Origin of the sequence: Vreelandella andesensis (assembly GCF_003989795.1) — a bacterium.
Taxonomy (GTDB): Bacteria; Pseudomonadota; Gammaproteobacteria; order Pseudomonadales; family Halomonadaceae; genus Vreelandella; species Vreelandella andesensis.
Genome location: NZ_RZHG01000015.1, coordinates 57672 through 115342 on the forward strand (window position 1 = coordinate 57672; position 57671 = coordinate 115342).

At 53.6% G+C, this 57671-nt stretch carries 57 protein-coding genes (2 of these 57 cut by a window edge); 24 read left to right on the plus strand and 33 right to left on the minus strand.

The annotated features are described in order from the left end of the window. The 9 genes from bamA to rpsB form a co-directional block, all read right to left on the minus strand. Window positions 1–2244: the 5' portion of an outer membrane protein assembly factor BamA gene (gene bamA, locus ELY33_RS07585; RefSeq protein WP_422822288.1), read on the minus strand. It extends 108 nt beyond the left edge of the window; the window shows 2244 of its 2352 coding nt (coding positions 1–2244); it begins with the start codon at window positions 2242–2244; the stop codon falls past the left edge of the window. 100 nt (window positions 2245–2344) lie between these two features. Further along, on the minus strand, window positions 2345–3703 hold the full coding sequence (gene rseP, locus ELY33_RS07590) for a sigma E protease regulator RseP (protein WP_126946289.1): 1359 nt from the start codon (window positions 3701–3703) through the stop codon (window positions 2345–2347). 52 nt (window positions 3704–3755) lie between these two features. Beyond that, window positions 3756–4943 carry a 1-deoxy-D-xylulose-5-phosphate reductoisomerase gene (gene ispC / locus ELY33_RS07595; protein ID WP_126946292.1) on the minus strand — a complete coding sequence of 396 codons (1188 nt, stop codon included), beginning with the start codon at window positions 4941–4943 and terminating at the stop codon, window positions 3756–3758. Continuing rightward, window positions 4940–5761: a phosphatidate cytidylyltransferase gene (locus ELY33_RS07600; RefSeq protein ID WP_126946295.1), complete on the minus strand. Its 822-nt coding sequence runs from the start codon at window positions 5759–5761 to the stop codon at window positions 4940–4942. Before ELY33_RS07600 ends, ispC begins: the two co-directional genes overlap by 4 nt. After that, complete coding sequence (gene uppS / locus ELY33_RS07605) at window positions 5754–6539, minus strand: polyprenyl diphosphate synthase (RefSeq protein WP_126946298.1); 786 nt, start codon at window positions 6537–6539, stop codon at window positions 5754–5756. Before uppS ends, ELY33_RS07600 begins: the two co-directional genes overlap by 8 nt. A 106-nt stretch (window positions 6540–6645) precedes the next feature. Further along, a complete protein-coding gene (gene frr / locus ELY33_RS07610) occupies window positions 6646–7203 on the minus strand; it encodes a ribosome recycling factor (protein WP_126946301.1) in 558 nt (185 codons plus the stop codon). A gap of 4 nt (window positions 7204–7207) precedes the next feature. Further along, window positions 7208–7981: a UMP kinase gene (gene pyrH / locus ELY33_RS07615; protein WP_126946303.1), complete on the minus strand. Its 774-nt coding sequence runs from the start codon at window positions 7979–7981 to the stop codon at window positions 7208–7210. A 121-nt stretch (window positions 7982–8102) separates the two neighbouring features. Further along, complete coding sequence (gene tsf, locus ELY33_RS07620; RefSeq protein ID WP_126946306.1) at window positions 8103–8972, minus strand: translation elongation factor Ts; 870 nt, start codon at window positions 8970–8972, stop codon at window positions 8103–8105. Window positions 8973–9189: 217 nt separating this feature from the next. After that, complete coding sequence (rpsB, locus tag ELY33_RS07625; protein WP_126946309.1) at window positions 9190–9939, minus strand: 30S ribosomal protein S2; 750 nt, start codon at window positions 9937–9939, stop codon at window positions 9190–9192. 336 nt (window positions 9940–10275) lie between these two features. On the opposite strand from rpsB, the gene map reads away from it, so the two are divergent. From map to ELY33_RS07660, 7 genes are all read left to right on the plus strand, one after another. Next, the gene (gene map, locus ELY33_RS07630) at window positions 10276–11067 is read left to right on the plus strand and encodes a type I methionyl aminopeptidase (RefSeq protein WP_126946312.1); all 792 of its coding nucleotides are present in this window, start codon (window positions 10276–10278) and stop codon (window positions 11065–11067) included. Further along, window positions 11067–13742, plus strand: a complete 2676-nt coding sequence (locus tag ELY33_RS07635) for a [protein-PII] uridylyltransferase (RefSeq protein ID WP_126946315.1) — start codon at window positions 11067–11069, stop codon at window positions 13740–13742. The genes map and ELY33_RS07635 overlap by 1 nt, the downstream gene beginning before the upstream one ends. Before the next feature lie 128 nt (window positions 13743–13870). Then, complete coding sequence (gene dapC / locus ELY33_RS07640) at window positions 13871–15067, plus strand: succinyldiaminopimelate transaminase (protein WP_126946318.1); 1197 nt, start codon at window positions 13871–13873, stop codon at window positions 15065–15067. A gap of 29 nt (window positions 15068–15096) precedes the next feature. Then, complete coding sequence (locus ELY33_RS07645; RefSeq protein WP_126946321.1) at window positions 15097–15444, plus strand: Spx/MgsR family RNA polymerase-binding regulatory protein; 348 nt, start codon at window positions 15097–15099, stop codon at window positions 15442–15444. Window positions 15445–15520: 76 nt separating this feature from the next. Then, the gene (gene dapD, locus ELY33_RS07650) at window positions 15521–16546 is read left to right on the plus strand and encodes a 2,3,4,5-tetrahydropyridine-2,6-dicarboxylate N-succinyltransferase (RefSeq protein ID WP_126946324.1); all 1026 of its coding nucleotides are present in this window, start codon (window positions 15521–15523) and stop codon (window positions 16544–16546) included. Continuing rightward, entirely contained in the window at window positions 16533–17705 is a 1173-nt protein-coding gene (gene dapE / locus ELY33_RS07655) for a succinyl-diaminopimelate desuccinylase (RefSeq protein WP_126946327.1), read from the plus strand. The genes dapD and dapE overlap by 14 nt, the downstream gene beginning before the upstream one ends. Then, the gene (locus ELY33_RS07660) at window positions 17702–18091 is read left to right on the plus strand and encodes a hypothetical protein (RefSeq protein WP_126946330.1); all 390 of its coding nucleotides are present in this window, start codon (window positions 17702–17704) and stop codon (window positions 18089–18091) included. Before dapE ends, ELY33_RS07660 begins: the two co-directional genes overlap by 4 nt. A gap of 84 nt (window positions 18092–18175) precedes the next feature. Here the strand turns inward: ELY33_RS07660 and ELY33_RS18230 are convergent, their stop codons facing one another. Next, the gene (locus tag ELY33_RS18230; RefSeq protein WP_038481105.1) at window positions 18176–18718 is read right to left on the minus strand and encodes a cold-shock protein; all 543 of its coding nucleotides are present in this window, start codon (window positions 18716–18718) and stop codon (window positions 18176–18178) included. Between the two features lie 110 nt (window positions 18719–18828). Here ELY33_RS18230 and ELY33_RS07670 point away from each other — a divergent pair, with 110 nt between their 5' ends. Further along, the gene (locus tag ELY33_RS07670; RefSeq protein WP_126946333.1) at window positions 18829–19077 is read left to right on the plus strand and encodes a SlyX family protein; all 249 of its coding nucleotides are present in this window, start codon (window positions 18829–18831) and stop codon (window positions 19075–19077) included. A 57-nt stretch (window positions 19078–19134) separates the two neighbouring features. Here the strand turns inward: ELY33_RS07670 and ald are convergent, their stop codons facing one another. The 6 genes from ald to radC form a co-directional block, all read right to left on the minus strand. Then, window positions 19135–20250 (minus strand): alanine dehydrogenase, encoded by a 1116-nt coding sequence (gene ald / locus ELY33_RS07675; RefSeq protein ID WP_126946336.1) that lies wholly within the window; start codon window positions 20248–20250, stop codon window positions 19135–19137. A gap of 274 nt (window positions 20251–20524) precedes the next feature. Next, window positions 20525–21715, minus strand: a complete 1191-nt coding sequence (locus ELY33_RS07680) for a class I SAM-dependent rRNA methyltransferase (RefSeq protein WP_126946339.1) — start codon at window positions 21713–21715, stop codon at window positions 20525–20527. A 96-nt stretch (window positions 21716–21811) separates the two neighbouring features. Continuing rightward, window positions 21812–22639, minus strand: a complete 828-nt coding sequence (mutM, locus tag ELY33_RS07685) for a bifunctional DNA-formamidopyrimidine glycosylase/DNA-(apurinic or apyrimidinic site) lyase (protein ID WP_126946342.1) — start codon at window positions 22637–22639, stop codon at window positions 21812–21814. A 220-nt stretch (window positions 22640–22859) separates the two neighbouring features. Continuing rightward, window positions 22860–23015: a 50S ribosomal protein L33 gene (gene rpmG, locus ELY33_RS07690; RefSeq protein WP_009098622.1), complete on the minus strand. Its 156-nt coding sequence runs from the start codon at window positions 23013–23015 to the stop codon at window positions 22860–22862. A gap of 26 nt (window positions 23016–23041) precedes the next feature. Continuing rightward, complete coding sequence (gene rpmB, locus ELY33_RS07695) at window positions 23042–23278, minus strand: 50S ribosomal protein L28 (RefSeq protein ID WP_126946345.1); 237 nt, start codon at window positions 23276–23278, stop codon at window positions 23042–23044. Between the two features lie 250 nt (window positions 23279–23528). Further along, window positions 23529–24203: a RadC family protein gene (radC, locus tag ELY33_RS07700; protein WP_126946487.1), complete on the minus strand. Its 675-nt coding sequence runs from the start codon at window positions 24201–24203 to the stop codon at window positions 23529–23531. Between the two features lie 152 nt (window positions 24204–24355). Between radC and coaBC the strand changes: the two genes are divergently transcribed. The 5 genes from coaBC to slmA all read left to right on the plus strand — a co-directional run bounded on the left by coaBC (window position 24356) and on the right by slmA (window position 29289). Beyond that, complete coding sequence (coaBC, locus tag ELY33_RS07705; RefSeq protein ID WP_126946348.1) at window positions 24356–25708, plus strand: bifunctional phosphopantothenoylcysteine decarboxylase/phosphopantothenate--cysteine ligase CoaBC; 1353 nt, start codon at window positions 24356–24358, stop codon at window positions 25706–25708. Further along, complete coding sequence (gene dut, locus ELY33_RS07710; protein WP_126946350.1) at window positions 25705–26166, plus strand: dUTP diphosphatase; 462 nt, start codon at window positions 25705–25707, stop codon at window positions 26164–26166. Before coaBC ends, dut begins: the two co-directional genes overlap by 4 nt. 36 nt (window positions 26167–26202) lie before the next feature. After that, window positions 26203–27585 (plus strand): phosphomannomutase/phosphoglucomutase, encoded by a 1383-nt coding sequence (locus tag ELY33_RS07715; RefSeq protein ID WP_126946352.1) that lies wholly within the window; start codon window positions 26203–26205, stop codon window positions 27583–27585. Between the two features lie 174 nt (window positions 27586–27759). Then, window positions 27760–28659: an acetylglutamate kinase gene (argB, locus tag ELY33_RS07720; protein WP_126946354.1), complete on the plus strand. Its 900-nt coding sequence runs from the start codon at window positions 27760–27762 to the stop codon at window positions 28657–28659. Window positions 28660–28680: 21 nt separating this feature from the next. Further along, window positions 28681–29289, plus strand: a complete 609-nt coding sequence (gene slmA / locus ELY33_RS07725) for a nucleoid occlusion factor SlmA (RefSeq protein ID WP_126946356.1) — start codon at window positions 28681–28683, stop codon at window positions 29287–29289. 148 nt (window positions 29290–29437) lie between these two features. Here slmA and rpoH read toward each other — a convergent pair whose 3' ends face one another. From rpoH to ftsY, 4 genes are all read right to left on the minus strand, one after another. Then, a complete protein-coding gene (gene rpoH, locus ELY33_RS07730; RefSeq protein WP_126946359.1) occupies window positions 29438–30304 on the minus strand; it encodes an RNA polymerase sigma factor RpoH in 867 nt (288 codons plus the stop codon). 153 nt (window positions 30305–30457) lie between these two features. Next, window positions 30458–31507 (minus strand): permease-like cell division protein FtsX, encoded by a 1050-nt coding sequence (gene ftsX, locus ELY33_RS07735; RefSeq protein WP_126946361.1) that lies wholly within the window; start codon window positions 31505–31507, stop codon window positions 30458–30460. Then, window positions 31504–32172 carry a cell division ATP-binding protein FtsE gene (ftsE, locus tag ELY33_RS07740; RefSeq protein ID WP_126946363.1) on the minus strand — a complete coding sequence of 223 codons (669 nt, stop codon included), beginning with the start codon at window positions 32170–32172 and terminating at the stop codon, window positions 31504–31506. Before ftsE ends, ftsX begins: the two co-directional genes overlap by 4 nt. Then, complete coding sequence (gene ftsY, locus ELY33_RS07745) at window positions 32169–33542, minus strand: signal recognition particle-docking protein FtsY (RefSeq protein WP_126946365.1); 1374 nt, start codon at window positions 33540–33542, stop codon at window positions 32169–32171. The genes ftsE and ftsY overlap by 4 nt, the downstream gene beginning before the upstream one ends. 90 nt (window positions 33543–33632) lie before the next feature. Between ftsY and rsmD the strand changes: the two genes are divergently transcribed. Both rsmD and zapB read left to right on the plus strand, forming a co-directional pair. Next, window positions 33633–34271, plus strand: coding sequence for a 16S rRNA (guanine(966)-N(2))-methyltransferase RsmD (rsmD, locus tag ELY33_RS07750; protein ID WP_126946367.1), 639 nt, complete (start codon window positions 33633–33635; stop codon window positions 34269–34271). Between the two features lie 107 nt (window positions 34272–34378). Continuing rightward, window positions 34379–34573, plus strand: coding sequence for a cell division protein ZapB (gene zapB, locus ELY33_RS07755; RefSeq protein WP_126946369.1), 195 nt, complete (start codon window positions 34379–34381; stop codon window positions 34571–34573). Here the strand turns inward: zapB and ELY33_RS07760 are convergent. The 5 genes from ELY33_RS07760 to ELY33_RS07780 form a co-directional block, all read right to left on the minus strand. Beyond that, a complete protein-coding gene (locus ELY33_RS07760; RefSeq protein WP_126946372.1) occupies window positions 34570–35043 on the minus strand; it encodes a GNAT family N-acetyltransferase in 474 nt (157 codons plus the stop codon). The genes zapB and ELY33_RS07760 overlap by 4 nt on opposite strands. 10 nt (window positions 35044–35053) lie before the next feature. Beyond that, window positions 35054–35926 carry a hypothetical protein gene (locus ELY33_RS07765; protein ID WP_126946376.1) on the minus strand — a complete coding sequence of 291 codons (873 nt, stop codon included), beginning with the start codon at window positions 35924–35926 and terminating at the stop codon, window positions 35054–35056. After that, complete coding sequence (locus ELY33_RS07770; protein WP_126946378.1) at window positions 35923–36231, minus strand: BolA family protein; 309 nt, start codon at window positions 36229–36231, stop codon at window positions 35923–35925. Before ELY33_RS07770 ends, ELY33_RS07765 begins: the two co-directional genes overlap by 4 nt. Before the next feature lie 43 nt (window positions 36232–36274). Then, the gene (locus ELY33_RS07775) at window positions 36275–37678 is read right to left on the minus strand and encodes an MFS transporter (RefSeq protein ID WP_126946380.1); all 1404 of its coding nucleotides are present in this window, start codon (window positions 37676–37678) and stop codon (window positions 36275–36277) included. A gap of 87 nt (window positions 37679–37765) precedes the next feature. After that, on the minus strand, window positions 37766–38152 hold the full coding sequence (locus tag ELY33_RS07780; RefSeq protein WP_126946382.1) for a hypothetical protein: 387 nt from the start codon (window positions 38150–38152) through the stop codon (window positions 37766–37768). A 183-nt stretch (window positions 38153–38335) separates the two neighbouring features. Between ELY33_RS07780 and ELY33_RS07785 the strand changes: the two genes are divergently transcribed. The 7 genes from ELY33_RS07785 (at window position 38336) to ELY33_RS07815 (ending at window position 43798) form a co-directional block, all read left to right on the plus strand. After that, window positions 38336–38743, plus strand: a complete 408-nt coding sequence (locus ELY33_RS07785; protein ID WP_126946385.1) for a DUF2170 family protein — start codon at window positions 38336–38338, stop codon at window positions 38741–38743. 79 nt (window positions 38744–38822) lie between these two features. Further along, entirely contained in the window at window positions 38823–39518 is a 696-nt protein-coding gene (locus ELY33_RS07790; RefSeq protein WP_126946388.1) for a PspA/IM30 family protein, read from the plus strand. 46 nt (window positions 39519–39564) lie between these two features. After that, a complete protein-coding gene (locus tag ELY33_RS07795) occupies window positions 39565–40611 on the plus strand; it encodes an ion channel (protein ID WP_126946391.1) in 1047 nt (348 codons plus the stop codon). 30 nt (window positions 40612–40641) lie between these two features. Continuing rightward, window positions 40642–41385 (plus strand): DUF2491 family protein, encoded by a 744-nt coding sequence (locus ELY33_RS07800; protein ID WP_126946394.1) that lies wholly within the window; start codon window positions 40642–40644, stop codon window positions 41383–41385. Window positions 41386–41507: 122 nt separating this feature from the next. Then, window positions 41508–41930 (plus strand): DUF350 domain-containing protein, encoded by a 423-nt coding sequence (locus ELY33_RS07805; RefSeq protein WP_009724104.1) that lies wholly within the window; start codon window positions 41508–41510, stop codon window positions 41928–41930. A 12-nt stretch (window positions 41931–41942) separates the two neighbouring features. Next, window positions 41943–42548: a DUF1190 domain-containing protein gene (locus ELY33_RS07810; RefSeq protein ID WP_126946397.1), complete on the plus strand. Its 606-nt coding sequence runs from the start codon at window positions 41943–41945 to the stop codon at window positions 42546–42548. A gap of 62 nt (window positions 42549–42610) precedes the next feature. Beyond that, window positions 42611–43798, plus strand: coding sequence for a glutathionylspermidine synthase family protein (locus ELY33_RS07815; protein ID WP_126946400.1), 1188 nt, complete (start codon window positions 42611–42613; stop codon window positions 43796–43798). Window positions 43799–43821: 23 nt separating this feature from the next. On the opposite strand, the gene lysS is transcribed toward ELY33_RS07815, so the two are convergent. The 3 genes from lysS to ELY33_RS07830 form a co-directional block, all read right to left on the minus strand. Beyond that, window positions 43822–45336: a lysine--tRNA ligase gene (lysS, locus tag ELY33_RS07820; RefSeq protein ID WP_126946403.1), complete on the minus strand. Its 1515-nt coding sequence runs from the start codon at window positions 45334–45336 to the stop codon at window positions 43822–43824. Window positions 45337–45370: 34 nt separating this feature from the next. Beyond that, a protein-coding gene (gene prfB, locus ELY33_RS07825; RefSeq protein WP_126946406.1) for a peptide chain release factor 2 occupies window positions 45371–46469 on the minus strand; the annotation gives its coding sequence in 2 pieces (ribosomal slippage) (window positions 45371–46393 and window positions 46395–46469; 1098 coding nt in all). A 264-nt stretch (window positions 46470–46733) separates the two neighbouring features. Then, window positions 46734–48086 carry an OmpP1/FadL family transporter gene (locus tag ELY33_RS07830; RefSeq protein ID WP_126946409.1) on the minus strand — a complete coding sequence of 451 codons (1353 nt, stop codon included), beginning with the start codon at window positions 48084–48086 and terminating at the stop codon, window positions 46734–46736. A 274-nt stretch (window positions 48087–48360) separates the two neighbouring features. Here ELY33_RS07830 and ELY33_RS07835 point away from each other — a divergent pair, with 274 nt between their 5' ends. Next, window positions 48361–48804, plus strand: coding sequence for a MerR family transcriptional regulator (locus ELY33_RS07835; RefSeq protein ID WP_126946490.1), 444 nt, complete (start codon window positions 48361–48363; stop codon window positions 48802–48804). Then, complete coding sequence (locus tag ELY33_RS07840) at window positions 48771–51317, plus strand: heavy metal translocating P-type ATPase (RefSeq protein WP_126946412.1); 2547 nt, start codon at window positions 48771–48773, stop codon at window positions 51315–51317. The genes ELY33_RS07835 and ELY33_RS07840 overlap by 34 nt, the downstream gene beginning before the upstream one ends. Window positions 51318–51443: 126 nt before the next feature. On the opposite strand, the gene ELY33_RS07845 is transcribed toward ELY33_RS07840, so the two are convergent. The 5 genes from ELY33_RS07845 to thrC all read right to left on the minus strand — a co-directional run. After that, window positions 51444–52319 (minus strand): lysophospholipid acyltransferase family protein, encoded by an 876-nt coding sequence (locus tag ELY33_RS07845; RefSeq protein ID WP_126946415.1) that lies wholly within the window; start codon window positions 52317–52319, stop codon window positions 51444–51446. A 4-nt stretch (window positions 52320–52323) separates the two neighbouring features. Beyond that, on the minus strand, window positions 52324–53793 hold the full coding sequence (locus ELY33_RS07850) for a cytochrome P450 (RefSeq protein ID WP_126946418.1): 1470 nt from the start codon (window positions 53791–53793) through the stop codon (window positions 52324–52326). A 227-nt stretch (window positions 53794–54020) separates the two neighbouring features. Beyond that, a complete protein-coding gene (locus tag ELY33_RS07855) occupies window positions 54021–54638 on the minus strand; it encodes a YitT family protein (RefSeq protein ID WP_126946421.1) in 618 nt (205 codons plus the stop codon). A gap of 29 nt (window positions 54639–54667) precedes the next feature. Next, window positions 54668–56467: a single-stranded-DNA-specific exonuclease RecJ gene (locus tag ELY33_RS07860; protein ID WP_126946424.1), complete on the minus strand. Its 1800-nt coding sequence runs from the start codon at window positions 56465–56467 to the stop codon at window positions 54668–54670. Between the two features lie 6 nt (window positions 56468–56473). Continuing rightward, window positions 56474–57671: the 3' portion of a threonine synthase gene (gene thrC, locus ELY33_RS07865; RefSeq protein ID WP_126946427.1), read on the minus strand. 191 nt of this gene lie beyond the right edge of the window; 1198 of the gene's 1389 nt are visible here — the last part of the coding sequence; the start codon falls outside the window, past its right edge; it ends in the stop codon at window positions 56474–56476.

Consider the following 57671-nt stretch of genomic DNA (forward strand, 5'->3'; position numbering starts at 1 on the left):
CGAAAGGCCGATACCAACGCTGTAGCGCAAGTCATCCAGGTCAACCCCAGAGCTGCACTGCTGGCGCCCAACATCTGCTTCCTGAACATCATAACAAGAACTCAAGAAGGTATTACCCGCGTCAAGGAAGAGCGACGGTTGAATCGCTCGCTGATCTTCAACAAAGGGCATTGGGAAGAGCACTTCTGCTGAACCTTCCACCAGCACGTTCCCCCCCAGTGTACGGTCACGACCGCCATCTCGAGTCGGCGTTGTACGTTGTCCCAGAGTATTCGATGTAAAACCACGCACTGAACCCAAGCCACCCGCGTAGAAGTTTTCATAGAAAGGATATGGGTCGTTGCTACCCAGCGTGTCGGCATAGCCCAAATTACCGGTAAACTTCAGTGCCCAGGTCTGATCATCATTGATCGGGAACAGCTGCTGAGCACGAGCACGCAGCTTGTAGTACTCCGCATCACTCCCCGGAACACCTGTTTCTAGCGATAGACGCTGATAGTTGCCCGCTGTTGGCATAATGCCACGGTTCAAGTTATTACGCGTCCAGCTCGCCGTTAACTTCAGGCTCTGCGCGTCATCGCCTTGATCTTCGACATAGCGAATGATTTCTGAGGCAGAATCGTCGTAAGTCTTAACCTTAATTTCTTCCAGGCTAGCACCAAAGTTCAGACGAGAAAGTTCGCTGATGGGATAACCAAAGTTGATACCGGCACCGTAAGCATCCGTAGAGAACGTCGAAATGTCGGAGTCGCCGTAATCAGTTTCTCGATAAAAGACGTTATAACCGCGCGAAATACCGTCCAGTGTCCAGTAGGGATCCGTGAATGCAAAGTTAACACTGGTGAACGTATCGCTGCGTTGTGCACCAATGTTGACGCGGTTACCGGTACCTAAGAAGTTATTTTGCGCTAGACCAACACCGTAAATCACCCCTGCGCTTTGCGAGAAGCCGACGCTGGCGGATACCGAACCAGATGGCTGCTCTTCGACGTTATAGGTGACATCTAATAGGTTAGGCTGGCCGGGAACCGATTGTGTATCTACTTCTACTTGGCTGAAGAAGCCAAGGCGTTCTAGGCGTTGACGCGACTGGGTAATCGACTCGGTCGAGGCGGGGGCACCTTCTAACTGAATCATTTCTCGACGTAATACTTCGTCTTGCGTGGTGGTATTACCGTAAAACTCAATACGCCGCACATAGGTACGCTGACCAGGATTGACTGCGATCACCAAATCAACCGTTTCGCCATCACCGGCCATTTCAGGAATACCTTGAACCTCAGCAAACGCAAAGCCTTCCGCCCCAAGCCGCTGGCGGATAGCCTCAGTAGACGCGTTGAGATTTCCACGAGAGAACGTATCACCACGGCTAATGGTCAGTAACTCATTCGCTTCGTTTTCGCTAATTTGCAGATCACCTGCAAAACGAATGTCGCCTACTTGGAACTGATTGCCTTCATCAATATTTAGCGAGATGAAAATTTCTGACTTTTCAGGACCAATCGACACCTGCGTTGAGGTGACATCAAAATTAACGTAGCCACGATCTAAGTAGAAGGAGCGTAGACGCTCAATGTCCCCTGCCAGCGCTTCGCGGGAGTACTCATTCTTAGAGAACCAACCAAAAACGCGCCCTGGCCGGTCATTCAGCTCAAATACGTCGCGCAGCGTGTCGTCGTCAAAGGCTTCATTACCCACAATATTGATCTGTCGGATTTTAGCGACTTCACCTTCATTGACATTGATATTAACCTGGACGCGGCCCTCATCAATTTCATCAACTTCAACATCAATGCCTGCACTGTAGCGACCCTGAGCCTGATAAACCCCTTCGAGCTCACGCTGAATTTCTTCTAGCGTGGAAAGCTGCAGCACCTGCCCTTCGGAAAGGCCTGATTCGCGCAGGCCATTGCGTAAATCCTCATCAGAAATCTGCTGATTACCTTCGATGTTCAAACGCGCGATCGTCGGCCGCTCAACTACCTGGATAACCAGCACATCTCCCTCTCGTGCTAGGGAGACGTCTTCAAATAAGCCTGTGGCAAATAAATCACGTGCCGCGGCAGCAAGCTGCTGTTCGCTAACACGATCATTGGCATTGACGGGAAACGCATTAAAGACCGAGGCGGCAGATACCCGCTGCAGTCCTTCCACACGAATGTCGGAAACATCAAAGGATTGTGCTTGGGCACTGCTGGCACCTACCAGCAACAGTGCCGCCATTCCAAGGGTCTTGATTTTCATGCAGTCAGTTCGCTCGCGTTGGTCTGCCCATCATTCCAGATAGGCACCATATACATTTGTGCAGGCGGATGACAAGACATCCAGCGCCCTACACGCGTCATTACCACAGGCGCATCAGATCAAAATAGAGAGCCATCAACATCAGGGTGCCTACCATGGCAAGCCCTATACGCAACCCTACTGCTTGCGTTTGCTCAGAGACAGGCCGCCCACGCACCACCTCTATAAAATAATAAAGTAAATGCCCACCATCTAGCACAGGTATCGGCAGTAGATTAAGCACACCAAGGCTGATGGAAAGATACGCTAGAAAGCCTACAAACGCTTCCATTCCTGCACGAGCAGAGTCGCCTGATATCTGCGCAATGGTAATCGGCCCTGAAAGATTCGACGGGGAAATAAGCCCCACCAGCATCTTGCGTATAGCATCTACTGTCAGCAGCGTCATCTCACCTGTGCGAGATACCGCTTGACCCACGGCCTCTAGAGGCCCGTAGCGAATTTCACGTTGCAGTTCTTCAGGCCATGCTACCTGCTGCGCCCCAGCACCAATGTAACCAACCTCACCGCCACTCTCCAGCGGATTCCGGCCAGGCGTTAACGAGAGACTACCTTGTTCATCACCACGCTGGTAATCAACCTCTAGGGTTTGGCCAGCATTTTCTCGAATAACCGAGACAAACTGCATCCAATCATTAACTGGCTCGCCATTCAGCGACAAAATACGATCGCCCGCTCGAAGGCCAGCCTGGGAAGCCGCTTGGCCATCAATCACTTGGCCTAACACCGCGGGTACGTTCGGGCGCCAGGGCGTAATACCCAGGCTCTGCAGTGGCTGGGGCGGATCCTGGCGAACCATATAGTTTGCAACGGGAAGCTGATAAACCCGAGAAGCATTTGACCCTTCAGGCTGCACTTCAAGCATCAAGTCGCCATTAAAACCGATCATGGAGACAAGCTTTAAATTAATCTCTTCCCAGGAGCGCATGGCATCTCCCTGGATAGAGGTAATTTCAGCACCGTGAGCGAGTCCTGCCTCTGCCGCAGGCGAGTTAGGAGTAACATCGCCAACAAGGGGGGCAACGGTGGTAGTACCAGCAACAAACAATGCCCAGTAGGCAATAATCGCAAGTAAAAAATTGGCAATCGGGCCAGCAGCAACAATGGCAATGCGTTGCCACACAGTCTTGCGGTTAAATGCTTGGTCTAACTGATCTTCCGGAACAGGCGCTTCACGCTCGTCCAACATCTTTACGTAGCCGCCGAGCGGTATGGCTGCTACCGCGAATTCGGTACCGTGACGATCAACGGTTGACCATAGCGGCTTACCAAAGCCAACTGAGAAGCGCAGCACCTTGACACCACAGCGCCGTGCTACCCAGAAATGGCCAAACTCGTGAAAGGTCACCAACAAACCAAGTACCACGATCACCGCTAATATGTTCTGTATCAGGCCCACTCTTCGCTCCTTTACACGACTCGCTGATCAACGATGGCTGATGCTAAGCGAACTACTGGCATACAATTAATGCCGCCTGCTTTCGCGCCCACTGATCCGCAGATAGTATCTGCTCAAGCGTGTCGGCACGTGCTTCAAACGTTAAAGCCATCACTTTTGCTACTACATCAGCAATCGCACTGAAGCCAAGCTGCCCTTCCAGAAAAGCATCGACGGCGACCTCATTCGCTGCGTTCAAAATCGCAGGTGCAGCGCCCCCCTTATGCATTGCCTCGCGGGCAAGTCTCAAACAGGGAAAGAGCGTTTCATCGGGGGCTTCAAAATCCAGACGCGCCACTTGGAAGAGATCCAGCGTATCAACACCCGAATCGATCCGTTCCGGCCACGCTAAGCCGTACGCGATCGGCGTGCGCATATCAGGATTACCCAACTGCGCAATCACCGAACCATCCTCATAGGCAACCATCGAGTGAATAACGCTTTGCGGATGAACCACAACCTGTATCTGATCAGGCGTTGCATCAAATAGCCAGCACGCTTCAATAAGCTCTAAGCCTTTATTCATCAACGTCGCACTGTCGACAGAGATTTTGCGTCCCATTGACCAGTTAGGGTGTTGGCACGCCTGCTCTGGCGTCACGTTGGCAATACTTTCTGCCTGCCAGCCACGAAAGGGCCCGCCAGAGGCGGTTAGCAGCAATTGGCGAACACCGTGCCGACGCAAACCACCCCTGTGCTCAGTAGGTAGACACTGGTAGATAGCATTATGTTCGGAATCAATTGGCAATAAAGTAGCACCTGAGCGAGCAACAGCATTCATAAACAGTGCGCCACTCATCACCAGTGCTTCTTTATTAGCCAACAGCACTCGCTTACCTGATTCAGCAGCCGCCAACGCTGGCAGCAGACCCGCGGCACCCACAATAGCGGCCATCACCGTGTCCACCTGGGTTTCTCGTGCTACCTGACAAAGCGCTTCAGGCCCTGCAAGAACGTTAGTAGAGAGTCCTGACGTTATAAGTTCCTGTTGTAACCAAGCCGCATCATCAGGGTTATGTAACACAGCAACCGTGGGCTGATGGACGTGACATTGTGCTAAGAGCGCTTCTTTTGAGGTATGAGCCGTCAAGGCATAAACACGGTAGCGATCAGGGTATTGAGCAATGACATCAAGGGTGCTTGTACCGATTGAACCTGTTGAACCAAGTACTGTAATGCGCTGAACAGCGGGCTGACTCATAGGGCGCTCACCTGTAGATGGATCACCTGCAAATAAAATAGTGCAAAAATAGGGACAGCTGCCGTCAGGCTATCAATACGATCCAGCACGCCGCCATGGCCTGGTAAGAGCTGACTTGAATCTTTGATGTTTCGATAGCGTTTAAGCATGCTTTCAAGTAGATCTCCAAGCACCGAAATAAGCGTAACTAAACCGGCTATCACCACAAGTGCGACACCCCCCACAAAGCTTATGGGCTGCCAAACAGCAAATACAATCGCTAACAACAATGTAGCCGCAAGACCACCATAGACACCTTCCCAGGACTTGCCTGGGCTTACTTTTGGAGCAAGCTTGTTTTTACCCCAACGGCTGCCAGCAAAGTAGGCGCCGATATCCGCAGTCCAGACCAGCAATAGCACAAATAGTAACCATACCGCGCCACTATCGCGGAGCACGTTGAATCCTACCCAGCACGGCAGCAACACCCAGACACCCATTAATAACCGTCGAGAGGTGGCTTGCCACTGACCGGTAGTAGCAGGATAGTGAGTCACCCAATAAAGATTCATCACCCATCCCGCTGCTGCCAACCAAAGCGGCCACGCGGCAAGCACTGTTCCACCTAACCACATCGCCAACATTAACATTGCCATTACGACTACCAAGGCAAAGCGTGCGCTTTGACGGGCTACACCGGCCAAGTTGGTCCACTCCCAGGCACCTAACAGCACAATTAACGCTGTAAACAGTGCAAACGCCCCACCTTGTAGTCCGAACAAACCGATCAGCGTCAGGGGCGCCAACCAAGCTGCAGTAATCATCCGCTGTTTAAGCACCTTGCGCCTCTATTTGTGCGTCGGTCATACCAAAACGACGGCGGCGCAGGCAAAAATCGTCCAGCGCCTCATCCAGTGCCGCCCCGTTGAAATCTGGCCAGAGCAGCGGCGAGAAATGCAGCTCCGCGTAAGCCAGCTGCCATAACATGAAATTAGATAGCCGCTGCTCCCCGCTAGTGCGTATGCATAAATCTATCGGCGGAACATTGTGCGTATTCATCGCCGCATTAAGGCGTGCTTCATCAATGTCGGAAGCTGCTAACTCACCGGCGGCTACTTGCTCCGCCAACTGCCTAGCTGCCCGGGTAAGATCCCATTGGCCGCCGTAGTTGGCAGCGATAACCAAATGCATACCGGTATTCTCGGCGGTTAACGCCTCGGCACGCTGAATATGCTTTTGAATGGCATGGGAAAAACCACGCTGCTCACCAATAATTGACAGGCGAATATTACGCTCATTGAGCTTTTTAACTTCGCGTTTAAGCGCCATCAAAAAAAGCTCCATTAGCGCATTCACCTCAGCTGCGGGACGCTTCCAATTTTCGCTGGAAAAGGCAAAAAGACTCAATGTCTGAACGCCTCGTTGCGCAGCACGTTCAATTACCGCTCTAACGGCTTCAACACCGGCTCTGTGACCGCGCACTCCAGAAAGCCCACGAGCCCGCGCCCAGCGGTTATTACCATCCATAATAATAGCGACATGGGATGGCGGCGCCTCCTCGGTCTGAGAAGGGGTCGCGTCGTCCTGCTGCGCTTTAGGAAGCTGCGGAGACGTCATGGGTTCTCGCACCAAAGATCAGTCATAGTAAAGCCAAACGATGGTCCACGGGCAGCCAAGCTCCCCGTGGTTGATTGAAAGCAGGTAGCTATTTTTATAATAATAGTTAGACCTGCATGAGATCCTGTTCCTTTGCAGCAAGTGCTTTATCGACCTCGGCAATATACTTATCCGTCAGCTTCTGGATTTCGTCTTCACCCTGGCGCTGATCATCTTCGGTAATTTCTTTATCTTTCAGCAAAGATTTAAAATCACCATTGGCGTCACGACGTACATTTCGCACAGCCACGCGCGCATGTTCTGCTTCACTACGCGCTTGTTTGATATAACCTTTGCGCGTCTCTTCCGTCAACATCGGCATCGGCACACGAATGACATTACCAGCGCTAGCAGGATTAAGGCCTAGATCAGAGGTCATGATCGCCTTCTCAATCTTGGGCACCATGCCCTGCTCCCAAGGCGTTACTGTCAGCGTACGAGCATCTTCCACGTTGACGGAAGCCACTTGGTTTAGCGGCACCTGACCACCGTAATAATCAACGGTAACGGCGTCTAGAATACTGGGATGAGCACGCCCTGTACGAATCTTGTTGAAGTTACTGCTCAGCGCTTCAACACTTTTCTTCATGCGAGAATCTGCATCTTTCTTGATGTCATTGATCACGATATTACCCTCTGTCTATCAGCGTGCCTTCCTTGCCCCCTACTACCAAATTCAGCAGGGCACCAGGCTTGTTCATATCAAACACCCGCACCGGCATATTATGGTCACGTACCAGGCAGATAGCGGTCAAATCCATAACGCCCAATTTTTGATCTAGGGCATCGTCGTAAGAGAGCTGGTCGTACTTCACGGCATCGGGATATTTAACTGGGTCCTTATTGTACACGCCGTCCACCTTAGTGGCTTTGATCACCACATCGACGTCTACTTCAATACCACGTAAGCAAGCGGCAGAGTCGGTCGTGAAGAAAGGGTTGCCCGTTCCAGCAGAAAACAGCACCACGTCTCCCGACGTTAAGTAGCGGATGGCGGTGCGGCGATCATAGTGTTCCACCACACCACTCATGGGAATCGCTGACATCACCCGTGAACGAATATTGGAGCGCTCCAGGGCATCACGCATGGCTAGGGCATTCATGACCGTTGCCAGCATTCCCATGTGGTCCCCCGTCACCCGATCCATGCCAGCTTGATTAAGCGCCGCGCCACGGAACAGATTTCCGCCACCAATCACAATACCCACCTGAACGCCAATGCCAACCAACTGGCCAATCTCTAGCGCCATACGATCCAGCACTTTCGGATCAATACCAAAATCGTGCTCCCCCATTAGCGCTTCACCAGACAGCTTCAGCAAAATACGCTTGTATTTTGATTTCGACTTTTCAGTCTTGCTGACAGCAACCGCGGGGGTGGACTCTTGAACATCACGTGACATGGCATCTCTCCTGAGGCAGACCTGAACACAGGTGGGCGGGGACGGCCCCATTTTTCACAGGAGCCGGATACACAAAGGCGTGCGCTCGCGCGCACGCCATTTCTTTCTGAAACCTCTGACCTTAGCGACGGCCAGCCTGTTCCATAACTTCTTTAGCAAAGTCGACTTCTTCTTTCTCGATGCCTTCGCCCACTTCAAAACGCGTGAAGCTAACCACTTCGCCACCCGCCGCTTTCACGAACTCGGAAACAGACTGGTTCGGGTCTTTAACGAACGGCTGTTCGGTCAAGCTGTTCTCGGCCAGGTACTTTTTCAGGCGACCTTGAACCATTTTCTCAGCGATCTGTTCTGGCTTACCGGCCATGTCCGGCTGGGCTAAAATAATCGCTTTTTCTTTATCCAGTTCTTCCTGCGGCATGTCTTCTGGGTGCGCAACTGACGGATTGATCGCTGCAACGTGCATAGCAACGTCTTTAGCAGCTTCCGAGTTACCACCCTTGAGAACAGTCAAAACGCCGATTCGGCCGCCGTGAACGTATTCACCGACCAAGCCGCCTTCAACAGCATTCACAACAACGGCACGACGCACGCCGATATTTTCGCCGATCTTCTGTACCAACTGCTCACGAGTAGACTCGAGATCGCCAGCCATTACCGCTGCAACGTCTTCGTTTTTCGCCGCAAAGAACGCATCAACGATCTTATTAGTAAAAGCGATGAAGTTGTCGTCACGGGCAACAAAGTCAGTCTCGGAGTTGATTTCGACCATCACACCGTAGCTGCCGTCTTCTGCTACACGAGTAACAACGGCACCCTCTGCGGCGGTACGACCGGCTTTTTTCGCGGCTTTAAGGCCAGAGCTTTTACGCAGGTTCTCGATTGCAACTTCGATATCACCGTCGGCTTCAGTAAGTGCTTTTTTACACTCCATCATGCCAAGACCGGTACGTTCGCGCAGTTCCTTAACCTGAGAGGCGCTGATAGCTGCCATGAGTTTTCACCTCGGAAATGGTTCTAACTGAAAGTTAAACACGCTACAGAGTATAAGCTCGGTAGATGACCGTTGCGTATCACTTTGCAGAGCGCTCGCCGGCATTGAGTGTCCGGCATAATCGGCCCGCTTGAGCGAACTCAGCGCGGGAAAAAGGGGGCATAAGGCCCCCTCTTAACATGATGCGGCTCACCTGCCCGCCGCACCATAACAACCGTTACTCGGCAGCAGCGTCAGTGTCGGCAGAAGCGGTTTCTTCAGTCACTTCAACAAACTCGTCCGGACGACCTTCTTTCGCACGACCACACGCGTCAGCAATGGCTTTCACGTAGATCTGAATAGCGCGAATGGAGTCATCGTTACCCGGGATCACGTAATCAACGCCATCTGGGTTTGAGTTTGTATCTACCACACCAATAACCGGGATACCCAGCTTGTTGGCTTCGTTGATCGCAATGCGTTCGTGATCAACGTCGATAACGAACAGCGCGTCAGGAAGGCCGCCCATGTTCTTAATACCGCCGATAGAGCGTTCAAGCTTGTCTTGCTCACGCGTCGCCATCAAGACTTCTTTCTTGGTCAGCTTCTCGAACGTACCGTCTTCGCGCATTGTTTCTAAGTCGCGCAGACGCTTGATGGACTGACGAATGGTCTTGAAGTTTGTCAGCATGCCACCCAACCAGCGATGGTTGACGAACGGCTGGTTAACGCGGTTTGCTTCTTCTTTGATGATCTTGCTAGCGCTGCGCTTGGTGCCAACAAACAAAATTTTGTTGTTGGATGCCGCCATCTTCTCAACCACGTCGATCGCTTCGTTCAGCGCCGGCAGAGTGTGCTCAAGGTTGATGATATGAATCTTATTGCGCGCGCCGAAGATGAACTTGCCCATCTTCGGATTCCAGTACTTGGTTTGGTGACCGAAGTGAGCGCCTGCTTTCAGCAGGTCACGCATATTAACGTGAGACATGATAAAACTCCTGAAACTCGGGTTAGGCCTCCACGCACCCCATGGATCCGACCAGTGGCGTCGTTAAACGTCGCCAGCGGCACCCGGGACCATGTGCCGGTGCATGTGTGTTTTCAAGGCTTGCTGTTTAGCAATACAGACTATCTGCATTGCGTTTAAATAGCCTTTCTGCAGATGACCAATCGACAAAGAAGCATTGGATGGCGATTGCAGGAAAGCGCGCGGCTTTATACCATAGATCATTACCAAGATGAAGTCACAGCGCATGTAACGGTCTTAATTTACCGCTCACCATTGCCGTTCACCACTTACTTTTAGAACCCACATCGAGAATTCATGAACGTTCCTATCAAGACGCCTTCTGAAATCGAGAAAATGCGCGAAGCCGGGCGCCAAGCCGCCCGCGTCATTGAAATGATCACTCCCCATGTCAAGGCGGGGATATCTACGGGTGAAATCGATCACCTTTGCCACGATTTCATTGTTAACAATTTAGGCTCTACACCTGCGCCGTTAAATTACCATGGCTTTCCGAAAGCAACCTGCACATCAATCAATCACGTGGTTTGCCATGGCATCCCCGATGACGCCAAAAAGCTGAAAAACGGCGACATCATGAATCTGGACATTACCGTCAAAACAACGGATGGCTACCACGGTGATTCCAGTGTGATGTTCGTGATCGGAGAAACAATCCAGGGCGAGCGCTTATGCCGTATTACTCAAGAGTGTCTGTATAAAAGCATTGCGTTGGTAAAACCAGGTGTACGTCTGTCAGAACTTGCCCGCGCCATACAGCAACATGCTGAAGTCCATGGTTATTCTGTGGTCCGCGATTTTTGCGGCCACGGCATCGGTGCCGATTTCCACGAAGATCCGCAGTTTCTTCACTACGATGGCTATGCACCAGATGCTGACATTCAATTGGAAGCTGGCATGTGTTTTACGATCGAACCAATGATTAACGTGGGCGGCTACAAAACCAAAGTGTTGCGCGATGGCTGGACCGCGGTTACCAAAGACCGAAGCTTGTCTGCTCAGTGGGAGCACACGCTGCTGGTCACAGAAACCGGTGTTGACGTGCTGACCGCACGCAGCAACGAAGACTTTAGCTTTCTGAATCACTGATGCTTCTTCATCACTACCGGTTCGAGCCGGACACCACGCTCTATGATCTTGATTTGTTTCGCACTGAGCTAGCCGGATCACGTTCTCCTATTGCACCATTTAAGGCGGCGCTGCGAGAGTTACAAACTAGGCTGGATGAACAGTTTCGTTCCGGGGCGGATATACGCGACCTTGTCCGCGGACGAGCGTGGTATCTGGACCAGCTACTGGCCATTGCCTGGGCGCAGCACAATTGGCCTGACGAGGGCGTCGCTCTAGTGGCAGTCGGCGGCTACGGTCGAGGCGAGCTGCACCCACACTCGGATATCGACCTCCTGCTATTATTAGAGCACGATGACGACACTCCCTATCGCGAGCCGCTAAGCGCATTTATTACTTTCTTATGGGATATTGGCCTTGAGATCGGCCATAGCGTGCGCTCGCTTAATGACTGTGAGCGGGAGGCCGAGGCCGATGTCACCGTGATTACCAACCTGCTGGAATCGCGACTCATTGCCGGCCCCGAAAACCTTCGCCAAAAGATGCGTGAACGCCTCAGTGCCGAGCATATTTGGCCTGCCGATCGTTTTTTCGAAGCGAAATGGCAAGAACAAATTGCCCGCCACTACCGTTACAACAACTCTGAATATCATCTAGAGCCAAACCTCAAAAGCTCCCCAGGCGGCCTGCGTGATATTCAAATGATCGGCTGGGTAGCTAAACGCCACTTTGGCACTGAGCACTATGCCGACATTGTTGCGAATGGCTTTATGAATGATGCCGAGCTTCGCATCCTAAGCCAGGGCCAAGCCTTTTTGTGGCAGGTGCGCTATACCCTGCACATGCTGACTGGCCGCGCCGAAGATCGGCTACTGTTTGATCATCAGCGCACTATTGCCGAGATGTTTGGCTTTAGGGATACCCCTGAGCGCTTAGCGGTTGAACAGTTTATGAAGCGCTACTACCGGCATGTGACCGCACTTGCAGGGCTTAACGACATGCTGTTACAGCACTTTGATGAGGTTATCCTGCGCGGAAAAGAAGCGCTGGAAACCGTTAAGCTGAACGAGCGCTTCGAAACGAAAGGCGGCTACATTCAGGTGCGCTCTCGCAATCTGTTCCGAGAACGTCCTGCGGCCATGCTGGAATTGTTCCTGCTGATGGCCAAGCACCCGGAAATAGAAGGTGTCCGCGCTGACACCATTCGCTTGATCCGCGACCACCGCCATCAAATCGATGATCACTACCGTGAAGACCCTCGCCATCAGCGGCTGTTCATGTCCATTTTACGGGCACCGGGCAATGTCCCCCGCCAGTTAAGGCGCATGAACCGTTATGGCATTTTAGGCAAGTACCTTCCCGAGTTTGGTCGCGCTGTCGGGTTGATGCAACACGACTTATTTCACATTTACACGGTAGACGCCCACACCCTGCGCTTGCTGAAGTTTATACACGGTTTTCGCAAATCGGATGCCAAAGATGAGTTTCCCGTGGCGGCAAACCTGATTCATCAGCTACCTAAAATGGATCTACTATGGATTGCCGGCCTTTTTCACGATGTTGGTAAAGGCCGCGGCGGCGATCATTCTGAAATTGGCGCGCGTGATGTTGAGCACTTCTGTCATCGGCACCATGTTTCTCAGCACGACACCAATTTGCTGCGCTGGTTGGTAGAGCATCACCTGCTGATGTCCATGACTGCCCAGAAGCGCGACATTAGTGATCCCGATGTGATTCGTGACTTCGCCCTAACGGTGCGCGACGAAACCCGCTTAGACTATCTCTACGTGCTCACAGTGGCCGATATAAACGCTACCAACCCCACCCTGTGGAACGGCTGGCGTGCATCACTGTTGCGACAGCTTCATGCCGAAACCAAGCGCGCGCTGCGGAGAGGGTTAAAAAATCCGCCTGAGCGTGATGACTGGGTACGCGAAACTCGCACTGAAGCTCGCTCGCTGCTGCAAACTGTCGGCGTAGACAGCGCCCAGATTGACCACCTATGGGAATCCCTTGGGGAAGACTATTTTCTTCAATACGCACCCAGCGAAATTGTCTGGCAAACCCAAGGTATTCTTGCCCACCAGCCGTCTGATTTGCCGCTGGTCTTAATTAGCGCGCCCACCGTCGACATGGCCGAAGGTGGCACCAAAGTATTTATTCATACCCGTTCGGTGGACGATCTATTTGCGGCGACCGCCGCCGCCATGGAGCAGTTAGGGTTATCTATCCACGATGCCCGCATCGCCACCTCACACAACGACTGGACGCTAAATACGTTCATCGTGCTAGATCATTATGGTCAACCTATCCGCGACCCTGAACATATTAAAGAGATGCATCGGCACCTCGTCGAAGAGCTAGACGACCCGGAAGATTATCCAGAGATCGTTACGCGCCACACACCGCGCCAGCTAAAACACTTCAAAGTACCTACCGAGGTAGTGATTGAGCAGGATCCAGCCAACGAACGTACGCTACTAGAACTGACCGCCCCAGACCGCCCCGGTCTGCTGGCTCGTGTGGGGCGCATTTTTATGGAACAGGATATTGCCTTATCGGCGGCGAAAATTGCCACGCTAGGAGAACGGGTTGAAGACGTTTTCTTTATCACCACAAAAGCAGGCGAGCCGCTTACTGATCCAGAACGGCAACAGCAGCTTCGCGAACGACTTATCGAAGTGTTAGGCGTGTGAGTGTGTAAATAAGCAACACCTTGGTGGTTAAGTTTGAGGTGCCACCAGGGGTTGCCTATAATCAACGGTTTAGTTGGTCGTTTTACAGACATCCAGTACCGCCTTTAGGCTATATCAACGGACATGCCATGAATCCCGATCTGAACGCTCTGCACCCTTATCCGTTTGAAAAACTAGCCGCCCTAAAGGCAGCGCTTGTGCCACCGGCAGGGCTTGAACATATCCCTCTTACCATCGGGGAGCCCCAACACGCCCCTTTCGCAGGGGCACTTGAAGCGCTGGTAGCTCATCAATTGGAAATGGCCCGCTATCCGGCAACCAATGGTTTACCCGCCCTGCGCGAAACAATCGCCCACTGGGCATCGCAGCGTTTCTCGCTTGCTGGGCTGGATGCCGAACGCCAAGTACTCCCAGTTAACGGCACCCGAGAAGCGATTTTTGCCTTTGTGCAAGCAGCGATAGATCGTCATCGTCCTGCCAAAGTGGCTGTTCCCAACCCCTTTTATCAAATTTATGAAGGGGCAACATTGCTCGCAGGGGGCGAACCGCTCTATTTAGATTGCACAGCTGAGAATGGCTTTCGCCCTAATTTTTCGGCAGTGAGCGCGGCAACCTGGCGCGATGTACAAATTGTATTCGTTTGCTCTCCAGGTAACCCCACCGGCGCCGTCACGCCGCTCTCTGAGTTCAAGCAGCTCATCGCGTTGGCCGACGAACACGACTTTATTATCGCCTCTGATGAGTGCTATTCAGAATTATATCTGGATGAAAACACGCCCCCTCCAGGCTTGCTACAGGCTTGCGCCGAGCTTGGCCGCGATGATTACCAACGCTGTGTCGTGTTTCATTCGCTATCGAAGCGTTCCAACTTGCCTGGGCTGCGTTCCGGCTTTGTCGCCGGTGATGCGAACCTTCTTACACCATTTAAGCGCTACCGCACCTACCACGGCTGCGCAATGTCGCTACCGCTTCAGTACGCCTCTATCGCCGCCTGGCAGGACGAAACCCACGTGCGTGCTAATCGCGATGCTTACCGCGAAAAATTTAGCGCAGTGACCAGCGTCCTAGCTCCGGTAATGAACTTCCCTCCGCCGGAAGCTAGCTTTTACCTGTGGCCAGCGGTGCCAGACGGTGATGATATCGCCTTTACCCAGCGGCTCTTTAGCGAGCAACACGTCAGCGTCTTACCTGGCAGCCTCATGGGCCGCCTAGGGCAACATGGCCATAATCCCGGCTCAGGTCGACTACGTTTAGCGTTAGTGGCGGAACTTGCGCCCACACTTGAAGCAGCCAAGCGACTTCGCCAACTAGTCGAGCGCGGCTAAGGCGCCGTAGGTGTATTTAAGGAGGCTATATGCTGACGCTCTATATTATCAACACGTGCGATACCTGCCGCAAAGCACGCAAAGCACTTGAAGAAAAAGGCATCCCTTTCAAGACGCACGACCTGCGTAAGGATGGGCTGTCCGCTGGCCTGCTTGAGCACATTCTTGAGCGTGTACCGCTGTTAGAGGCGCTTAATAAGCGCAGTAAAACATGGCGCGACTTACCCCAGGAAGTAAAAGACAACGTGGATGCTACCTCTTCCCGCAAGCTACTGCTTGAACAGCCCACACTGCTCAAAAGACCACTGTTAGAAATTGATGACAGCACTATTTTAGTCGGCTACCGCGACGGCGATTACGACTCTCTCAGCGGCTAACCCGCCACTGAACCCTAACAACTGATTGTGAATCAAAACTCTAATTTTGAATCAAAACTTTAAAGGAAGACGCGTTATGCTGAGCTTCGCGCTTGGAATCGGCACCCAAAACACCCAGGGCGACTGGCTAGAAATCTACTACCCAGCACCGCTGTTTAATCCTGCAGACAATCTGGTCGCTGCGGCCAAAGCGGCGCTAGACGCCCCTGCCGGAAATACAGCGATCAGCTTTCTGCCCGAAGATTGCACGCGCCTAGCCAAAGCGTTAGAAGCTGCTGGCCACTCTGAGCAGGCAGCACTCGCTGAATCATTCGCTGCCAGCCATCGTCCGCTAGTCGCGATGTTTTTAGAAAGCGATCAGGCACCGCAAACCGCTCCTGAAGTTTATTTAAAGCTGCACCTGCTCTCCCATCGCTTAGTGAAGCCCCACGGTTTGGATCTGACTGGCATGTTCGGCCTGCTGCGCAATATCGCCTGGACCAATGAAGGCGCGATTGATATCGAGGAGTTGCCCACCCGCCGCTTGAAAGCGCGTTTAGCGGGTCGAGCGCTGTCAGTCGACTGTGTCGACAAATTCCCCAAAATGACCGATTACGTGGTACCCACTGGTATCCGCATTGGCGACACCGCTCGCGTGCGCCTAGGGGCTTACCTAGGTGAAGGCACCACGGTAATGCATGAAGGCTTCGTCAACTTCAACGCAGGTACCGAAGGCCCCGGTATGATCGAAGGGCGTATTTCCGCAGGCGTTATGGTCGGCAAAGGCTCTGACCTCGGCGGCGGCTGCTCTACCATGGGAACACTTTCTGGCGGCGGCAATATTATTATCAAGGTAGGCGAAGGTTGCCTGATTGGTGCCAACGCCGGTATCGGTATTCCGCTTGGCGACCGATGCACCGTAGAAGCGGGTTTATATATTACCGCAGGTTCGAAAGTCACTCTGCTCGACGATCAGAATCAGGAAGTTAAGACCGTGGCAGCACGCGAATTAGCGGGCCAGAATGACTTGTTACTGCGCCGCAACTCGCAAAATGGCCGCATTGAGTGCTTGACCAATAAAAGCGCCATTGCGCTGAATGAGGCGCTGCATGCCCATAACTGAGCCTGAAGCGCTGTCGCCCACGCTGCAGCTCGCGTTTGAGCTACTTAGTCGGGCATCGGTAACGCCGGATGACGAAGGCTGCCAGAACCTTATGATCGAGCGCTTAACAGCGCTCGGTTTTCATATCGAGCAACTACCGTTTGGCGATGTCAAAAATTTCTGGGCAATAAGAGGTCATCATGGCCCCGTATTAGCCTTCGCTGGCCACACTGATGTTGTGCCCTGCGGCCCACATACGAACTGGGAATTCCCACCGTTTGAGCCATGCATTGATGAACACGGCATGCTTTGTGGACGAGGTGCTGCCGACATGAAAGGCAGCCTAGCGGCGATGCTCACCGCTGTTGAGCGCTTTGTGAGAACCCATCCAGAGCACGATGGCCGCATTGCATTTTTGATCACATCCGATGAGGAAGGTCCCGCTGTAGATGGCACCCGCGCAGTGGTTGAACATTTACGCGAACGTAACGAGCGCTTGGACTACTGCATTGTGGGTGAGCCTTCTTCGACCTCTCGACTGGGCGATACGATCAAAAATGGCCGCCGCGGGTCACTGGGTGGTGTTCTGCATATCAAGGGGGTGCAAGGCCATGTCGCCTATCCGCATCTTGCACGCAACCCTATTCACCAAGCAATGCCCGCCCTAGATGCGCTGGTTAGCGAGCACTGGGACGCGGGCAATGACTTTTTTCCGGCCACCAGCTTCCAGGTATCTAATTTTCGCGCAGGCACCGGAGCCACTAACGTCATTCCCGGTGAAGTCGAAGTTGTCTTTAACTTCCGTTATTCCACTGAAGTTACCCATGAGATGCTAAAAAGCCGGACCGAATCGATGTTGGATACGCATGGCCTTGAGTACCACATCGATTGGACACTCAACGGCGAACCGTTTCTAACCGCAGAAGGCGAGTTGGTCGACGCTGCCATTCGCGGCGTCGAAGCCGTCACCGGCGAACGTCCCGCGCTTTCAACTAGCGGCGGCACCTCAGATGGTCGTTTCATTGCAACCCTTGGCGCCCAAGTGGTCGAGCTTGGCCCACTTAACGACACTATTCACAAAGTGAATGAGCGCGTGCGCGCCAGTGACCTGGATGAGCTAAGCCGTATTTATGAGGCAACGCTACAAGCCCTGTTAACGGATGACGAGGTGAGCGTATGATGGAACGGTTCCCAGATATCGAGGTATACCTTGCCAGCGTAGCGATAGATAGAGTCAACGCGTGGCTAAGCGAAGCTCTCGATGCGCCGCCACTTAGCCCAGCGGGCAAAGGCAAATGGAAAACTCACGGCCACCATCAAGGTGAAGCAGTGCCCGTATTGTTGGTGGACAACGCTGCCGATGGCTTTGCCAGCCTGTGGTTCGATAGCCACCACACGCCTTGGCACACAGACCAGGAGTGCGCTCAGCATGCTGCCGAGGCCTTGCAGACAGAAGTGCGCTGTTCGCTTGGTGGCTGGCACCCAGGCGATGACCCCGACCGTTTCTGGCAGGTAATGCCAGGCGGTCAAGAAAAAGCCATTGAATGGCCTGATTCAGGCCGTTAAACGCACAAGACCCCGCTTAGCGGGGTCTTGTCTTTCAGCAGTTAACGATGCCAGCGCTATCAAATAAAAACGATTTAATAAACGCTACTCAATAATACTAACGTCGTCCGCTTGAAGACCACGGTCATTCTTAATCACGTGATAGCGAACAATTTGTCCCTCAGCAAGCATACGCGGGCCACGACCACGAATAGCGCGAAAGTGAACAAACACATCCTCACCATTATCTCGGGTAATAAAGCCGTAACCCTTATTGGTATTGAACCACTTTACTTCACCTTCTTCGCGACCATCGTTGGGGTCGATGATATCTTCCTCTTCATCATCTTCCACCTCAGGTACCGCTTGAGGCTGACGCGGCGCAGATTTAGTCCTAGAAACATCAGCTTTCACTACCATAGGCGGCGCCAGAGCTGCAGCGGCTAACGTGCCTATAAATAACGCAATAAAACAACCCAAAGCAGCGGCAATATACACACCACTAACCCCGCTGATGGCAAGTTCAGCCAGCCACTGCTCAGCAAGCGGTGCATTCGTTAAATGAACAATCCCCGCCAAAAGAAGTGGCGTGGGGGCGGCAAGTAAAACACTGATGAAAAAACAGCGAAAAACAACTTTTGGATTCATAGATGATAAAAGCTCTCTTGTTGTATGGGTAACAGACGAAGGACAATACTCGGCCCACTAGGCCCATTCCTAACAGTACCAAGCATACTACACAAGGTGACGATGTTATCATGACAAACGAATTATCGCCTGCTGAGCTAACTCAACTTCTTGAATCTTTAGAGAGTCGACTGGCTTACCAGGAACACTGGTTAGATACGCTTGATCAGGCGGTTGCCCAGCAGGAACGCCGGCTAGAAAAGCTGGAACAGCTGAGCTCACTGATGCGTGAGCGCTTGCGTGAGCAATATCAAGCACTCCAAGCGGGTGACTCACAGGGTGATACCCGCCCAGAGGATGAAGCCCCCCCTCACTACTAGCAATACCGCACCAGTATTAACACTAACAATAACTACTACTATTTGACGTACCGGCTATCACGCTACTGCGCTCGCTGGGTCGATACTATTAAGCCCGAAAGCCTCGGCAACGGCCTGATAAGTTACTTGGCCATTATGGACATTTAACCCTGGCAGAAAGTGCGGGTCGTCTTTCAGTGCTTGTTGCCAACCTTTATCAGCGAGCGCTAGCACAAACGGCAGCGTGGCATTAGTTAGCCCCAGGGTAGATGTGCGCGCTACCGCTCCAGGCATATTGGCCACGCAGTAATGAACAATACCGTCCACACTATAGGTCGGCTCGGCGTGCGTGGTGGCTTTGCTGGTTTCAAAACAGCCGCCCTGATCAATGGCGACGTCAACCAGCACACTGCCAGGCTTCATATCGGCCAACATGGCACGGGTAATCAGCTTAGGCGCAGCGGCACCAGGAATGAGCACAGCACCAATAATCATATCGGACTCTTTAGCTGCCTGATCAAGGGCGTCCGCCGTAGAGTAGACCGTTTTGATACGTCCCTGATAACGATCATCAAGCACTTCTAAGCGAGCAATCGATTTATCCAGAATGGTCACCTCGGCCCCTAACCCTAGCGCCATACGGGCGGCGTTTTCACCGACCACACCACCACCAATCACGGTAACCTTACCCGGTGCAACGCCCGGCACCCCTGGCAATAACACGCCGGAACCGCCCTGCGCTTTTTCCAGGCTATGCGCGCCTGCCTGAACGGCCATGCGACCAGCCACCGTGCTCATCGGTGCAAGCAACGGCAACCCACCTTTTGCATCGATAATGGTTTCATAGGCAATACAGGTCGCACCGCTGGCCATCAAGCCTTGGGTCAGCTTCTCCTCAGCGGCCAAATGCAAGTAGGTGAACAACGTCTGATTAGCTGTTAGACGTGCTACTTCTTCGGCTTGAGGTTCTTTTACTTTGAGAATCAGCTCGGCGCTTTGCCACAGCGCGTCTACATTAGCTTCTACCTTAGCACCAGCGGCCTCGTAGTCGCTGTCGCTAAACCCTGCACCCTCTCCCGCGGCTGCCTGGACACTTACCGAGTGACCACGCCCCACTAATTCCCGTGCGCCTGTCGGGGTAAGCGCCACTCGATACTCGTGGTTTTTGATCTCTTTTGGTACGGCGATTTTCATTAGCGTTTTCCTTCTCTATTGATTGTTGGTGCTGAATCTTACGTGTCAGTTTTCAACACCCAGCCGTATGTGCCAGGCCATACATAAGTGCTACTCAGCAAAGTACAGCACAGCTGGCACTAACCACCACCCCGAGCAAGAAAAACAAAAAAAACGCCGACTAAGGCGTTTTTTTGAAGAAAAATCTAACGTTTAACAAAAATCAGCGAAAAAATCGACGGCACGTTATCATCCATTGTTCAACCATCACCGCATCACCGTAAACACGCTTGGTTTAATCGCGAAAGACGCGAACGCCCAGTGCTTTCAAATACGAGGTTTCCGGAATCGCCGGATGAACCGGGTGATCGGGCCCTTGATGGCCCTGAAAAATCACCTGACCGTGACGGTCTTGGTGGCGAACGGCGCCACGCACCACATCCACCAAACGTTCAGGCGCGAGGTGCATGGAGCACGAAGCCGACAACAGCAAGCCATCACGACCCAGCAGGCGCATCGCTTCGCGATTCAGCCGTGCGTAAGCACGCTCACCATTAGGGATGTCCTTGCGCTTTTTGATAAACGCAGGCGGATCAAGAATGACAACATCAAACTGTTCGCCATCGGCTTTCAGTGCCGCTAACGCTTCAAAGGCATCGCCTTCTGCTATCGCCACTTGCTCTTGCACACCATTTAGCTCAGCGTTACGAGCCACTTGATCCAACGCCGAAGCAGACGCATCAACACATAGCACTTCTGAGGCACCGCTGGCGGCTGCCTGAACACCCCAACCGCCCACGTAACTAAACACATCCAGCACGCGCTTGCCCGCCACTTGGCTGTTCAGCCATGCGCGATTGACGCGGTGGTCGTAGAACCACCCTGTTTTTTGGCCGTTCAACACAGGCACCGCAAAGGTGACGCCATTCTCTTCCAGCAGAACTTCATCAGGCAGTGTGCCCTTTACCACTTCAACGTGAGCTTCTAGACCTTCCTGACGGCGACCGCCCGTATCATTGCGGAACACAATGGCATGAGGTTTAACGACTTTTTCCAGCGCATCGACTATGTCTTCCGCCAGCGCTTGCATACCCGCGGTATTCAGCTGAACCACCACCACATCACCGAAACGGTCAATCACTAAGCCTGGCAACAGATCACCTTCACCGTGAATCAAACGGTAAAAGGGCTTATCGAACAGTCGTTCACGCAGGGCCAACGCCTGGTTAAAACGGTGGACGAATAGCGAGCGATCTAGGCGCATCTCTGGGTCGCGAGACATCACTCGACCACAGATCAGCGAATGTGGATTAATGTAAGCGACGCCAAGGGTTTTGCCATTGGAAGCCTCGACCAAAGCAGACTCACCTGCAGCAAAGTTTTTAAGCGGCGTCTCTTTGATATCTACCTCATTGGAGTAGATCCACAGATGGCCCGCTTTCAGGCGGCGATCAGCATTTTTATTCAGGCGCAGGCGTTGAGTCACAACAATCTCCAAAAGAGCAATCTCCAAAAGAGCAATCTTACAAAGCACATAGACCCTGCAAGCATAGGCAAAACAATTAATATCAAATAGCGGCCGCTAGCGCTGGCAACCTGGGCAAAACACGCTGGCCCGCTGCCCCAGGGTAATACGACGCAGCTCAACGCCACAGCGCAGGCAAGGCTGCCCATGGCGCCCATACACATTCAGTTGTTGGGCAAAGTAACCAGGCTCGCCCTGTCCACTGACAAAATCTCGCAGCGTGGTACCGCCCTGGGTAATCGCTGCCGCCAACACCTCTTTAACCGCGGCGGCTAGCTGCTGGTAACGCGCCAATGAAACTTTTCCAGCAGCGCGTCGAGGGTCGATACCCGCCATAAAGAGCGCTTCGGCTGCATAAATATTGCCCGCACCGACCACCACGCGGTTATCCATTAAAAAAGGCTTTACCGCAACGCGTTTATTACGCGATGCGTTATACAGCCAGCGGCCATTAAACGCGCCATCCAGCGGCTCAGGACCAAGGTGCGCAAGGCGCGAATCTAAACCGCCATCGCCTTGCTGCCAGTCCACAAAACCAAAGCGCCGCGGGTCGTGGTAGCGCAGCACATGACCACTGGCCATCACCACATCGACATGGTCGTGCTTTTTAGGCAAGTCACCGACCTTGGCAATGCGTAGACTGCCCGACATGCCCAAGTGCCATAACAACGTGGCCTCACCTTCCGGTGTTGCCACAGGGATTTGTAGATACTTTGCGCGGCGTCTTAGTACCCCAACCCGAGAACCTACCAGCCGTTCGGCGAGATCGTCGGGCACCGGCACGCGCAAACGGGGCTGACGCACCAACACTTCGGTGACTTCCTGCCCTTCTAAATAAGGGGCAATGCCACGCCGCGTCGTTTCAACTTCAGGCAATTCGGGCATAATGAAAGCCTATGATGACAGCACCATGACAAACACTCTGCCGCTTGTGCGGTTCTGAGGTTATGCCGTGCTGAGGATGGAGACACGCACAGCCCGTTATACTAAACCAGCCATACCGAATCCGTCATACCGCTAAATACCGAAATGCAAAAACCCGGCTTAGGGCCGGGTTTTTCAACAGGCACTCGCCTGCGGTGAAAGCCGATCATTGTAATCGCAATTACTTGATCTTAGCTTCCTTGTAGATAACGTGCTTACGGACGACCGGGTCGTATTTCTTGAATTCGAACTTATCCGGTGTATTCCGCTTATTCTTATCAGTGGTGTAAAAGTGGCCAGTACCGGCACTAGACACCAGCTTGATTTTATCGCGCATGGTTTAACTCTCCCAAAAATACTTGCTTAGATGGCGTCGCCGCGCTTGCGGATATCAGCCAGAACCGTTTCGATACCTTTCTTGTCAATAATGCGCATCCCTTTAGAGGAAACGCGCAGCTTGACGAAGCGGTTTTCTGATTCAACCCAAAAACGATGGGCGTGCAGGTTCGGCAAGAAACGACGACGTGTCTTACGCTGGGAGTGTGAAACGTTATTACCAGTTACCGGACGCTTGCCGGTAACCTGACATACTTTGGACATGAGAGCCTCCAACCGCTTGGCGAGTTGTTCAAAACTGTCGGGCAAACCGGAGCAGGGAGGGAGTCGACGCGATTAACCGCCAAGCTTTACCCAAATCCGTTATTCAACCCAAGTTTAAAGGTGGCACTTTATACCAGAGCACCCGGCTACCAGCAAGCAAAAACGCACCAAAATGCCGAAAAAGGCACTTTTTAGACAATTTACTTAGGCAAACGACGATAACTTGACGTCACACCGTTTTCATTAAATGCTATAGCCAACCGCGCTCGGCAAACGAAACCACGTCACCGTCCCCCACCACGAAATGATCAAGCACTCGCACATCGAAGAGTGCAAGAGCATCTTTTAGACGTTCGGTAATACGTCGATCAGCATCGCTTGGCTCAGCAACACCCGAGGGGTGGTTGTGTGCCAGGATGACAGCACCAGCGTGTAATTCAAGCGCACGCTTGGCTACTTCGCGGGGATAAACGGATGCGTTGTCTAGGGTACCGCGAAAAAGGGATTCATAGCGAATAATTCGATGCTGTGTATCCAAAAAAAGCACGGCAAACTCTTCATGCCCCAAATGACGAAGCTGGGAGCTTAGGTAATGCCGTACAAGAGCTGGTGATGTAAGCGCATTGCCACGGGCAAGCTGGCTCGCCATGTGACGCCTGGAAAGCTCAAGGGTCGCCTGAAGCTGAGCAAATTTCGCACTACCAAGCCCCCGTGCAGCGCAAAACTGGTCCTGGTCTGCTTCTAATAACTGCCTCAGACCACCAAAACTGACTAGTAGGTCCCGAGCCAAATCCACGGCAGAGCGCCCTTGAACGCCTACCCGCAGAAAAATGGCAAGCAGCTCAGCGTCAGAAAGCGCCTGCACGCCCATGTTTAATAACTTCTCTCGCGGCCGCTCACCTTCTGGCCAGTGGTTAATCCCCATCGCCGCCTCCCTGCCCCACTGCTGATAGCTTCGTCCGAATTTGCTATTACGCCCTTTAATGGGCTTTACCAACTGCTGCCCGAGCATGCCAAAATAACCCATCAAATGGTATGGTACTCACCTTTAACAAATGCTACATGGGACTGCCCATCATGGCCTTATTATCGCCATCTCCGTTAACGTCGCTTGCTGGCAAGCGCTTACTGCTTGGCGTTAGTGCTGGTATCGCAGCTTATAAAAGCGCATTGATTGTTCGGTTACTCAAGCAGGCCGGCTGCGAGGTTCGCGTGGTCATGACCGAGGGTGCTCAAGCGTTTATCACGCCGTTAACGCTTCAGGCACTGTCTGGGGAGCCCGTACGCACCTCACTGCTTGACCCTGAAGCTGAAGCGGGCATGGGGCATATTGAGCTAGCCCGCTGGGCAGATGCCATCCTGATTGCCCCGGCGACTGCCGACCTAATTGCACGATTGGTGCATGGCATGGCTGACGATCTGTTAACGACGCTGTGCCTAGCCTGTGAAGCCCCCAAGCTAATCGCTCCGGCAATGAACCAAGCCATGTGGCGACATTCCGCAACCCAGCGCAACGTCACTCAATTAGCCAGCGATGGCTGGGAGTTAATCGGCCCTGCGGCAGGTGACCAAGCTTGCGGCGACGTAGGCCCGGGGCGAATGAGCGAGCCAGACGCTATTGTTGATCTTTTAGCGCAGCATTTTGCTCTTGATGCGAATACGCCAGTACTAACGCCAGTACTAACGCCAGTACTAACGCCAGTACTAACGCCAGTACTAGCGTCTGCGCCACACGTGGTTATTACTGCAGGCCCCACCCGCGAGGCGCTAGATCCCGTGCGTTACCTATCCAATCACAGCTCGGGGAAGATGGGCTACGCACTCGCTGCTGAAGCCGCGGCTCAAGGAGCACGGGTAACACTGATAAGCGGCCCAGTTACACTACCCACCCCTACTGGTGTTGAGCGAATTGATGTAGAAACCGCCGCACAAATGCATCACCAAGCGTTAACACTAGCGCCTCACGCAGCCCTGTTTATTGGTTGTGCCGCGGTGGCCGACTATCGCGCCGCCAGTACTGCTGAGCACAAAATCAAAAAAACCGACGATAGCGATACACTAACGCTCACGTTGGTCAAAAACCCCGATATCATTGCCGATGTTGCCGCGCTACCTGCCAACCGACGCCCTTTCGTGGTGGGATTCGCTGCCGAGACCCAGGATGTCGCACGCTATGCGGAAGGCAAACTAACTCGCAAAGGGCTAGATATGATCGTTGCCAACGATGTTTCCCAGCAGGGTCTCGGTTTTGGCAGCGATAACAATGCCGCCTTGCTACTTTGGCGTTCTGCGGCGGGAACCGACCAACTGGAAGCTCCTCCTCAGCCTAAAACGCAGCTAGCCGCCCTAATTATTTGTCACGCTCTATCGCTTTTACCCACTCAACTATCTTCTCAATTACCCTCTCAACCCCCAGGAGCATCATCATGAGCGGTTCTCGCCCACGCCTGCAGTGCAAAGTATTGGATGACCGCTTGCACGACTACCTTCCCTCTTATGCGACAGCAGGCTCGGCGGGCATGGATTTGCGAGCACTGCTAGATGAACCGCTGACACTTGCTCCCGGCGACTGCCAGCTAGTGCGAACAGGCCTCGCCATTTATATAGAAAACCCCGGTTTAGCAGGTATGATTCTGCCGCGCTCGGGGCTTGGCCATAAGCACGGCATTGTGCTGGGCAATCTCGTTGGATTGATCGACTCTGATTATCAGGGCGAACTGATGGTATCCGTATGGAACCGCGGGCAAAGCAGCTTTACGTTATCGCCCTTTGAGCGTCTAGCTCAGTATGTCGTTGTCCCCGTCGTACAAGCGGAACTTGCGATTGTCGATGCCTTTGAGGACTCCACTCGCGGCAGCGGAGGTTTTGGCAGCACCGGTAGCCAATAAACTAAGTGCTGTTTTACCGTTAATTTAGGAGCGACAATGAACGTACCTGCATCGATATTTCGTGCTTACGATATTCGCGGCATTGTGGACGATACGCTGAGCGAAACCACCACCGAACTCATTGGCCGTGCCGTTGGCTCTGAAGCCGCTGCCCGAGGGGAGCAAACGGTAATTGTTGCGCGTGATGGCCGACTTTCCGGACCACGCCTGCAAGCAGCGCTGATTCGTGGCTTAATAGCCTCAGGGCGAGACGTCATTGATATCGGCATGGTTCCCACACCCGTGCTCTACTTCGCCACTCACACGCTGCCTGAAAGCTGCTCTGGCGTCATGCTAACGGGCAGCCATAATCCTCCTGACTATAACGGCTTCAAAATTGTCTTAGCCGGTGAAACGCTCTCCGGCGATGCCATTACCGCCCTCTATGAGCGCATTCAATCGAATGACGTAACCAGCGGCGACGGTAGCGTTCGCCAGCACGACCTCCGCACGGCGTATCTTGAAAGAATCATTAATGACATCCATGTTGAGCGCCCGCTGCACGCGGTCGTGGATTGTGGTAATGGCGTCGCCGGAGAGCTTGGCCCGCAGCTTATTGAGCGCCTAGGGGTAGAAACCACGCCACTATTTGCCGACATTGACGGCCACTTCCCGAATCACCACCCCGACCCAGGCAAACCCGAAAATCTGCGTGATTTAATAAACAGCGTTAAGAACACAGGTGCCGATATAGGCTTAGCCTTTGACGGCGACGGCGACCGCTTAGGCGTTGTCACGCCAAGTGGACGCATGATCTACCCTGACCATCTGCTGATGGTATTCGCGGCTGATATGCTGTCACGCAACCCCGGTGCCAAGGTGATTTTCGACATCAAGTGCACTGGCAATCTGGCACGGGTCATTAGCGATGCTGGCGGCGAACCTGAAATGTGGCGTACCGGACATTCGCTAATCAAAGCGCGCATGCGGGAAACTGGCGCTGAACTGGGCGGCGAAATGAGTGGGCACATTTTCTTTAAAGAGCGCTGGTACGGGTTTGACGACGGCTTGTATGCTGCAGCTCGCTTGCTTGAAATACTCGCCCGCCACCCTGGTAGTGCCGATGACTTATTTGACCAATTTCCACAAGACATCAGCACGCCTGAAATTAATATCGCGGTCGCCGATGAAGAAAAATTTGCGCTGATTAAGAAGCTTGCCAGGGAGGGCGACTTCGGCGAAGGTATCAAAACTACGATTGATGGCATACGCGTGGATTATCCCGATGGCTGGGGACTTTGCCGAGCCTCCAACACCACACCTGCGCTCGTACTTCGCTTTGAGGGTAGCGATGCTGCAGCACTTAGCCGAATAAAAAAGCGTTTTGCCGACGCGCTAGCAAACATTGCACCTGCAATGACGATCCCTGAACCTCAATAACGTAAACCAGCTCAACAGGGCAAACAAAACAGGGCAAACACAACACTGATCGCGCCAACAGAACCCGCGACATCATAAAAGCACTAAACAACACGCCGCACGGAAAAGCCAATGCTCGCGCTGTCATAACGGTCGCGAAAAAGAAGCGTCGGAAAAATCTAAAGGGAAAACGTCATGAGTTCAACTAGCCGCGACCCCCAGGTCGTTGTGGAGGTATTGTCAGAAGCCCTCCCCTACATTCAGCAGTTTTCGGGCAAAACGGTCGTCGTTAAATATGGCGGCAACGCCATGACCGAAGACACCTTAATCGACTCATTCGCGCGCAACATCGTGCTGATGAAAGAGGTCGGCATTAACCCGGTGGTGGTCCATGGGGGCGGACCACAAATTGGCAGCTTGCTTGAAAAACTCAATATCGAATCGCGCTTTGTGAACGGCATGCGTGTGACCGACTCCCAGACCATGGACGTCGTAGAAATGGTTCTGGGGGGCTTGGTTAATAAAAGCATTGTTAACTTGATCAACCAAAGCGGCGGCAAAGCCATTGGCTTAACCGGCAAGGATGGCGCACAAATTCGTGCCCGCCAGTTGAAAGTAGAGCACCAAAGCCCTGAGATGACCGCACCGGAAATTATCGATATTGGGCACGTAGGTGAAGTGGAGTCTATTTCCACCGACCTCATTGAGATGCTTGCCGCCAAAGACTTTATCCCAGTAATTGCCCCCATTGGCGTTGATGGTGAAGGACACAGCTACAACATCAACGCCGACTTAGTAGCAGGCAAGCTTGCCGAAGCCCTAAACGCTGAAAAACTGATGCTGCTGACCAATGTCGCAGGTCTGATGAACAGTGAAGGAGAGGTGTTAACCGGGCTAAGCACCGCGCAAGTAGACGCCTTAATCGCCGATGGCACGATTTATGGTGGCATGCTGCCGAAAATACGCTGCGCGCTAGACGCGGTAAAAGGCGGCGTTAACAGCGCCCACATCATCGATGGCCGCGTCCCCCATGCGGTACTGCTGGAAATCTTTACCAATGCTGGGGTAGGCACCCTGATTACTGACGCAGGTTAACCGCGACGGAGAGTTAACGTCATGAGTGACGAGCAAAAACCTCGCCGCCGCGAGCTCATCCTGCAAGCCTTAGCCGTTATGCTTGAAGAGGATAGCGGCAAGCGAATTACAACCGCTGCGCTTGCCCGCCAGGTTGGCGTCTCTGAAGCAGCGCTTTATCGCCATTTCCCCAGCAAAGCGCGCATGTTTGAGGGTCTGATCGACTTTATTGAAGAAAGCATCTTTGCGCGCATCACTCGCATTCTAGAAGACATTCCCGATGCGGCGTCTCGATGCGGCACTATCCTGGCTCTGCTTCTCGGCTTTGCTGAGAAAAACCCCGGGCTTGCCAGGGTATTAGGAGGCGATGTGCTGACGGGCGAAACGGCTCGACTTCGCCAGCGGGTGCATCAACTTTTCGAGCGCCTTGAGACCCAGCTAAAACAAGTGCTGCGGGAAGCTGAACTACGTGAAGGACTTCGTACGAGCATATCAGCCTCAGCAGCGGCCAACCTGTTGATCGCCCAGGCCGAAGGACGCATCTCTCAGTACGTTCGCAGCGACTTCAAGCGCTTACCAACAGAATACTGGGAAGATCAGTGGGCACTTTTATCTAGCCAGCTGTTAAGAGAAGTTGTTCAACCAGCTTAACAAGCGCTGACAGCAATCAACCGCCCAATAAAAACGCCCCGAAGGCCATGTGCTTTCGGGGCGTTTATCTAAGGCGCTTGCTATCTAAAGTGCCTGCTATCCAAGGTGCTTACTAGAGCACAAACGTGATCTTGATGGACGACATTGATTAAGCAGCGATAGCTTCACCCATTTTCTGGCGCAGTTTTTTCATTGCATTCTTTTCGAGCTGGCGAATGCGTTCAGCGCTGACGCCATAAACATCGGCCAGGTCGTGCAACGTTGCTTTGTTATCGGTAAGCCAACGACGCTGTAAGATATCCCGCGAGCGCTCATCCAACCCTTTTAAGGCCAGCTGCAAACGGCGCGTTGAATCCTCTTCAAAATTGCTATCTTCTAATAGCGTTGCCGGATCGGCTGAAGCGTCATCTAAAAAATACGCCGGTGCTTGATAGGTGCTCTCTTCGTCATCACTCGGAGAGGCATCAAAGCCTGCATCGTAAGCCGATAAACGCCCTTCCATATCGCGCACTATCTCTGGCTTGACGTTGAGGTCTTCCGCAATCGCGTTGACTTCATCGTTATTTAGCCAGGCCAAACGCTTTTTGGCGCTACGCAGGTTAAAAAACAACTTACGCTGCGCTTTCGTGGTGGCAATTTTGACAATGCGCCAGTTGCGCAGCACAAATTCGTGAATTTCTGCTTTGATCCAATGCACAGCAAATGAAACCAAGCGAACGCCCTGATTAGGGTCGAAGCGCTTAACAGCTTTCATCAGACCGACGTTACCTTCTTGGATCAGGTCGGCTTGAGGCAAACCGTAACCTGAGTAACTGCGAGCAATATGCACAACAAAACGCAGGTGCGAAAGCACCAAACGACGTGCTGCTTCCAAATCACCTTCATCGTGGAGGCGGAATGCGAGCTCGCGCTCTTCATCAACGCTTAGTACGGGTATGCCGTTAACCGCTCGAATGTAGCCGCCCAGATCATGACCTGGAGAAAGCTGTCCCACCGGTAGAAGACTAGTGCTCATGTGCAGGTGGTCTCCCTTAAAACCTATCGTAATTGATGTTCTGTTAACCTTAAGACCTTAGCCTAAGCGTAAGGTTCACATAGCCAATGCATTCACTGCATAAGACATAAAACGGGGTGGAAATTCCTGTCACCGCCCGCATAACAAACATAATCAACGTGGACGTATACTGGAGAGATGGCGTGTGACGGCCAACCAAGCTCCCAGCCAGCCAAGCAGTGTACTGCAAGATAGCAGAATTGTAGAGCCTGTCACGTCCAAATGCGGCAATACAAAGCTTGCCCCGTAACTTCCGGCCAATGCCGCAACGGGCATCGACAACCAATGGTTGCCAAGCCCCAACAAACCTAACGCCAACAGCCCACCCCCCACACCGTACCAAGCCCCACTGTATAAAAAGGGCCGCCGAACAAATGCATGGGTCGCGCCAATAAGCATCACCACTTCGATTTCGCGCCGTCGGCTCTCAACCGCAAGACGAATGGTGTTGCCCACCACCAGAAGAACACCACAACCAAACAGCACCCCAAGCGCAAGAGCCACCCGTCGCCCAAGGTCAGCTAAATGACGCAAACGCGCTACCCACGCCAAATCTACGCGCACTTCATCTACCCCAGAGAACGCTTCCAACCGCTGCGCCAACTGCGCCATCGCTGCTGGCTCAACGTTCTGCGGGTAAATCACAATGCTGGCTGGCAAAGGGTTATCTTCAAGACCTGCCAGGGTGTCCTCAATCCCAAGCGACTGCTGAAACTCGGCCATCCCTTGCTCTGCGCTAATGAGGCGCGTCGTTTCAACGCCCACATCGGCCATGACCGCTTCTTCAATGCGGGCGGATTGCGCCGCATCTACCGTGGTTTCCAGATAAACAGTGAGGGTAGCACTTTCATCCAGCTCTGCATCGAGCAACTTGGCACTATCTAAGGTTAACCAAAGCGCCGCCGGCAAGACTAACGCAATGGCGATGGCCAACATGGTCAGTAAATTGCCCACGGGATGACGTACCAAGCGATAAAGGCTGTCCAGCGCCATTGCACGATGATGACGCCCCCAGGCCCGCACACGGCTGCTAAACCGTGTTTGCTGTGAACGTGCGCCACGCCGCTCGGTAGGTGGCTTACTAGAGGTTCTGGCGGGCTTAGCCACTTGTCGCTTGCCTTTTGGCGCTGCGCCTGTAGGGCGGGGTGTCACAGCACGTTTCATGCGGCCCCCTCATCTGCCACCAGACGCCCATCCTGCAAACGCAAAATGCGGTGACGTAATCGCGCAATCAGCGCTAAGTCGTGGCTGGCAATCATCACGGTGGTGCCGATACGATTGAAATCTTCAAATAGCGCCATAATGTCGGCAGAAAGCTGTGGGTCTAGGTTACCGGTAGGTTCATCGGCCAGTAGCAGGGCTGGCTTGTTAACCACCGCGCGAGCAATTCCAACACGCTGCTGCTCACCACCGGAAAGTTCGACTGGTAACGCTTTTTCGCGGTGTAAAAGGCCGACTTTATCCAGCGCCGCACGAACGCGTCGTGCGGCTTCGCGTGGTTCAACCCCTTGAATTTCTAACGGCAGAGACACATTGCTGAACACGCTACGGTCAAACAACAGTTGATGATCTTGAAACACCACACCAATTTGCCGACGGTAAAACGGCACTTGGCTAGCGTGAAGCTCGGCAATATCATGCCCAGCCACGACCACCCGACCACGGCTGGGCTTTTCGAGGCGCATAATCAGTCGCAGCAATGAGCTTTTACCCGCCCCAGAATGCCCGGTCAGGAACACCATTTCGCCTCTTGCAACGCGAAAATTGAGATGTGCCAGCGCTTCAAAGCGCCCTCCATAGCGCTTACCCACATGTTCAAAAGCGATCATGCGCGGCCATCATCCCCCTGCCGATCAAACAGCGCGTTAACAAAGTCGTCCGCCTCAAAGGGGCGAAGATCATCCAGCCCCTCGCCCACGCCAATATAGCGAATCGGTGTTTTCAACTGCTTTGCCAAGGCGAAAATAATCCCGCCTTTGGCGGTGCCATCCAGCTTAGTCAGCGTAATACCACTGATTGGCACGGCGTCGTTAAATGTGCTGGCTTGGGAAATGGCGTTCTGCCCTGTCCCTGCATCCAGCACCAACATCACCTCATGGGGAGCGGTACTATCCAACTTCTGCATAACACGATGGACTTTTTTCAGCTCTTCCATCAGATGGCTCTTGTTGTGCAGCCGTCCTGCCGTGTCGGCAATCAGCACATCCACGCCACGTGATTTGGCCGCCGCCACCGCGTCGTAAATTACTGAAGCGCTATCAGCGCCAGTGTGCTGCGCAATCACCGGCACGCGGTTGCGCTCGCCCCACACTTTAAGCTGCTCAACCGCCGCAGCTCGGAAGGTGTCGCCAGCGGCAAGCATGACGCTTTTACCTTCACGCTGAAACCGCTGGGTCAACTTGCCGATAGTCGTCGTTTTGCCTACGCCGTTCACGCCCACCACGAGGATAACGAAAGGCCCATCGCTCTCTTTTTCGAAATTTAGTGGCGTCGCTACCGGCGCCAGCATCGAGGCCAGTTCTTCCTGTAAACCACGATAAAGCGCTTCAGGGTTATTTAGCTCTTTACGCGACACTCGCGCTTCAAGGCGCTCAATAATCTCACTCGTGGCTTCAATGCCGACATCCGCCATGAGCAACTGGGTCTCAAGGTCTTCCAGCAGTTCGTCATCGATCTGTTTTTTACCTAAAAACAGATCTGCAATGCCATCGGTTAGATTGGCGCGAGTTTTGCCCAGGCCTGACTTGATACGCGCGAACCAGCCTTTCTTTTCACCTGCTGCTGCCACGGGCTTCTCTTGGAGAGCAGGTTTGGGCGCAGGGATTGTTGTCGGTTCTGGTTCTGGTTCTGGTTCTGGTTCTGGTTCTGGTTCTGGTTCTGGTTCTGGTTTTGGTTTTGGTTTTGGTTTTGGTTCTGGTTCTGGTTCTGGTTCTGGTTCTGGTTCTGGTTCTGGTTCACTTGCCAGTACTTTCTCGGTGGTTTCTTCGACAGATTCCGTATGCTCAAAGGGCGCATTTTCATTCGCTGGCGTTTCTTGCGCAACGGTTTCCTCATCGGGCAAGGTTTGCTCTGCCTCATGCTCAAGCGCTGGCTCTTTAGTAACCTCTACGTCGCCATGCTCTTCCTGCGACAGCGCCTGCTGATCTTGCTGCTCCTGTTGGGAGTCGTGCTTTTTCTTACGTTTGAAAAAACCGAACATAGGTGTCATCCGACTAAATAGGTGAACATTGCGATTATCCTACCACCGCAGACCAAGACTTTGGATAAGTAGCCCGCTACAATCCGTGTTATGAAACGACAACGCTCTTCTCGCCCCTCTACCTCTCGCCCCTCTACCCCTCGCTCATCGACGGCGCGGCACGGGTCTGCCAAACCACCGGGGAAACTTCGCATCATCGGCGGCGACTTTCGTCGCCGCCAACTACCTGTGCTCGACCATCCTGGGCTACGCCCAACCCCAGATCGCGTGCGCGAAACGCTGTTTAACTGGCTAGGCCAACACCTATTTGGCAAACAGGTACTTGATCTCTTTTCGGGCACTGGAGCGCTTGGGTTTGAGGCACTCTCCCGAGGCGCCAGTCACGTTACGTTTGTCGAGCGCGATGCTCGGGTAGCCGCGCTGATTAGTGAAAATATTATCACCCTTGGCGCCAGTAATGGCCGGGTAGTCTCCGCCGATGCCCTCACTTTTCTCAGCCACCCCTGCCAACCTGCGGATGTCGTCTTTCTTGACCCGCCGTTTTATCAAGGGTTGGCCGCTTCCTGCTGCTCAGCACTAGAAACCCGCTGCTGGCTTGCCGACGATGCCATGATTTACCTGGAAACAGAAAAGTCTCTCTCTCCGGAAGTGCCCAGTAACTGGCAGCTTTATCGGGAAACCCAGGCAGGCGAAAGCACGGCTCGCCTCTATCTTCGTAAACCCGTGTAAACTGCGCTTGCCGCAATCTTGCAGCGGCGTTACGCTCGCCCAACTGAATTACGATTTTATCCCCGTTATGACAGGTAATGTGCCTGTCGACATTACTGGAGGTAGGCATGAGCCTTGAGTTATTTAACCAGCTGGAACAGAAAGTCACCGACACCGTAGAGGCGTTGGAATTGATGAAACTTGAAAACGAAGAGCTGCGTGGCGAAAACGCTCTGTTAAAGCAGGAACGTGAGGAATGGGAGCGCCGATTACAGGGCGTGCTCAGCAAATTCGAAGAGATTGAAAGCGACAGCGTGTCTTAAAGCAAACGCGACATCAGCAGCGCATCTTCCCGCCCGGCCGCGCCCCGTGCAGCCGGGTAGTAATCTCGCCGCCGACCATCTTCGTTAAACCCATAGTGCTGGTAAAGCCTTATCGCACGCTGATTATTTGCGCGTACCTCGAGCAGTAAACGCTCGCTTTGCCACTGTCTAGCCCAAGCCACTACTTCGCCAAGCAACTTCCCGCCAACGCCTTGTCCTTGCTTATGTGGAAGCACCCCAATCGCTTGAAGCTCTGACTCAAATGGCAAACGAACTACGATGGCATAACCAAGTAATCTATTGCCATCAAAAATATCGCCAATCGGCGCATCTTGTTGCCGGTAACCAATTACCCGTGAATTAACATCAGTTAACGCATCGCGAAGATGCTGCGCGCTTATGCCACTGTTAGCTTGCGCTTCTAACGCCTGTAACTCAGCGCTGTTAGCGGTACTTAACGAATCTATCACTACGAATTTTTCACTGGGCAGTGGCCTCAGCGCGCCACTGTTGGCCAAGCAACACCAGCGCAGGCCAGAGGTTACGTTTGGCATCCGCATGCTTGGCAAGTATTTTCAAAGCAGGGCCTTGCCATACGGGCAACGACAGGGTTTGGCTCTGCTGTTGGCTAACCGCTAAGACCCGTACCAGGGGGGAGTCGTTGGGTAGTTCATCAGCGCCCCACCACAGCAGACGCTCCAACTGCCATTCCTGTCTGCCTGCAGCGCCAGCAATGAAAGCAGCCACTCCTTCCTGTGCTTCTTCAAGCGGTTCTTCAGGCATGAACGTATTCGCCATTGGTGGCCATTTAAAGTAGGTCGCCTCAGGCATCTCGCCGCGCAATATGCCCGCTGCTTGCAACATGTTAGCCAGCAACTGCTGTTCGACAAGCGTTAGCTCACCCTCATGAAGGCTTAACCAGCGCCCTCCCAGACAAACGCAGGTAAAGCTGAACGTTAGCGATTCAGCGTCGCTAACAGGCAGTACCTCAGCCGCAGAATTTTCCAGTGTAGAAGCAATGGGAGCATCCAAGGGCTTGCTGTCAGCGGCAGGTATTTGGCCGAGCAGCGCACGCACGGCCGAAGGGGCTGAAGAGACCTCCGTACCGGCATCAGAAATGCTATTAGCCGTGCTATTAACAATGCTATTAACATCGGGCGGCAGGCTACGCGTACGCGGTGCAGGCGCGTCGTCCAGCAGCGCTTGAAGGCGCTCTCGCGGCGGGGTGGCCGCAGGCGCATCTTCCCATTCACATACTTCAGTGGGCCGCGCGTTAGGCAGTTGATATTTAGATGCCCAGGCAGTTATGCCCATTGCATCTAAATACTGCCTGCGAATAACCTCTGGCGTCACTGACCGCTGCCTCGGCAATTAGGCGAATTTGGACGTACACCTTCGCGCGCCTGCCACTCTTTTGGAGTGTACAAATGCAGCGCTAATGCATGTACGGGGCCAGAAAGTTCATCGGCGAGCAGCGCATAAATCTGCTGGTGACGCTTTACCGGCATCATGCCATCAAAGTTATCGCTAACCAGTGTTACCTTAAAGTGTGTCTCAGCGTTAGCCGGCACGTTATGCATGTGGCTTTCATTTTCTACATGCAGCACGTCGGGCGTTAACGCCGCTAACTTCTGCTCAATCTGTGTCTGCATCGCCATGTGTGCTCTCTCCTTCAATCAGCAACCTGTTTATTGTACGCCCTTACTTGTTAACAGACGATGCCCGCCGCTCAACGAGCGCGCGCTGGGCAAGCGCAACCCTAGAAAGGCTTGCCACCAACGCGAGTAACGTAGTGCCCGCCCCCAGCCATAGCGTTACTTGCACGGGCGAACCCAGCGCTAATGCCGCCCCCACCAACGCCACCCCAAACGATTGCCCAACGGTGCGGGTGGTACTCATCACGCCGGACACGTTGGCGCTTCGCTCGGGCGGAAGGCTCCCCATCATTTCACGATTATTAGGTGGCTGGAACAGCCCAAACCCGACACCACATAAAGCGGTGCGCCATAGACTACCTGCCACGCCGGTGGATTCATCTACTAACGCTAGCGCCACTAGCCCTACAATCAACAGCATCAGGCCCGCGCTTGAGAGTAGGCTAGGATTAATCCGGTCAGCTAAACGACCTGCCAGGGGGCCAATAACCATAATCGCTAACGGCCATGGAGTGAACAACCACGCTGTTTCCAGCGGCGAGAATCCCATTTGTTCCTGGTAAAAAAACGAGAGCGCGACAAACGATAGCCCCTGACCGATAAAGGCCAATCCTGAGGCCGAAACAGCCAGCGTAAAGCGTTTTTCAGCAAATATGCTCAGTGGCAGCAACGGATAAGGCGCGTAGCGCTGGCGTTGAATGAACAGTATACAGGCGAGTATCGCTATCACCGCCCAGCCCCCGCTTTGCCACAGCGGTGCGGCATGGCCGACGGCATCCATCGCGAGAAAGAAGCTGGCCAGCATCAGCATGGAAAAAAACGCACCCACTACATCGAAGCTACCCTGGCGTGGTTTGTCTCGTGGCAGCGCGCGACTGGCAAGCCACAATGAGCACACTCCAAGCGGTACATTGAGTGCGAACAACCAAGGCCAGTCAGCAAACGAGAGGATGATACCGCTCAGCGTTGGTCCTGCCGCGTAGCCACCGGCCACCACTAATGCGCTAAGTCCTAATGCGCTCCCCAATAAGCGTGACGGAAAAATTGCCCGATACAGCGACGGGCCGATGGAAAGCGTGGCTGCCGCCCCCAAACCTTGTAAGGCGCGAAAAACCAGCAGCATTTCTAAATTTCGCGATAGCGCGGCCCCCAGCGCTGCGACGACGAAGATAGACAAGCCGAATAAATAAAGCCTTCTTCGGGTCACTAGCTCACTAATACCTGCAAATACAAGCAGAAAAGCCGCGCAAACCACTTGGAATACGTTGGTGATCCATACCGCTCTAGAAGCGGAAACATTCAGATCTGCGGCTATCGTTGGGAGGGCCAAATTAATCATGGTGGTGTCAACCACCGCCATGAGCGTACCGGTGACGAGTGCCAAGACAGCTAACGCACGCGCTGGCCCTGGCAAGCCGTCGTCGCCTGCGCGAGTTTCAAACAGTCGCATGGTGGTCAGTTCCTAAACGTCACCACTAAAAACAATAAAACCGGCCTGAGCCGGTTCCACAATTCGCTTACTCAAGACGGCGATGGGCTAGTCTTGCTCGTTGTCGAGCAGAAGTGCGTCATCAACATCAGAAATTTCAAGTGCGGTTTCGTCGTCAAGGTCAATCGCAAGGTAGCTATGCTCAATGCGTAGAAAGTCTTGGAACAGTGACCAATCGAGCTTTTCTGGCCATTGGCGCTCATCCTCTTCCCAAGCACGCAGCTCGGTCTCCAAGATTTCTGCATAACGCTCACGAACAAACGTTTCTAGCGCTTCGGGCGTATCCATCTCGGGAATGAGGTACACCGTGCTCTCATGTTCGACGTCGTCCAGGGTCAGGTCGTCGTCTCCCATGGTGGGTTCGAGCGCATTGATCCAGTCCACGAAGATCTGGGTCGGCCTGACACTCAGGGCAGAGCGATTTAGCAGTTTCATGGGATTCTCCTCGCCGTCGAAACGGTGACCATTATGGGTGCTAACGGATTAGTTTTCCATCGGTGCAGACGCAATATCAACTCATTCGGTAAAATGCTTAAGAATTTCTTGTTAACTGAACACCGTTAATTACCAGCTGGACTGTTACAGTCCTATGCCAAATAAACCATTAGGATACGCTCAATGAATACACAGACACGACTTGAAGCGATTAAACACAGCGTAGAGCAGAACGAACTGAACTGGCCTAATGCTGACATCACCCTCGACCAAGGCAACGATTCCCTGGTGTTTACACTCAAGGACTATGGCGACTTACCTGTTACCCTGACGTATTCTGACGAAGAGTGGCTGGTGATGACCGAAGTGGCGCCCACCAGCGCGGTTAAGGAAATCAACAGCTTTAACGACGCTTTGTTACGCTTGGGAATGGCTCTACCACTGGTCAGCGTTGGTATCCATACCCTGGGTGAAGAAGATTACTACGTGGTTTATGGTCAGCTGTTTGCAGATTGCAAGCTCGAAGCCATCAGTGCAGAGGTCGAAGCTTGCGCCCAAGCCGCACTGGAAATTGCCGACCTAATCGACTGATTGTTAATGTGATTCACTTTCACTCTGCTGTTCGTCCCGCGCCTGAGCGTTGGATAGGTTCGGCTTAAGGAGTTACCCGATGTTACTACGTAAAATGTTTACCGCCCTGCGCGGAAAAGCCACTGAAACCGGTGAAGCGATCGTCGATAGCCAGGGGATTCGTATCATGGAACAGGAACTGCGCGACGCCAAAACGGCGATGAACAGGGCCAGTGAAGAACTCACTACTATCATGGCCAGGCGCAACCTTGCTGCCAAGGAAGTAGATACACTGTCGGATAAAATGGCAGAGTATGAGAAAAGTGCCATGGCAGCGCTCGAAAAAGGTGAGCAGAGCCTAGCCGAAGAAGTCGCTGGAGAAATTGCCCGTCTGGAAAGCGAGCGCGAAATCGCTCAGGCCAATGTCACTCAGTACGATGGCACCATCGAAGCGCTGAAGTCGACGATTGCTAAATCTAAAGGTGAAATCCGCCGCGTCGAGCAGCAGATGTCTCACGTTAAGGCTACTGAAGCCGCGCAAAAAGCACAGGCTGCCGTCGCCTCTCAGCACGCTGGCCAAAACGCCAGCATGAACAGCGCCGTTGCCTCCCTTGAACGCATTAAAGAGCGCCAGGCCTTGCAAGCTGAAAAGCTCAAGATCGGCGAAACAATGCAAGCGCAGGATTCCGGTGCCGACCTAGAAGCACGTCTTTCCCAGGCGGGTATCGGGAAACAGCAAACCTCAGGAAGCGATGTACTAGCCCGCCTAAAAGCGAAACAAAATGCTGGCAACTGAGTGCCAGCGTTAATAAAACTGCCTGAACGCAAGGACGACTGACGCCATGCCAGTGCTACAACAACTATTAAAAGTTTTGAAAGCCTCGACAATTAACGTCAGCTGGACGTTTCTGTTGTTGCTGGCACTGGTTCATATGACCACCTCGTGGCTGCTCATGGGGCTCACCGGCGAAGAGGTCACAGGTTCACTAGCGTTGTGGCTGTATTTTTACGTCGTAACAGCGTCCACAGTAGGCTATGGAGACTTCTCACCGTCCTCTACTGCTGGGCAGTTGATCGCTGTGTTTTACTTGATCCCTGGCGGCATTTCGCTGTTTGCTGCCCTAATCGGTAAGGCAACCATCACGGTGGGCAACTTTTGGAGACAGCAAATGCAAGGCAAAGGCGACTATAGCGATCTTGCTGGTCACACGGTGGTGCTTGGCTGGCACGGAGAAACCACTGAAAAGATCATTGATATTCTTAAAGCTGACCGGCAGCTACCTGACGAAATCGTGCTGTGCGTCACGAAAGATATCAACAACCCGCGCCCAGGAGACCTAAAGTTCGTCAAAGGTGATAGCTTCGCCAATGTGGAACTTCTCAAGCGCGCCGGCGTTGAAAATGCCAGCCGCATAATTATCTATGATGGCAGCGATGAACGCGTAGCGACCGTAGCGCTTTCCGCCTATAGCCTGAAATCGCCTAGCTGCCACATTGTTGCTCACTGCGAAAACCCGAATACCGCAGCGATGTTGCGTCGTACCTTACCGGGCATCGAATGCACCGAAGCCATGGCACTGGAAATGTTAGTGCGTTCAGCTACCGATGCGGGCATCAGTCGTGTCGTTAATGAGCTACTCGCCGTGAACCATGGTGCCACTCAGTACCAAACGAAGCTGCACGATATTCCTAAAGGCAGTACGTTCGGCCAATTATTCAGTCAGGCCAAGGAAGCGCATAATGCTACTCTGCTGGGCGTTACCTCCGGCAGTGACGAGGCGAACATGCTCAACCCGCCTTCCACCCGAGAGCTGAGTGATGGCGATGTGCTCTATTACATGGCCTATGAGCGCCTGACATCGGCACATTTTTCATCACTGCTGGCGTGACACCCATTCGTTTTGTTGAGGACCATCACCATGTTTGGTTCACTTAAATCCCTATTTCGTGCCAATAGTAAAAATGTGCAGCAGAAGCATGCTAGCGAAACTGCCCAGCGCTCCAACGGCTTGCCAGCAGGCATGACCCCAGACGACGTCAATGGCCTGCGGCTTGGCGGTATGGTGTCACTCAATATGCTGTCGCTGAAAGCATTTGATAGCTTGAACTTTGATGCCAGTTGGAGTGGCGCGGCGCAAGAAATAGCCGCTGTCGGCGTCGTCGAACTCGGCCAGGGCGAACAACTCGCGCGTTTTTATCTGGAGAATGACACCTGGATTCAGGCCTCGATTGCCAACGGTAAGGTGTTTGAATACAAGCTGTTCGATTTCCTGTCGTCACAACACGTTTCTAATCTTGAATTTGATGGCCTGATCAACCAACCGGATAGCCAGACACCGGCTCACCCACTCGGCCAGAGCAGCTTTACGTTGGAAGCAGACGACGACATCAAAGACGCTCTTAAACGCTACCAGCGCGTGTGGGGTGCTGAAACCAGTGAATGGTCAGCCCCGGTTGTGCTTGAAGAAACGGTGACCCGCGCCCATGGCGGTGGGGTTTCCCAAGTGACACACCACTGCATGCTCTATGAACGCCATGATCAAGCCTCAGAGCGTTTTGAATATATCTTGCTAAGTGCTGAAGCCGATGAACTGGAGGGCAGTTATCAGTTAGTCACCAGCCTGGGCATCGATATCAGCGCAGTAATAATCGAAGCGCATTAATGACCACCTGCAAAACTCGCTGATGACTATATACGACTTTCGATTCACCACTTACGGCTTTCGATCCACCACTTACGACTTACAATTCACGCCTTACAATTGACGACTAAAAGGAAACGATAATGGGCAATATCGGTATGTACTTGGCAGGCCTGCCAGCATTTTTCGCCTACCTGATCACCGCCGCCATACTGCTGGTAGCGTTTATGGTCGCCTACAGCAAGATCACCCCGCATCATGAATGGAAATTAATCCAGGAAGGCAATGCCGCCGCCGCGACCGCCTTTGGCGGCGCCACGTTAGGCTTTACCATACCGCTCTATAGCGCCATGGCGAACAGCGTGAGTTTCATTGATTTTATTGCCTGGGGCATCATCGCCTTCATCGTGCAGATTGTTACCTTCTTTGCCATCAAGCTGGTGCTAAAAAGCAAAGGGCAGAGCCTTTCCGGACATATTACCGATGGCCACGTAGCCTACGGCATTTTCGCGGCAACCATCGCTATCGCGGTTGGCCTGCTCAACGCAGCGTCCATGATCTGGTAACGGGAGATATCCATGCAATCATCTAACCAGCCACCGCGCCGCAAGCGCAGCTCTCGGCTGACCCTGGCCATAATGGGCGCTGCCGGCACAGCCGCGTTAGCCGGCTGCGGGCAATCATCCGCGCCGCAAGACACCCTGTCGGATATCAACTTTTCCGAACCCAAGGCTTATCAGAACGTAGATGAGTGCGTAGCGGACGAACTTTATACCCGAACTGCATGTGAAGCGGCGTTTACCGCAGCCGTTGAATCGGTGCCACGCTTTGACTCATTGGAAGCCTGTGAACAGGTGCATGGCGAAGGTGCTTGTGAGCCACCGCCTCAATCGGCTCAGCAAGGACAAGGCGGCAGTTGGTTTGGCCCTGCACTAATGGGCTATATAGTCGGCAACATGATGGCCAACCGCAGTGGCGCGCGGGTACAAAGTCTTTACCAAGAACCTGTCTACCGTACCCGTCAGAATCGCGGTGACTGGAACGCGGCTTCGTCGTCTGCCTCGTCACGGGTAGACCAACGTAATCAAGCCTTCCGCTCATCGGTTATGCAGTCCAACCAGCGGGCGACTCAACGTTCAGGGTTCGGTTCGCGCTCCAGCGCACGGGGTGGATTTGGCTCCTGAATCAACCTTAGTTTGCTCAACAACGTCCGACGCACTCACCTGCGCCAGCAAGGAGCCGCTATATGTTGCGCGTTGCCATCACTGAACGCCCTCAATGGCGCGAACTGGCGCACCAGCTAGGGTTTCACTTTCATACCATTGAAGGGGAGCCCTACTGGACCGAAGATGCCTATTACCAGTTCACATTGGCACAGATCGAGAAGGACATTGAAGACCCTACCGAAGCGCTACACGAGATGTGTATGGATGCCGTTGACCGGGTCTGCCAGTCGGATGCCCTGCTTCATCAGTTAAACATCCCTGAACAGATGTGGGGCGTTATTCGTGCTTCCTGGCGCAATGGGCAACCCCACCTCTATGGGCGCATGGATTTTGCCTACAGCGGTAACGGGCCTGCCAAACTGCTGGAACTTAACTACGATACGCCCACTAGCATTTACGAGGCTGGCTTTTTTCAGTGGCTGTGGCTTGAGCAGGTGATCGAACAGCGTCTGCTCCCTGCCCACGCCGATCAATTCAATTCGATTCAAGAACGCATGATTGCTGCCCTCGCCCACATTGGGCAGCGCCTTGAACGCGACGCCTCAGCCCCACCGGCACTGCATTTCGCATCTATTAAAGCGCATGAAGAAGACCGCGCCACCGTTGCCTACCTGCAGGACTGTGCCATACAGGCAGGGCTTGACGCCCCCTTTATCCATATCGAAGACATCGGCTATCAACCCAACACCGACCATGGCTGTTTTGTCGACCTGGAAAATCGGCCGATTCGCGCACTGTTCAAACTCTACCCATGGGAAGAAATGAACGACGATATTTTCGGTGAGCTGATACCCATGATGCAAACCCACTGGTTCGAGCCACCATGGAAAGCCATCCTCAGCAATAAGGGCATCCTGCCGTTGCTCTGGCAGTGGAATGAAGGCCACCCCAACCTGCTACCCGCGTATTTTGACACCAGTGACGGTACGACGCTGTCGCCCGGCTGGGTACGCAAACCATTTTTCTCTCGGGAAGGTAGCAACATTGAGCTAATCACCACGGCCGGCCAGTACGAAGCCGTTGATGGCCCCTATACCGACAACCCGCGTATTCTACAGGCTTACCACCCTCTGCCGCGCTTTGGCGAACGGCATGCCCTGATCGGCAGTTGGGTAGTCGGTGACAGAGCGTGCGGCATTGGCATTCGCGAAGACATCGGTCGAATTACCAAAGATTCTAGCTGCTTTGTGCCGCACGCCATTGTCTAAGGTGTTTCAGCAGGCGAGAAGCGTTACTCGCTAGCTTCGGGGCGCATCGCTGGGAACAGCAACACGTCGCGAATAGAGGGGCTATCGGTAAACAGCATCACCAACCGGTCAATACCAATCCCCTCGCCGGCCGTTGGCGGTAAGCCATACTCCAGTGCGCGCACGTAGTCAGCGTCAAAATACATCGCTTCCAGATCACCGGCATCTTTCTCGGCGGCCTGCTCGCGGAAGCGTTCAGCCTGATCTTCAGCGTCGTTAAGCTCCGAGAAACCGTTGGCGATTTCTCGGCCACCGACAAAGAACTCAAAGCGGTCAGTAACGAAGGGGTTAGCATCGTTACGACGCGCCAGCGGGCTTACTTCTGCTGGGTATTCAGTGATGAATGTCGGCTGATCCAGTTTGTGCTCGGCCACTTCCTCGAAGATCTCGGTCTGAACTTTGCCCAGCCCCCAGCTCGGTTTCACCTTGATACCCAGCTTTTCTGCTACAGCCTGCGCAGCTTCCAGCGTATCCAGATCCGCATCGGTGATGCCGTCGCCATGATCAAGAATCGCCTGGCGTAACGTCAGGCGATGGAAAGGTTGGCCGAAGTCGTAGCTGGCTCCTTGATAAGTGATACTGGTGGTGCCCAGCACTTCTTGCGCGGCGGTACGCAGCATCGCTTCGGTCATATCGAGCAGGTCGCGATAATCCGCGTAGGCCCAATAGAACTCGACCATGGTGAACTCAGGGTTGTGTCGCGTAGACAACCCTTCGTTACGGAAATTACGATTAATTTCAAATACTTTCTCGAAACCACCCACCACCAGGCGTTTGAGGTAAAGCTCTGGTGCAATACGCAGATACATATCAATATCCAGCGCATTATGGTGGGTAATAAACGGTCGTGCCGCTGCACCGCCAGGAATCGGCTGTAGCATCGGCGTTTCAACTTCCATGAAACCACGAGCTTCAAAGAAACGGCGCATGGAGCTAATTACCGCCGCGCGGGTCTCAAACACCTTCCGCGACTGTGGGTTCATGATCAGGTCAACGTAGCGCTGGCGGTAGCGCGCTTCCTGATCAGTCAGGCCATGGAACTTATCCGGCAGCGGACGCAGACTCTTCGTTAATAGCTGCGCTTCTACCATCATCACGTACAGGTCGCCCTTACCCGACTTATGCACCGGACCACGCGCGGCGACGATATCACCGATATCCCACCCTTTGATGTCTTCAAGCACGTCAGCAGGCAGGCCCTTTTTATCCACGTACAGCTGAATCTGGCCGGCCACATCTTGAATCACGATAAAAGGACCACGCTTACGCATGACCCGCCCAGCCACCGATGCGTGATGATCAAGCGCTTCAAGCTCCGCTTTATCCTTTTCGCCCAGCAGGTTGTGTAATTCAACCGTGAGACTGTCACGGCGAAAATCGTTCGGGAAAGCGCTCTTACCTTGCTCAGCAGCGCGTTCACGGCGAGCCGCGAGCTTGGCACGGCGCTCAGCGATGAGGTGGTTTTCGTTATCGAGAGAAGACGCGTCTTGGTTAGCCATCGGGCACCCTGTTCATGTTCAAACGCTAAAAAAATTACAAACCCTGCTTTAGGCTAGCGACGATGAACTGATCTAAATCGCCGTCAAGCACTTTGTCGCAGTTGCTAGACTGAACGCCAGTACGCAGGTCTTTGATGCGTTGATCGTCCAGCACATACGAGCGAATTTGGCTACCCCAGCCGATATCGGCTTTTGAGTCTTCCGCTTCCTGCTTGGCCGCATTGCGCTTTTGCATTTCGTGTTCCCACAGCTTCGCTTTCAACTGCTTCATGGCGAAGTCGCGGTTGGCGTGTTGGCTGCGCTGGCTCTGACACGCCACCACAATGCCGCTAGGCTCGTGGGTAATCCGCACCGCTGAGTCGGTGGTGTTAACGTGCTGACCACCTGCACCGCTGGAGCGGTAGGTGTCTACCCGCAAGTCAGAAGGGTTAATGTCAACCTCAAAACTGTCGTCAATTTCCGGCGACAGAAATACCGATGCAAACGACGTGTGACGACGGCCACCGGAATCAAACGGGCTTTTGCGCACTAAGCGGTGAACACCGGTTTCGGTGCGCAACCAGCCGAAGGCGTAGTCACCTTGAATATGCAGCGACACCGACTTGATGCCCGCTACCTCACCTGCGGAAATTTCGATAATCTCTGCTTTGAAACCGTGGTTTTCTGCCCAGCGTAAGTACATACGTAGCAGGATATTCGCCCAGTCTTGGGCTTCAGTACCGCCCGACCCCGACTGAATATCCATATAGGCGTTATTCTCATCCATTTCACCGGAAAACATGCGGCGAAATTCAAGCCTTTCCAGTGCCGCTTGCAGACCATCGAGCTCTTTGCGCACCTCATCGACGGTGCCTTCGTCATCTTCCATTTCCGCAAGCTCAAGCAGGTCACGGCTGTCAATCAAGCCCTGATCAAGCTCATCAATGGTGGCCACAATCGCTTCAAGCGAGGCGCGCTCTTTACCCAGCTTTTGGGCATAGTCTGGATCGTTCCAGACATTAGGGTCTTCAAGCTCGCGGGTTACTTCTTCTAGCCGATCTTTGCGTTCGGCATAGTCAAAGATACCCCCTAAGAACGTCTGTCCGCTCAGACAGGTCCTTGATCTGGTTATGTATCGGATTTGTTTCCAACATGGATCGCCTAGCCTTGGTCAGTATCGCACGGTTCAAAAGAGACAGACGCCGCTGGGGCGGCTATACGCCTAGGCTTAAAAAATGCCGGCGCTAGCCGCCACAGCGGCGAAATTCTGAGATGCATTGTAACGAAAACCAACGCTTACCGCACCCACCCCGCACGGATAGTCACTCGGCAAAAATCCCAGCTAAAAGCAAAAAACCCGGCCGAGGCCGGGTCAGTAACTAACAAAAATCGATCAGTAAGTGTTAACGCCCTATGCATCAGAAACGGTAGGTAAGCTGAGCACCGAAACCATGGGCTTCGTTTTTATAGTCTGCTGAGTAAGTGGCACCGCCAACGGCCATCCCACCGGTTTGGGCACTGGCGAGCAAGTCTTGGCGATCTTGCTCAACAAAGGTGCTGCGCTCGGTAAGGTAGGAGTAGGCGAAATCCAGCGTCAGGTCAGCCGTGGGGGTCCAGCCAGCACCGATTGAGAAGATACGGCGCTCATCGGACGGGATGCGCACGCTGCGGTCTTGGTCATTAGTGGGGGTGAAGTCTAACGCCACACCTGCGCGTAGCGCTACGGTTGGCGTTAACTGATATTCACCACCAGTGGAGAACGCCCAAGCATTCGAGTAGTTTTGCTGCTCGTTAGTAATCTCGTTGCCCTGGCTACCCAGGATCGAAATTTCCTCAAACTGGCTCCAACGAACCCATGATGCGCCAAACATTAGCTTCAAACGATCGGTCATCTGCTGGGTCAGCGAGAAATTCAACGTTTCGGGCGTAGTCAAATCCAGGTTAGCGGTATCGGCACGTACCACATTGCCCAGCGGGTCTGTCGCTTGAAAGGTACCTTCCAATTCATATTCCACCGCAGAGCGATAGGTCAGGCCAAGCGTTGTTTCTGGCACTGGTTGATAAATCACCCCTAGGTTATAGCCCCAGCCGTCATCGTCGCCTTCTACCCGTGAATCCACGTCCCCAGCTGCATTGAAGGCAGCGCTAGTGGGCAGTTGCCGACGTAGCTCGCCTTCCACTTGGTTGTACGTGACACCAATACCCGCCGACCACTGGTCGTTAAAGCGATATGACACGGTTGGCTGCGCGCTCACCACGCGCAGCTCAGTGAAGTCACCGAAGTAGCGTCCTTGGAAATTCTCTTCATACTCAGTTTTTGAACCGAATGGCGCATACACACCGAAACCAAACGCCAGCCGCTCATTCACTGGGTGGGCATAGAATGCAAAAGGAACCAGCGTACCTGGCACCATATCACCATCGTTAGTGCCAGGAATCGCACCCACAGGAACCTGCGTACCAATAGGCGCGCCACCCTGAGCAATACCCGCATCCAGCGTACGGCTTGCAGTCACATTACTGATATCAGTATCGACACTTAGGAACGTGCCACCTGCAGTAATCTGTGCACGGTCAAGAAACGACATACCTGCTGGGTTTCCGTAAACAATCGTTGCATCGTTAACATTTGAGCTACGGCCTGCGTGACCGTACCCCTGTCCGCTGACGCTCTGCTCATTGATTTGATATCCGCCTGCTTGCGCCTGACCAGCAAAAGCGACTGATGCTACTGCGGCGGCCAGGGTAAGTTTTTTAAATTTATTATGCATAGTGGGCCTCTGTTCCCAATGATCCGATGGATATTGCCATCCACCCTCTTTGTTTTAACACCCCAGTTTTCGCCCAATGACCGCTTGGGATCAAGGGCAAACGAGCGTTTTATTTCGGTTTTGACTTATACATTAGTCGAACGGTTGTTTTAAATCAGTGTTTTAGTCATTTTGATTAAAGGCCTCAATACCGCTTGACCTGAGTGTTACCCATAGGTTTTACACTAGAAAATATTAAAACTTCCACGTAGAGGATGCTATGCAGCCTGGAGCGATGAAGGTCGGCGAGCTTGCCAAACGCGGTAGTGTTACCGCGGAAACAGTTCGTCATTACGCCCGCGAAGGGTTGCTGGCACCGACACGCCACCCTGATAACGGCTACCAGCTATTTTCAACGACTGACCTAGAGCGGCTGCACTTTATTCAACGCGCACGCAAGCTCGGATTTAGTGTCTCAGAGATTCGCGACATTCTAGCTCACGCTGATCAAGGCGACTCCCCATGCCCATTGGTGCGCGACTTACTTACCCATCGGCTACCACAAATTCGCGCGCGCATCGCCGAGCTTGAAGCGCTTGCTCAGCGGATGGAACAGGCTTTAGAGAGCTGGCAACACATGCCCGATGGCATACCAGACGGCCATAGCCTATGCCGTTTAATTGAGAACTTTCCCGAGGAGGCACCATGCAACCAAGCACCCTGCAGCCACAACCGCTGATTCGCACCGTGCCGGGCATGAACTGCCAGGGCTGTGTAAAGCGCATGCGCGAGGCGATTCAAGCCGCAGACCCTAACGCCAACATAGAAGGTTTTCCCGCTGACAAACGCCTGGAAGTCACCAGTGCGCTAGACGGTAAAGCGCTCGACGACACACTAAGCGAGGCAGGTTATCCGCCGAGTGATACCCGCAGTGAAGCGCAACCGCAGGCGGATAGTGAAACTGCGCAAATGGCTGACAAAGCTAACATCAATAAGGCGACTGAAAACGGGACGCCTACCGATGCTCCTCAGCAGAGGCTTTTGATTAGCGGCATGACCTGTGCAGGCTGCGTAAAAAGTGTCGAGAAGGCGCTTATTAATACCTCTGGCGTTACCGCCGCCTCGGTCAATTTTGGCACACACACGGCTCAAGTAACGGGCAGTGCTGAGCGCGAGACGCTGATTGACGCCGTGGCAGCAGCGGGCTACCGCGCTGAACCCATTGTGGATATGCGCGAGGCCGAACGTACTCGTGAAGCCCAAGAAGCAGTGACCTATCGCCAGCGATTGCGCGGCAGCATGTTGTCATTAGCGCTGGCTATTCCGCTTATGCTGAGCATGTTCGTTTACCACCCGCATCCAATGGGAATGGGGCGCCTTTATTGGCTTGTTATTGGCCTACTTACCCTCGCTATTTTGGCATTTCCAGGGCGGCATTTTTTTACCAACGCGTGGAAACAGTTCAAGCACCACCAGGCCAATATGGATACGCTCGTGGCCATGGGCACGGGTACCGCCTGGCTCTACTCAATGATGGTGGTACTCTTTGCCCCCTGGCTGCCAGAGGTCGCCCAGGGCATTTACTTTGAAGCATCGGCCATGGTGGTCGGGCTAATCCTGCTCGGCAACGCCATGGAGCTACGTGCCCGAGGCCGCACCAGCAGTGCGTTAAAACGCCTGCTAGACCTGCAGGAGAAAACAGCGCGTGTGATTCGTAATGGCCAAGAGCAGGAAATACCTGTTGACGACGTAGCGATAGACGACCACATCCGCGTGCGCCCTGGAGAACGACTACCCGTCGATGGCATCGTGATCGATGGTCAAAGCTATATCGATGAATCCATGCTGACCGGTGAGCCGTTGCCCGTTCATAAAAATAGTGATGACGTTGTCAGCGCGGGTACAGTTAACGGTAAGGGCAGCCTAGTCTACCGTGCCACTCATGTAGGCAGCGATACCCGTCTGGGACGCATCACCGAACAAGTCGCCAGCGCGCAAAATTCTCGTCCACCAATTGGCGAACTCGCCGACACGATATCGGGCATTTTTGTGCCCAGCGTCATGATCATCGCCGTACTCACCGCGCTGATCTGGTTTAACGTCGGCCCTGTCCCCGTGGTGATTCATATGCTGGTGACCGCGACCACGGTGCTAATTATCGCCTGTCCCTGCGCGTTAGGGCTAGCAACACCGATTTCCACCATGATTGGGGTCGGCAAAGCCGCTGAGCACGGCGTGCTGGTAAGAAGCGGTGAAGCGCTGCAGACCGCCAGCCGAATCACCACTTTAGTGGTGGACAAAACCGGTACGCTGACCGAAGGCAAACCCCGTGTGACCGATGCCACTGTGCTACATAGTGATGCTTCGCAAGTGTTGGCCTGGGTAGCTGCCCTGGAAAGCCGTTCGGAACATCCGTTAGCCAATGCACTAACGGCTTATGCTGAAGAGCATAATGCCCCCACTGAAACACTGGATACGTTTGATAGCGTCACCGGCGGTGGCGTGAAAGGCAGCACTCATACAGGCGTTTCCCTGCTACTGGGCAATGCCCGCTTATTGGAAGAGGCCGGCGTGGATCTAGCCTCCGCAGTGGAGAACGTGCGCCAGCTAGAAGCGAAAGCGCGTTCGTTGGTATATCTAGCCGCCAATGGCGAGCTAGTGGCGCTATTCGGCATCAGTGACCCGCTGCGCGCCGACGCCGCTACCGCAGTGAAACGCCTCCAAGAGGATGGGCTAACTGTTGTCATGCTTACTGGCGATAATGAACACACCGCTGCCGCCGTGGCACGGGAAGTCGGCATCAGCGAGTTTAAGGCAGGCATGACGCCCGATGATAAACACGCGGAAATTGAGCGTCGTCAACAGGCAGGTGAGATAGTCGGAATGGTCGGTGACGGCATTAACGACGCCCCGGCACTGGCTCGTGCCAACGTTGGTTTTGCCATTGGCCAGGGTACCGACATCGCCATGGAGAGTGCCGGGATTACCTTGATGCGTGGTTCGCTACACGGTGTGGCCACCGCCATTGAATTAAGCCGGGCGACGCTTACCAACATCAAACAAAACCTAGTCGGTGCTTTTGGCTATAACGTGCTGTGCATTCCGATTGCCGCAGGCGTGCTTTACCCCTTCACTGGTATGCTGCTGTCACCCATCATTGCCGGCGCAGCCATGTCGCTGTCGTCAATCACCGTAGTTAGTAACGCCAACCGTTTACGGCTTTGGAAGCCTACTCAACAGGAGGTCTCATGAGCATCCTGGTTAATCTCGCAGGCCTTGGCCTTATCGCCGCTATTGTAGGGTGGTTTTGGCTTAGCGCTTGATAGGAAAATAGTGCCACAGGGGTATCGTTAACACGAATAACGCCCCCTCTTAGCGTTAATACAGCCTTACATCTTTCAGCCAATACCAATCGGTTGGCGCTTGGCGTACCCAGGTTTCGAACAATGCATCCATTTGCTCGGAATAGCTGATGGCCTGTTCCCGACTGGTCAAACGAGGCTCCCTTGGCAACGGGGGATGTACTGTTAGTGTCATTTCAGCGCCCTGGTGCCGCGTCACGCATAACGGTAAAATTTGCGCACCTTGACTGGCGGCCAGTCTAGCGGCCATCCAACGGTTTCCCCGCGCCAATGGCTCTTTCCCAAACGCCGGGATATGCCCATTCGGGCTCGGCTCATCAGGCATGATTGATACGCTGGCTCCCTGCGACAGGGCATTCATCAATTGTCGCATGGGCTGGGGCTGTGCCGTAGAGACAAAGTGGGCATGTGGCATTATCGCCTGCCGTGCGCGCATGGCGAGCGCCATGCGTGCTTCGGTTTCTCTTGGCTCGTAAAGGACATATAGCGAATCCAATGCTCGCCCCAAAAACGCTAAACCGGTTTCCCAGTTAGCCAGATGCGGGGTGACAATGAGGCAAGGCCCCGACAGTGACTGGATCGCTTCTTCATTGACGATATGAAATTTAGGGCTGCGCACCAACCTCGGCAGAACGGGGATCTCGGCGTATACACGCCCCATCTGCTCCCCATAAGCCATCAGCAATTCTCGGCGCTCACTGGTTTCCAGCGTTCGATCATTCAAAAACTCAAGATTGCCCACCAGACGTTCGACCCAACGTGCTTGCCTATTCCAGGCTTGCTTGGCATAACGTCTTCCTAATCGTGCCCCCAGAGCTGAGACAGCCGACACCGGCAACCCTTGCATTACAACTGCTAGTACCGCATCACGATCAATCACAGGTCTTGTCATGGGGTTACCGTGGTTGCAACTTCATCGGCAGCCCCCCTTGGGGGCGCAACGTAAGTCGGCACTCAATCGCCACCTGATGATCAGGCAGCAACGTTGGCGTGAAATGTTGCGCTAATGTGGCTAGGCAAAGCACCCCCTCGTAAAGTCCGAAGCGCTTGCCCAGACAAACACGGGGCCCCACGCTAAAGGGGAGATAGGTGAATTTATCTGGACGAGGCACCTTAGGCAGAAAGCGCTCGGGAACAAAATGATTTGGCGCTTCCCATAGCTTGCGATGCCGATGCATCAGCCATGGGGACACTAGCAAAACGGTACCAGGGCGCACTTCACGGTTACGAATCTGGTCAGCACCTCGCGCTTGGCGACTTAGCATAGGCACCGGCGGATATAGCCGCATGGCTTCCTCGAATACCGCCATTGTATAGGGCAGTTTGGCGACATCTTCATAGCGCGGCGTCCTGCCTCCGAGCACGTCATCAAGCTCTTGCTGCAGTAGCGCCATGGCCTGTCGATCATAATCGAGTAAGTACCAGCACCATGCCAATGCGTTAGCGGTGGTTTCATGCCCTGCCATAAACATGACAATCGCTTCATTACGCACTGCTTTACGCCCCATCGGGCAGCCATTATTTCCGCCGTCTTTCATAGACGCCATAAAGCTTTCAATCAGGCTATGCTGCCCTTGCCCTGACCTAGACGTATGGCGGTCAATAATGCGGTCAATAATTTCATGCACTTGTTTTGCTGAGTAGCGCGTACGCGCTCTTCGTAAAGGATTACCTAACAAACTTAAAAAAGGCAGTCCCAGCATATTGGCCATATCCAAATGTTCAGAATGGCGCTGGTACTCGGTAAAACCAGCCACTACCTGCTCTGCCTCTTCATCCGTTGTGTCATCCCCAAAAATCGTTCGGCCAATAATACGCGCCGTCAAATGAGCCATCTCAGTCAACATATCAATCGGCGCATCCGACGGATGGTGGGTCCATTGTCTGACCGTTTCCTCTGCCGAGGCGGTCATGGTGGTACAAAAACCAGGTAAGAGCGCGTTAGTTAGCGATGGTGCACACTGGCGTCGACGCTGACGCCACAAATCGCCATCGCTGACAAACAGCCCGTCATCAAGTAGAGGTTCCAGCGCACGGCGCATTTGCGGGCTTTTACGGTCATAGTTGTCGTGCTGCTCAAGAAAAACGCGGCGCACCGTATCAGGGCTATTGCATAGCACATAATCCTGATTCAACAGCTTCATACGCGAGGTACGTATCGAGTAGTCCTTCTCCCGCCATACAGAAAGCAAATCATGCTGTGCTCGATGCATGCGGAACATGATGCCTTCGTTTTCTGCAACAGGCTTTACTCTAACCGGCGGCTCCAGGCATTGCGCTCGTTTCAATGCATCGGCCAGCCGCTGATTATCATCTGCTTTATTTGCGATTACTTCTGATTTACTTAAAACAATATCGTGATCCATTATTCGCGCCCTGCTTGATATACGCATTCCTGGAAGGCGCTTTTTAGGCCTTTCATACCAGCCGTGTATGTTCGACATGGGCATCGGCCAGACAACATACGCGGGGCGTTTTGAGTGACCGTAACAAATGACGTGAAGGTACTTCGCGCGCAGACATTTGGCGCCGTAACGCTACCTTATCCAGCGTTGCGCTGAAACCCTTGATTATCTGCCCTGATTAGCGCTGTTTAGCTAACCCCACTATATCGTCCTGGCTTGTGGTTCAGGGCAATGATTAAATTCAGCGTAAGTGCACCCAGCACCGAGTAACCGACGCGGTCTAGCGGTAGTTGAGTAAGTGCCACTAACAAAATGAGTGCATCGATGCCTAACTGCACGTAGCCCGCACGCAGGCCATGCTTTTGTTGCAGGTAAAGCGCCAGAATATTGATGCCACCGAGGCTGGTACGATGACGAAACAGCATTAGCATACCGATCCCCATCAGCGCGCCGCCCATTAATGCGGCATACAGTGATGGCACGCCAGCAAACTGAACCCACCCTTGGGTTAGTTCGGAAAATAGCGACACAAGGCCAATAGCGGCAAAGGTACGCAGCGTAAAACTCCAACCCATCCGCTTCACCGCTAGATAGTAAAAAGGCAGGTTGATCGCGAAAAACCATACACCAAATCCCCAGCCGGTGATGTAGTTTAAAAGCAGTGCCAACCCGGCAGTGCTGCCAGTAATTAGCACTGCGTGGGTATAAAAGGCCACGCCCAAAGCAACAAAAAACGTGCCCAACAGCATCGCCATAATGTCCTCATAGGGCTTATGAGGATCTTGAGTTAGATGATCTACCTGCATGATGTCGTCCTAGATAAATAGACGGAAGCTTATAAGGGGCTAGCGTGTTCGACCATCAACTGTAGCGACTCGCGTCCTCGCCAACGGTTACGATTGAGCTTATAGGCGCAGTGCAACGTATCACCTACGCTAAACGAGGGAAGCTCTCCTGGTGTTAGCGCTCGGAACCAAATGGCCTTGGTGGTCACCGCGCCCATGGAAAGCTCCATCATCAGGTGCGAACCTTCAGCACCTACCGGACGTAGTGCTTCGACAATAAAGCGTCCCTCAAACAGCGGTGGGTCAAACTCCCGCCCGTAAGGGCCAAGGGCTTCAACCTCGTTAAGCGTTACCAGAGACAGTTGCGACGTAGAAAGCTCACCATCCGTCCACAGCCTCGGGTAAAGCGGCGTATCGCCTAGCTGCTCACCAACCGCCTGTAAGAATGCGGCTTTAAAGGCCGCCAGTTGCTCTCTTGGTACGCCAACACCGGCTGCCCCACTGTGGCCACCAAAGCGCGGTAGCGCCTCGGGGGCTAGCTCAAAGGTGCGTTGCAGAGCATCCCTCAGGTGCAAACCATCGATCGAGCGGCCAGAACCGGTCAACATAGAAGGCGCCGCCGCACGGGTCAGCACCAGTGCTGGACGACCATAGGCCTGTACTAACCGTGAGGCGACAATACCTTGCACGCCAGGGTGACCATCTTCGAGCAACACCACCACCGCAGGCTCATTGGCTTCCAGCGCCGAGACGGCAAGCGTACGCGCCTCTTCTGCCATGTCCGCCTCAATCGCCTTACGGGATTGATTGTCCTGGTCGAGCACCTCTAGCTGACGGTTGGCGACACTATCGCTTTCAGCCAACATAAAGTGCAGCGCCGCATAGGGGTCATCTAACCGCGAGCGGGCGTTAATTCTTGGCCCCATTTGAAACGCCAACGTTTCGGCATTAAATGGCACACTATCTGCCCCGAGCCGCGTCGCCATAGCGCGCCAACAGGCAGCATCCATGCGGTTGATCAGCATTAATCCGTGGCTTACTACCGCGCGGTTAGCCGGACTACCACCCAGAGAAACACAGTCCGCTACGGTGCCCAACGCGACGTAAGAGAGCCACGGCGACAGTTTAGGCGTCGCATCAGGCAACGCCCCCCATTCAATCAAAACGCCACGGGCAAGCGACATCAAAAGCCACGCCACCATGCACCCTGCAATGGTTTTATCGGGGTAGTCACAATCACTGCGCGTGGGGTTAACGCAGGCGTAGGCGGAAGATGGTGGGCCTTCCAACGGCAGCGCGTGGTGGTCGCTGACCACCACATCAATACCAGCGGCTTTTAATCGTGCGATACGGGGCTCGTCGGAGCTACCGCAGTCGGCCGTAATCACCAGCGAGGGCAATGGTTTTAAACCCAGCGTGCGCTCTACCAGCGGCAAACTGATGCCATAGCCATCGTGGATACGGTGGCCAATCAAACTGTGTAACTTGTGTTCGGGTACGCCAAATAACTCCACCAACGTGCGCCGAATTACTACGTGGGAGGTAATACCGTCCACATCGTAGTCAGTGAGGATACCAATGGACTCCCGTTCTGCCACTGCTTGGGCAATACGTTCCGCGGCACGACGGCCATCGGCTAGCTTTTCTGGGTGCGTCAAGTAGCGCAAGCTCGGCGCCACTAGCGGTGCGAGGTCACCCGTATAACCCTGCAATCGAGAGGCCAATAGCCGTGCCTGTAGCTCGCTTAAGCCTTCCGCTTGGGCGCGCACATAGACAGCCTCGTCCAACGGACGAGGCTCTAAGCGTGGCTGGTTAGCGTTCTGCTGAATGAGCGTTGCTTCGTCGACCATGACGCCTCAGCGCCGATTGTCAGCGACAAACTGCTGCACGACACTTAGCTCAGCTGGCAGCACCGTGTAACGCTCTTCGCGCTCAAGCAGATCATCCATATGGGTGGGCAACGGCACGCCCTGGAAGCCAGCCTTGACCACGGCTTCAGCAAATTTCGCCGGGTGAGCGGTAGCCAACGTAATCACTGGCGTTGTGGTATCCACACGTGCCCGCTCGGCAGCGCGATAGCCGGTAGCCGTATGAGGGTCAAGAATCTCACCAGTCCGGTGGTGGGCTTCACGAATGACTTCCAGAATGGTCGCATCGTCAACGCTATGGCTGGTGAATTTTTCACGCAACTTGGCCAGCGGTGCATCAGCAAGCGCCGTTGGCTCTTGCTGGAAGCGTTCTAGCAGCGCTGCCACAGCAGCCCCATCGCGGTCATAAGCGTCAAACAGCAAACGCTCAAAGTTGGAAGAGACAACGATGTCCATTGAGGGCGCAAGGGTCGCTGCTAACTCTTGCTTGGAAAAGTCATTGGCGGCCAGCGTACGGTGCAGAATGTCGTTGGCGTTGGTGGCAATAATGAATTGCTTCACCGGAAGACCCATTTTGAACGCCATGTAACCTGCGAAGACGTTACCGAAGTTAGCCGACGGTACGCAGAAACTTACTTCCCGATGAGGCGCGCCCAATGCAACGCCCGCAGCGATGTAGTAAACAATCTGCGCCATGATGCGCGCCCAGTTGATCGAATTCACTGCCACCAGACGCGTGCCCTTCAAGAAATCTTGATTAGCAAAGCTCGCCTTAACCATTGCCTGGGCATCATCAAAATTGCCTTCGATAGCAACATTGAAAACATTGTTGGCCAACACCGAGGTCATCTGGCGGCGCTGCACCTCTGAAACGCGGTTGTGCGGGTGAAGGATAAAAATATCAAGATTATCGCAGTGGCGACAGCCTTCAATGGCGGCTGACCCGGTATCTCCAGACGTCGCCCCCATAATCACAGCACGCTCGCCACTCTTTTTCAGGAAGTGATCCAGCAGCCGCCCTAGCAGCTGCAGCGCGACATCTTTAAACGCTAACGTTGGTCCGTGGAACTGCTCTAGCAGGAAGTGATTAGCATCCAGCTGCTTTAGCGGCACAACGGCGTCATGGTTGAAAGTGGCGTAGGCTTCTGTGACCAATCGGCGGAAAGTATCGTCGTCAATTTCGCCA

Bases quoted from the DNA above. Each gene is read 5' to 3' on its own strand.
- ald (WP_126946336.1), bottom strand. From the start codon at position 20,250: ATGAAAATCGCCGTACCAAAAGAGATCAAAAACCACGAGTATCGAGTG.
- ELY33_RS07795 (WP_126946391.1), top strand. From the start codon at position 39,565: ATGCCAGTGCTACAACAACTATTAAAAGTTTTGAAAGCCTCGACAATT.
- ELY33_RS07780 (WP_126946382.1), bottom strand. From the start codon at position 38,152: ATGAAACTGCTAAATCGCTCTGCCCTGAGTGTCAGGCCGACCCAGATC.
- dut (WP_126946350.1), top strand. From the start codon at position 25,705: ATGAGCGGTTCTCGCCCACGCCTGCAGTGCAAAGTATTGGATGACCGC.
- dapC (WP_126946318.1), top strand. From the start codon at position 13,871: ATGAATCCCGATCTGAACGCTCTGCACCCTTATCCGTTTGAAAAACTA.
- pyrH (WP_126946303.1), bottom strand. From the start codon at position 7,981: ATGTCACGTGATGTTCAAGAGTCCACCCCCGCGGTTGCTGTCAGCAAG.
- ftsX (WP_126946361.1), bottom strand. From the start codon at position 31,507: ATGAAACGTGCTGTGACACCCCGCCCTACAGGCGCAGCGCCAAAAGGC.
- ELY33_RS07805 (WP_009724104.1), top strand. From the start codon at position 41,508: ATGGGCAATATCGGTATGTACTTGGCAGGCCTGCCAGCATTTTTCGCC.
- ELY33_RS07810 (WP_126946397.1), top strand. From the start codon at position 41,943: ATGCAATCATCTAACCAGCCACCGCGCCGCAAGCGCAGCTCTCGGCTG.
- uppS (WP_126946298.1), bottom strand. From the start codon at position 6,539: ATGACGTCTCCGCAGCTTCCTAAAGCGCAGCAGGACGACGCGACCCCT.
- rsmD (WP_126946367.1), top strand. From the start codon at position 33,633: ATGAAACGACAACGCTCTTCTCGCCCCTCTACCTCTCGCCCCTCTACC.
- ELY33_RS07815 (WP_126946400.1), top strand. From the start codon at position 42,611: ATGTTGCGCGTTGCCATCACTGAACGCCCTCAATGGCGCGAACTGGCG.
- zapB (WP_126946369.1), top strand. From the start codon at position 34,379: ATGAGCCTTGAGTTATTTAACCAGCTGGAACAGAAAGTCACCGACACC.
- dapD (WP_126946324.1), top strand. From the start codon at position 15,521: ATGCTGAGCTTCGCGCTTGGAATCGGCACCCAAAACACCCAGGGCGAC.
- ELY33_RS18230 (WP_038481105.1), bottom strand. From the start codon at position 18,718: ATGAATCCAAAAGTTGTTTTTCGCTGTTTTTTCATCAGTGTTTTACTT.
- ELY33_RS07835 (WP_126946490.1), top strand. From the start codon at position 48,361: ATGAAGGTCGGCGAGCTTGCCAAACGCGGTAGTGTTACCGCGGAAACA.
- ELY33_RS07785 (WP_126946385.1), top strand. From the start codon at position 38,336: ATGAATACACAGACACGACTTGAAGCGATTAAACACAGCGTAGAGCAG.
- ELY33_RS07775 (WP_126946380.1), bottom strand. From the start codon at position 37,678: ATGCGACTGTTTGAAACTCGCGCAGGCGACGACGGCTTGCCAGGGCCA.
- ELY33_RS07645 (WP_126946321.1), top strand. From the start codon at position 15,097: ATGCTGACGCTCTATATTATCAACACGTGCGATACCTGCCGCAAAGCA.
- ELY33_RS07715 (WP_126946352.1), top strand. From the start codon at position 26,203: ATGAACGTACCTGCATCGATATTTCGTGCTTACGATATTCGCGGCATT.
- rpmG (WP_009098622.1), bottom strand. From the start codon at position 23,015: ATGCGCGATAAAATCAAGCTGGTGTCTAGTGCCGGTACTGGCCACTTT.
- ELY33_RS07670 (WP_126946333.1), top strand. From the start codon at position 18,829: ATGACAAACGAATTATCGCCTGCTGAGCTAACTCAACTTCTTGAATCT.
- ELY33_RS07660 (WP_126946330.1), top strand. From the start codon at position 17,702: ATGATGGAACGGTTCCCAGATATCGAGGTATACCTTGCCAGCGTAGCG.
- coaBC (WP_126946348.1), top strand. From the start codon at position 24,356: ATGGCCTTATTATCGCCATCTCCGTTAACGTCGCTTGCTGGCAAGCGC.
- ELY33_RS07855 (WP_126946421.1), bottom strand. From the start codon at position 54,638: ATGCAGGTAGATCATCTAACTCAAGATCCTCATAAGCCCTATGAGGAC.
- lysS (WP_126946403.1), bottom strand. From the start codon at position 45,336: ATGGCTAACCAAGACGCGTCTTCTCTCGATAACGAAAACCACCTCATC.
- ELY33_RS07860 (WP_126946424.1), bottom strand. From the start codon at position 56,467: ATGGTCGACGAAGCAACGCTCATTCAGCAGAACGCTAACCAGCCACGC.
- ELY33_RS07770 (WP_126946378.1), bottom strand. From the start codon at position 36,231: ATGGCGATGCAGACACAGATTGAGCAGAAGTTAGCGGCGTTAACGCCC.
- radC (WP_126946487.1), bottom strand. From the start codon at position 24,203: ATGGGGATTAACCACTGGCCAGAAGGTGAGCGGCCGCGAGAGAAGTTA.
- slmA (WP_126946356.1), top strand. From the start codon at position 28,681: ATGAGTGACGAGCAAAAACCTCGCCGCCGCGAGCTCATCCTGCAAGCC.
- ELY33_RS07800 (WP_126946394.1), top strand. From the start codon at position 40,642: ATGTTTGGTTCACTTAAATCCCTATTTCGTGCCAATAGTAAAAATGTG.
- ELY33_RS07635 (WP_126946315.1), top strand. From the start codon at position 11,067: ATGCTTCTTCATCACTACCGGTTCGAGCCGGACACCACGCTCTATGAT.
- tsf (WP_126946306.1), bottom strand. From the start codon at position 8,972: ATGGCAGCTATCAGCGCCTCTCAGGTTAAGGAACTGCGCGAACGTACC.
- ELY33_RS07850 (WP_126946418.1), bottom strand. From the start codon at position 53,793: ATGGATCACGATATTGTTTTAAGTAAATCAGAAGTAATCGCAAATAAA.
- ispC (WP_126946292.1), bottom strand. From the start codon at position 4,943: ATGAGTCAGCCCGCTGTTCAGCGCATTACAGTACTTGGTTCAACAGGT.
- argB (WP_126946354.1), top strand. From the start codon at position 27,760: ATGAGTTCAACTAGCCGCGACCCCCAGGTCGTTGTGGAGGTATTGTCA.
- ELY33_RS07840 (WP_126946412.1), top strand. From the start codon at position 48,771: ATGCAACCAAGCACCCTGCAGCCACAACCGCTGATTCGCACCGTGCCG.
- ftsE (WP_126946363.1), bottom strand. From the start codon at position 32,172: ATGATCGCTTTTGAACATGTGGGTAAGCGCTATGGAGGGCGCTTTGAA.
- ELY33_RS07845 (WP_126946415.1), bottom strand. From the start codon at position 52,319: ATGACAAGACCTGTGATTGATCGTGATGCGGTACTAGCAGTTGTAATG.
- dapE (WP_126946327.1), top strand. From the start codon at position 16,533: ATGCCCATAACTGAGCCTGAAGCGCTGTCGCCCACGCTGCAGCTCGCG.
- rpsB (WP_126946309.1), bottom strand. From the start codon at position 9,939: ATGTCTCACGTTAATATGCGTGACCTGCTGAAAGCAGGCGCTCACTTC.
- ftsY (WP_126946365.1), bottom strand. From the start codon at position 33,542: ATGTTCGGTTTTTTCAAACGTAAGAAAAAGCACGACTCCCAACAGGAG.
- map (WP_126946312.1), top strand. From the start codon at position 10,276: ATGAACGTTCCTATCAAGACGCCTTCTGAAATCGAGAAAATGCGCGAA.
- ELY33_RS07790 (WP_126946388.1), top strand. From the start codon at position 38,823: ATGTTACTACGTAAAATGTTTACCGCCCTGCGCGGAAAAGCCACTGAA.
- mutM (WP_126946342.1), bottom strand. From the start codon at position 22,639: ATGCCCGAATTGCCTGAAGTTGAAACGACGCGGCGTGGCATTGCCCCT.
- ELY33_RS07830 (WP_126946409.1), bottom strand. From the start codon at position 48,086: ATGCATAATAAATTTAAAAAACTTACCCTGGCCGCCGCAGTAGCATCA.
- rpoH (WP_126946359.1), bottom strand. From the start codon at position 30,304: ATGAGCACTAGTCTTCTACCGGTGGGACAGCTTTCTCCAGGTCATGAT.
- rpmB (WP_126946345.1), bottom strand. From the start codon at position 23,278: ATGTCCAAAGTATGTCAGGTTACCGGCAAGCGTCCGGTAACTGGTAAT.